The organism is Maricaulis virginensis, from assembly GCF_027922185.1.
GTDB lineage: Bacteria > Pseudomonadota > Alphaproteobacteria > Caulobacterales > Maricaulaceae > Maricaulis > Maricaulis virginensis.
The window spans coordinates 1-56532 of sequence record NZ_BSFE01000001.1 but is presented as its reverse complement, the minus strand read 5'-3'; the positions used below and the strand labels follow the sequence as shown (position 1 = coordinate 56532).

The window sequence follows — 56532 nt, the reverse complement described above, 5'->3', positions numbered from 1 at the left end:
ACGGGCATCGACCAGCCCGTTGATCGCTTCCTCGACCTTGGACTCGACATTCATGCCCAGCTCGCGCGCCTCCTTCACCGAAATCGCCTGGCTGTGCGACAGCTCGCCGGAAGACAGATAGTCGGCCAGATAGTGCTCCGGCTTGCCGGGCTTGCGGTGGACCGGATTGACGATCTCGCGCGCCACCTTGACCGCGTACTGGTCGTACTTGCGGGCTTCATGTGCCAGCATCACCAGGACATCCTGCGTCGCCAGAACGCCCTTCTGCTCGATCAGGGCGTTGTAGGCATCGGTGGGAAAGCCGCCATAGATCGTGTCGATCGGCCCGAGCGAGGCGGTCTTGTTCATGCACACCTTGTCAGCCGCCAGCGCGATCATCGTGCCGCCCGACATGGCGATATAGGGTATGTGGGCAATGACCCGCGGCTCACGCTTGGGATTGTGGTGGCCTTTGGTCTTTTCCAGATGCTGGCGCAGGGCCTGCGCGATCATGTGGGCCGGCCGGGCATAACCGCCCAGCGTGTGCAGCACGACCACGATCTTCGCGCGGGCATTGGCCTGGCGGATTGCCGCGACCGCCTGCAGCGCCTCGTCGAACGCAATCTGTTGCTGGGCGCTGTCCCGGCCGACGAAGTCGTCGCCGAGATCATGGATCAGGTCGATCAGGACGGTGTTGCCGGTCTCGATCTTCTTGCGAAGCTTCTCGTATTCCCGGCGCGCATCCTCATAGTCGGCGAAGCGCTTGCGGCGCAGCTTGACGATCTGGCGTTCGTCGGAGCTCGCACGCTGCCGGGCCAGATGATGGGCATAGACATAGACGAGGCCGGCGAGCACGACGAGCGCGATCGCCGCCCCGATCAGGACGGTATTGTCGATGCCTTCGGCCACGGCACCCCCCGGGACACGCACCCACCCGTGGATGCGAAACGTCCCGGAGATATTAACCAAACCCTAACGAGACCGACAAGCTGAACCGGCCCGTTTACGCCCGATCAGTCGAGCGCACCCGACACCGTGGAAGCGCCGCCACCGCCGGCCGCGACTTCGCGCTCGCCGGCCAGCTGGTTCAGAAGACCGGCCAGGCGCACGCCGGCCTGTTTCAGCCGGTCGCGGCTCGTCCGCAGCGAGCGCTGGTAATAGGCCTCGCCCGGCTCGATCGTCTGGTCGGCACGCGCCCAGTAATAGGCAAACTCGCGCGAGCGGACGATGTCATGGCTCTCCTGTGCCCAGCCGATGGAGTCGAGCCGGGCATAGACGTCCACACCGCCAAGCGGGATTTCGGCGTCGAGCGCATCGGCGAGATACTGCCAGCGCTGGACTTCCGGAGCCCAGGGCCATTCCTCGCTCATATGGTCGAGCAGGATTTCGCTGTCCCAGACGCGGTGCAGATTGGTGAAGCGCTCGCCGCGCCACAGCACGGGGATGTCATTACCGCCGCGGTCACCCTCGATCGAAACGTGCAGGGGCTGGTGCACATCGCCCATCCAGTGCGCCAGGAATTTCAGCGCTTCGAGACGCTCCGCATCGCTGCGAGCCCGATCGGCAAAAATGCCGGCATGGAGATCGATGGCCTGGGTGATGCAGCCGTCCTCGGCACAGTCTTCCGGATCGATATGCGGATCTTCTCGGGTCTGGTTCACATAGTGCCAGGGCGCCGTGTGGCGGTGCGTCGTGCCGCGCACTTCGTCGGCCCAGGAACACGCATCGCGGAAGTGGTCGAACTGAGGGTCAAGCGCGATCAGCCGGTCGACTTCGCTGCGCGCATCCTCGGTCAGGTGCCGATAGGCCAGGTCGCAGACAATACGGTGGCCGTCGCGGCCATAGGCCGACGCCGGTGCCGGCACAGCAGCAGCCGCCAGGGTCGCGCCCGCGGCGACCAGACAGATCGAGAGTTTCATGATGTTCCGCCCTTGAACCGAGCGGTCCTCACCGCTCTCCCGGGTCTGTCTAGGCGAGCGGAAGCCCTGCCTCTACTAGCCATGGCGGGCGCCAGACTGCCGCACCACCTGGGATGGCGGCGCGCGGCCTTTTGTAATCAGACGGTCATACACTATACCGTCCGGACGGTATTGACTGTACCGTCTGGACGGTTTATGTGCGGCGCACAATTTTTTGAGAGGCAACTCGTATGTCGGACAAGCCGACGACGAAGGACACCATACTCGACGCCGCGGAAACGGTCGTCGCGCGCGATGGTTCCCGTCACATGACAATCGAAGCCGTGGCCGCGGAGGCGAACATCTCCAAGGGCGGCGTGCTGTATCACTATCCCAACAAGATGGCGCTGCTGCAGGCGATGGTGACCCGCATGGTCACGGCCGTGCGCGACGATATCCATCGCGCCGAACGCGAAGCCGAAGCCGCCGGCGAGCCGGCCCTGCCCCGCGTCATCAGCGCACTCCTTCTGCGTGCGGACCCACAGGAACCCATCGGTAACGCGGTCCTCGCCGCCGCGGCCGAACAGCCGCAGCTTCTGGACGCTGCCGGGGATATCCTCGCCGAAGAGTTCCGGCGCCTGTCGGACATGGCACCGGATCCGATCCTGGGCCAGATCATCTTTCTCGCTCTCGACGGCATCAAGCTGAGCACCATTCTGGGCCTCAGCCATATCAAGCACACGAACATTCAGGCCGTAAACGAACGGCTCGTCAGCATGACCCGGGAGATGTTCGAATGATCCGCCTTGCCCCGCTCCCGGTCCTTGCGGCCGTGCTTGCCCTCGCTGCCTGCTCGGGCGAAACCGCGGCACCGCCGCCCCAACCTCGCCTGGTGCAGCTCGGCGAAGTCCAGAGCAATGCACCGGAAACCCGCCACGAATTCGTCGGCCGGGTCGAGGCGCGCCTGAGTGTCGACATGGCCTTCCAGGTCGGCGGCCAGCTCGCCGAACTGCCCCTGACGGAAGGCCAGCGCATTGCCGAAGGCGACCTGGTCGCACGGCTCGATCTGGAAGACTTCGAGCTTGCTCGCCAGGAGGCGCGTGTCCAGCTGCAGCAGGCGCGCACCGACCTGGAGCGCCAGCGCACCCTGCACGAGCGCGGCATCGCTTCGCAGGCAGCCCTGGACAGCGCCCAGACCCAGTATGACCTGCGCCTCGTCGCCCTGGAAAACGCCCAGCGGAACCTGCAATACGCCACGCTGACCGCCCCGTTTGACGGGCTGGTCAGCCGCCGTCTGGTCGACAATTTCACCATCGTCTCGCCGGGCCAGCCGATCGTGCGCATCCAGGATGTGGGCGAGCTGCGGGTGTCGATCCCCGTCTCCGAGGACATGGTCGCCACCTTCGACCAGAACAATCTGGTCGCCCTGGAAGCCGCTTTCTCCTTCCTGCCCGGCCAGACCTTTTCACTGATACCGCGCGAACTGGTCAGCGAGCCGGACGACACCTCCAACACCTACCGTGCCATCGCCGCCCTGCCCGACGACATTCCGGCCAATATCCTGCCCGGCATGACCGCCACCGTGTGGGCAGAGGTCGAGCGTAACGGCCCCGTGACGACCGATGTGACCGTGCCCTTGGCCGCCGTCTCCGAACGGCCGGATGGCAGCAATTCGGTCTGGGTCTACGATGCCGACACCGGCACGGTATCACCGCGCATGGTGGAGACGGCGGGTCTGCGTGGAAACAGCGTCATCGTGACCGATGGCGTCCAGGCCGGCGACCTGATCGTCACCGCCGGCGTTTCGGCCCTGCATGACGGCATGGAAGTCCGCCCGCTCGACGATACGCAGCCGCGTTTCGGAACCGCGCAATGAGCCTCCAGTCCCAAAGCGCCCTGTCGATCGCCCGGCTGTCGATCGAGAAACCGGTCCTCACCTGGCTCGTGATCCTGTTCTGCGTGCTCGGCGGACTGTACGGCTTCCTCAATGTCGGCCGCCTGGAAGACCCGTCCTTCACCATCAAGCAGGCAATCATCTTCACGCCCTATCCCGGCGCGACGGCCGAAGAGGTCGAGCTGGAAGTGACCGAACATCTCGAGATCGCCATCCAGCAGATGGGCGAGGTGAAGGAGATCCTGTCGGAGTCCTCGCCGGGCATGTCCGAGATCCATGTCGAGATGCTCGATACGATCGGCGGCGACGAGATCCCCGCTGTCTGGACCGAGCTGCGCGCCCGTATCCGGGACGCCACGGCAGGCCTGCCGCCGGGCGCCAGCACCCCCATTGTCTATGACGATTTCGGTGACACTTACGGCATCTTCTATGCCGTGACCGCCGACGGTTATTCGGACGACCGGGTGCGCGATATCGCGCGCATGCTGCGTCGCGAACTCCTGACGGTCGACAATGTCGCCAAGGTCTCGGTCGAGGGCGAGCCGGAGGAACGGATCTATATCGAGATCCCGCAGGAAACCCTGTCCCAGCTGGGCCTGTCCTATGAAAGCCTGCTGAGCGAGCTGAACCAGCAGAATGCGGTGGTATCCGCCGGCGCCGCACCGATCGACGAAAACTATGTGCGTATCGCCATTCCCCAGACGCTGGGCGGAGTGGATGCGATCAGCAATCTCCTGATCACGCCGGGCAATGGCAGCGAGACCATCCGCCTGTCCGATATCGCCGAGGTGTCCCGCACCCGTGAGGAACGGCCGCAGCAGCTGATCTATCACAACAATGTGCGGGCCTTCACACTGGGCGTCGCGGGCCTGTCGACGGCCAATATTGTCGATGTCGGTCATGCCGTCGAGGCGCGCCTCGCCGAGCTGGAATCGCAATTGCCGGTCGGCGTCGAGCTGCACCCGATCTACCAGCAGCACATCGTGGTCGACGAGGCGATCAACAGCTTCCTGTTCAGTCTCGGCCTGTCGATTGCCATCGTGATCGGCGTGTTATGCGTCTTCATGGGCTGGCGCGCCGGGCTGACCGTGGGGTCTGCCCTCTTCCTGACCGTCGCCGGCACCATCTTCTTCATGAACATGTTCGCCATCGAGATGGAACGCATCTCGCTGGGCGCGCTGATCATTGCCATGGGCATGCTGGTCGACAATGCGATCGTGGTGGCCGAGGGCATGCTGACCGGCGTGATGCGCGGCAAGCCGCGGCTCGATGCCGCCGAGGAGGCGGTCCAGTCGACACAATGGCCGCTGCTGGGCGCGACCGTGATCGGCATTCTCGCTTTCGCCGGCATCGGCCTTTCGCCGGACGCGACAGGCGAATTCCTCTTCTCCCTGTTCGCCGTTATCGGGATTTCGCTTCTCTTGAGCTGGGTCATCGCGGTCACCGTGGTGCCGATGATCGGTTTCCACCTCTTCCACGCCCAGCGCCAGAAGGCGCTGGCCCGCGGCGACGCCCCGGAGACCGACGCCGAACTCTATTCCGGCCGGATGTACCGCTTCTATCGCGGTGTCCTGGAACCGGCCCTGGCACGGCGCTGGCTGGTCCTGGCCGGCCTGATCGTGGTGACGGTGGTGTGCTATGCCGGCTTCGGCTCGGTGAAGAACGCCTTCTTCCCGGATTCCAACACGCCGATGTTCTACGTGAATGTCGAGGAACCGGAAGGCACCGACATTCTCGCCACCGCCGCGACAATGCGCGATATCGGCGCCTTTATCGGCGAACAGCCGGAAACCCTGGCCTACGACACCTTCGTCGGCGCCGGCGCAACGCGCTTCATGCTGACCTATAACTCCGAGCAGCCGAATACGGCCTATGGCCAGGTCATCGTGCGCACCGAGCATCGCGACGAGATCCCGGCCCTGGCGGACCGTATTCTGGCCCATGTCCGGGACAACTATCCGAACGTGCAGATCCGGATCGACCGGATCGTCTTCGGACCGCCCTCCGGCGCCAAGCTGGAGGCCCGCATTCTCGGCCCCGACGCCGATACGCTTCGCACTATCGCCGATCGCATCATCGAGGCGCTGCACGAACGCGGCAATGTCATCGATCTGCGGACCGACTGGCGCAGCCGGGCACCGGTGATCAATCCGGTCATCATCGAGGAACGCGCCCGCACCATCGGCGTGACCCGCGAAAATGTCGCCAATGCCATGCTGTTCGCAACCGAAGGCTCGCAGGTCGGGGTCTATCGCGAGGGCGAAGAACTCATCCCGATCATCGCCCGGGCCCCCGCCGTCGAGCGGGCCGGCGAGACCTATCTGGGCGACCGGCTTGTCTGGAGCTCGCAGCAATCGGCCTACGTCCCCATCGACCAGGTCGTGTCGCGCTTCGATGTCGATTTCGAGGATGTCCTCATCCAGCGGCGTGACCGGACACGCGCGATCTCGGTGCGCGCCAATCCCCAGCCGCACGAAACGGCTGCAGAAGGTTTTGTCCGCTTCAGCGAGATCGTGGAGTCGGTCGAGCTGCCGCCCGGCTACACCCTGGAATGGGGCGGCGAGTATGAAAGCGCCATGGAGGCGAACCAGTCGTTGGGCAGCCAGTTGCCGCTGACCTTCATCGCCATGCTGACCATCTCCTTCATGCTGTTTGCCAAGGTGCGCCAGCCGCTGATCATCTGGGCCGTCGTGCCGATGGCGGTGAACGGTGTGGTGATCGGCCTGCTGACCACGAATGTCGCCTTTTCCTTCACCGCCCTGCTGGGCCTCCTGTCCCTGTCAGGCATGCTGATCAAGAACGCCATCGTGCTGGTGGACGAGATCGACATGCGGATCGCGGCCGGGGCCGACCGCTTCGAAGCCGTTCGCGACGGCTCGGTCAGCCGCCTGCGGCCCGTCCTGCTCGCCGCCGCCACGACCATCCTGGGCATGACACCGCTTCTGGCGGACGCCTTCTTCCAGGGCATGGCCGTGACCATTATCGGCGGTCTGACCTTCGCCTCGATCCTGACCATGATCGCGGTGCCGGTGCTCTACGCGCTCTTCTTCGGGATCCGCCGGACACGGCGCGACGAAGAGCCTGCTTGACGGCCGGTGCGGGCGGGACAACGCTCCCGCCCATGAGCCGGATAGAAAACGCCCACAATATCGCGGCGCTGCGCCGAGAGGCCCAGCGCCGCCTGCCCCGCATGGTGTTCGACTATATCGATGGCGGGGCCGACGACGAGTTCACCCTCGGCGCCAATAATCGCCGCTTTGCCGACTACGAGCTTCTGTTCAAATCGCTCGTCGACATCTCCGAGATCGACACGGCGACCACGGTGATGGGCGACGCCTGCTCGGCGCCGATCATCGTCACCCCGACCGCGGTTCAGCGGCTCTTTCATCCACGCGAGGGAGAAGCCGCGGTCGCACGTGCGGCGAAGAAGGCCGGCCTGATCCACTGCCTCTCCACCCTCGCCTCGACGACGATCGAGGATATCGCCCGCTTCAATGACGGGCCGAAATGGTTCCAGGTCTATGTCTGGAAGGATCGCGGCCTGGTGGAACAGGCCCTGGAACGGGCGCGCAAGGCCGGCTTTACCGGCCTGATCCTCACTGTCGACGTGCCCGTTGCCGGCAATCGCGAGCGCGATCTGGTCAACGCTTTTTCCGTCCCGCCCGAGATCAACGCCAAGACCGTCAGCCAGGTGCTCGCCCGGCCGGGTTATCTGTGGGACATCGCGACGACATCGAAAATCTCCACGGCCAACTGGGTCGATCTGGAAACCCGCGACATGGGCATTGCCGAGTTTCTCGACACCCAGTTCGACCGCTCGGTGACCTGGAAGGACGCGGCCTGGATGAAGGAAGCCTGGGGTGGTCCGTTCGCGATCAAGGGCATCTGCCGGGCCGATGACGCCCGGCGTTGCGTCGATGCCGGCGCGGACGCGGTGTGGATATCCAATCATGGCGGACGCCAGCTGGATACGGCGCCGGCGACCATCGACACGCTGGCCGATATCGTCGCCGCCGTCAGCGGCCAGGCCGAGGTCATTCTCGACGGCGGTATCCGGCGCGGCACCGACATCGTGAAGGCGCTGGCGCTGGGCGCGCGGGCCGTCGCCGTGGGACGGCCTTACCTGTACGGTCTCGGCGCCGCAGGAGAGGCCGGTGTCACGCGAGCCCTGGACATTCTCGTCAGCGCCCTGCGGCGTGACATGGCGTTGACCGGCGTTACACGGCTGGACGCATTGACGCCGGACTTCGTGCGCAAGTCGCGCTAGAATTTTTACAAAGACAAGACGGTATACGGTTGGAGGATGTCTCGATGTTTGCAGCGGAAAGCCTGGTGCGCACCCTGATCAATCAGGGCGTGGAGGTGTGTTTCACCAATCCCGGCACCTCGGAAATGCACATGGTCGCGGCGCTCGACCGGATCGAGGGGATGCGGTCGGTCCTGTGCCTCTTCGAGGGCGTGGCAACCGGTGCGGCCGATGGCTATGCCCGCATGGCGGGGAAGCCCGCCTGCACCCTGCTGCATCTCGGCCCGGGTGTCGGCAATGGCCTCGCCAATCTGCACAACGCCCAGCGCGGCCATGCGCCCGTGGTCAACATTGTCGGCGATCATGCCCGCCATCACCTAAAGCTTGATGCCCCCCTCACCAGCGATGTCGAAGGCGTCTGCCGCCCCATGTCGCGCTGGGTCGGTACGGTGCGGGAACCGTCCGAAGTGTCCACCATGGCCGTGGAAGCCGTGCGTCAGGCCTATGGTCCGGCCCGCGGGGTTGCCAGCCTGATCCTGCCGGCCGACTGTGCCTGGTCGGACGCCGAGCCGGATGTCCTGCCCGCCATCGAACCGCCTGCAGCGATACCGGTGCCTGCCGATACCGTCGCTGAAATCGCGGATGCCCTGAAAGCCGCAAAGGCACCTGTGATCCTGCTGGGCAATGATGCCTGCCTGGACACCGGGCTCGAAGCCGCCGGCCGGATCGCCGAGGCGACCGGCGCGAAGCTTTTCATGGACACATTCGTACCCCGCATAGCCCGCGGGCATGGCCGGGTGTCACCGAAACGGCTTGCCTATTTCGGAGAGCAGGCGCTTGAGGAACTGGCCGGCACCGACTTGCTGGTGATCGCCGGCTCCAAACCGCCGGTCGCTTTCTTCGCCTATCCTGACCAGCCGGGCGAGCTGACACCTCCGGGCGCCAGAGCCGTGACATTGGGGGACGCTTCCAGTGACATTCAGGAGGCATTGGTGAGCCTTGCCGCGCAGTTTCCCGATGCGCCAGCCCCGAAGCTGTCAAAACTGTCCCAGGCGCCCAAACTCTTCCCGGACGAGCTGCTCAATCCGGGCTATGTCGGGATTTCCCTCCTGCGCCACATGCCGGAAGACTCGGTGATCTGCGACGATGCGACGACGTCGGGCATGGGCGTATTCCCGTGGATCGAACACGGGCCGCGGCACGACTGGCTGTGCCTGACCGGCGGCGCTATCGGCTCGGGCATGCCGCAGGCGGTCGGTGCAGCGATGGCCTGCCCGGACCGCCAGGTTTTTGCCCTGTGCGGTGACGGCGCGGCGGCCTACACCCTGCAGGCGCTGTGGACCCAGGCGCGTGAGAAGCAGAACATCGTCAATGTCGTTTTCGCCAATCACTCCTATCTGGTGCTGAATGTCGAACTGGCCCGGGTCGGCGCGGGTGAACCGGGGCCGGCAGCACAGCAGATGCTGTCGCTCGACAATCCGAAGATGGACTGGGTCAAACTGGCAGAAGGCTTCGGTGTTCCGGCTCGCCGGGCTGCGACCGCGGGCGAGTTCGACGAGGCCCTGCAAGCCGCGCTCGCCGAAGGCGGGCCGCAGCTGATCGTGGCGGAGATCTAGCGCTTCGGGGCGGCGGCGCCGGGTTTCTCCGTCGCTTCGTCCTCTTCCGCCGCTGCCAGCAGGCGGGCGAGAACCGCGCGAAGCGTCCCCAGTTCGACCGGCTTGGGCAGGTAGCCGGCGAAACCGTCGCCTTCGAATTCGCGGCGATGGTCCTCGGACGCCAGCGCCGTGACGGCGACAATGCTCGCGCGGCCGGACTTGCGTGTCTCGCGGATGCAGCGCATGGCGCTGACGCCGTCCATTTCGGGCATCTGGATATCCATCAGCACGATATCATAGGCCTCGGATGTTGCCTTGTTGACCGCTTCGCGGCCGCTGGACGCGCATTCGACGACCAGCCCGTCGCCGCTGGCGACCTGCTGCACCATGGCGCGCAGCACCAGCTGGTTGGTAAGAACGTCATCCACCACGAGAATGCGGACGGGCTTGTCGAGATAGATCGGTTCGGCCGGCGCCGAGACGGCTTTCGGCACGGGCTGGCTGCCAGCAGAGAAAGGCAGGTCGACAGTGAAGGTCGCGCCCCGGCCCGGATCGCTCGACACACCGATATCGCCGCCCATCTGGCGCACCAGGCGCCGGCAGATCGCCAGGCCCAGCCCGGTACCGCCATATTGCCGGGTCGTCGAGGCGTCGACCTGGGTGAAGGCCTCGAAGATGAGATCGTGCTTGTCCCGCGGAATGCCCACACCGGTATCGCGCACGCTGATCCGCACCGGAATCACAGCACCGTTCTCGCTGTCCGGTCGCGACAGCACGACGGTGATACCGCCACGATGGGTGAACTTCACCGCATTCGAGAGCAGATTGTTGACGACCTGGCGCACCCGCATGGCGTCGCCGCGGACATTGAAACGCTCGCCGATACCGTCCTTGCTGAACACCAGATCGACGCCCTTGGCCCCCGCCTGCAGGCGCCAGTGCTCGACCGTGCTGCGCACCAGCGCGACGAGGTCGAAATCGCCCTCTTCCAGATCCAGCCCGCCGGCTTCGATCTTGGACAGGTCCAGCACGTCGTTGAGCAGTTCCAGGAGCGACTTGCCCGAGGCATCGATGAGTTTCAGCGAGTGCTTCTGTTCTTCGGACAGGTGTACATCCTGCAGCATGACACTGGTCATGCCGAGTACGCCATTGAGCGGCGTGCGCACCTCATGGCTCATATTCGCAATGAATTCGGATTTGGCACGGTTGGCCTCGCGTGCGGTCGCCAGGGCGGCTTCCAGCTTGGCATTGTATTCTTCCAGCGCCTGCTGCGCATCATGGGCTGCCGAGCGGAAACTCGAGCCGAACAGCACGATCCAGCCGCAGGAAAAGGCCGACGCGGCGACGAGAATGTGCAGCATTTCGCCAGGGCTGAACGCCAGCAGGCTGCCATCATTACGACCGGCCTCCCACAGGACATAGCCGAAATAGGCGGCCACCGGCAGCGCCGCGATAAAAATCGCCTGGCGCCCCCAGGCGATGTAGGCGCCCAGAATGATGCCCGGCAGATAAAGCGAAGCCGGTGGAAAGGACCCGCGATTGGCAAAGGCCGCAGCCCCGAGCGCCAGCGCGCACAGACCCAGCATCATGGCGATGGTCAGGTTCGGCCGGCGCAGCCGCAGGCCGAGACCGCCCACGATCGCGGCCAGAAAGGCCGTACCGGCGGCCAGTTGCGCCATGCCCGGACGGCCGTCGACGATCAGCGCCAGCATGGCGGCATTGACCAGCCCCATCAGGCAGAAAATGACCGTGAAGGCGGCGGCCACGCGGCAGCGCACCGCATGTTCCAGATCCAGGCGCGGATCGGCTCCGACCAGCCTGTCTATCCATTGCCAAGACATGCAAGCGCCTCCCTGCCGCCGTACTAGCCCGGCCGGCGTTAACAAGAGACATACAACCCGACGCTGGATTGCTCTGTACACACACCCGGTCTTGACGCGGACAGCCGGGGCGCCGGAAGGTTCATATCCTATGAAGACCGGCTTAACACCTCGGCAAGATTGTCCGCCGACGCTGTCAGACAGGTTTCAGGTATTCGACCTGCTCCGGGGACGCGAACCAGGGCATTGGAGGCTGGATGTATACCGAGGACGGTTTCGAACTCCGCCCGATCGGCGACACGATGGAGATCTATGCGTCGGGCGAACAATTCCATGAAACCCGTCCGCCGGTGATTGCCGCCTTCCAGGCGCTCACATCCCGCGTGCCCGTCACCAAAGTCCTCTGCGATGTCCGCCTGGCGGCGTACATACTCGATCCGACCGAGCTGGAAATGCGGGCACGCACGACAGCCCGCGCGCTGGCCGGCTACCGGACGGCCCTGGTCTGCCTGGCGAACCAGCATGAACTGATGGAGCGGACCGCCGGCAATATCCGCAGTCAGGGCGGCACCGTTGAGCTCTTCTCCAGCAAGGGCGCGGCGCGTGAATGGCTGTCGGGCAAGGATGATTGCCGTAGCGATGCGAAAGCGGTCTCGGCAGTCTAGACGGTTTATGCTCCCGGAACGGCGGCCGTGCGATCGCCGCACATGAAAAAGGCGGGCTCCGAAAAGCCCGCCTTTCCCGTCAGGTCCCCCAAGACCCCTAGAAGGTCCAGTCGAAACCGATCCGGACAGACCGCGGTGCCTGGTAGCGTCTCACGGCGCCATAGTTCGGGTTTGGCGTGCCGGCGCTGGTATCGCCGTTCTCGTCGTAGTCGACACCCGCTTCCAGGCCGAGCACGTTGAAGACGTCGGCGCGCAGGATCAGGTCGCCGCGATTGTCACCCATCGGCACAGCATAGCGTGCAGACAGATCCAGCCGGGTTTCCCAGTCGCTCTCGAACTCCGAGCCCCGGCGCGAGGGCTGGCCCTGGCAGAACCAGGACGAGGCCCCGTAGGCGGCTGCGGCCGCATCGGTCGGGTGCACGCCGCGGCAGCCGTAGAGACGCGGCGAAGTGACTGCCAGATTGCCGCCGAGCAGAAGGTCGTCGGTGATCTGGTAGCTGCCCCAGAGCTTGAACTGGTGACGGCGATGGTTCGGCAGGAAGCCGTGCGCATTGTCCGTCAGGCCGGGGTGATCGTAGAGGATGGTGGTGCCGGCATCGGTCTGACCGTTATCCGACAGCACGGTGCCTTCGTAATTGCCGAAGGAGCTTGACCAGACATAGGAGCCGCGCAGACCCCAGACGCCGTCGAAGGCCCGCTCGAAGGTGAGCTCCAGAGCCGCATAGTCGCGCTCGGCGACCGGCAGGTTCAGCTGCTCCTCGGTCAGGTGGATCTGGCGGATGCTGGTCTCGCCCGGCAGAGGGTCGCGGGTATAGACGTCGATCGCCTCGCCCGGATTCATGATCACGTACTGGTAGTCGCCGAACCAGATATCGGCGCATCCGGCAATGCCGTTCTCCTCGCAATAGGCGACGAGGGCATCGTCGATCGCAACGTCCTCGGACACGTCGCCGAGCACCCGCCAGACAGCCCGGGCGCCCAGCGTCCAGTCGTCGTTGAGCGCGTGCTCGATGCCGAGGACGAACTCGTCCTCATAGGTGGCGCGCAGATCCTGCGAGGTCTTGGAGATCGCCGGTTCCTGTGTGCCGTTGCCGAAGACGAGGCAGGCTACGGTGCCGACAGGCGATATCGCGCCGGCCGGGCAGGCGCTGGCGCCGATGCTCTCGATGTTCGAGTTCGAGGAGTCCCGCACATCGCCGAGCACGAAGGCACCGGTCGTCGTGTCGAGCGAGACGAGTTCGAAATATTCGGCCACGTAAAGGTCGGCGCCGCGGAAGCTCATATTGAGCGCCGGCGGGATGAAATACCGGCCGTAGGACCCGTAGAGCCGCGTGCCACTATCGCCGAACACATCGTAGTTGAAGCCCAGACGCGCGCCCCAGTTATTGTCCAGATCGACCGGCACTTCGCCGATCAGGTTCTGCATCTGGAAGTGGTCGTTGCGCAGGCCGAGCTGCAGGTTGAGACGGTCGGACACATCCCAGGAGTCCTGGATGTAGAAGGCCGAATTTTCACCCTCGACCGATCCGCCGAACCGGCCCGTCGTGCCCCGGATGATCTCGGAGCCCGCAGGCAGGCCGTACCGGTCTTCGGTGCTGGCGGAGACCGTGAAGGCGGCCCAGTCGGCACCGCCGGTCCGTGCCAGCAGGTGGGTCAGCGAGAGCTGTTCGACTTCATAGCCGAGGCGGACATGGTGTTCGCCCATGAAATCGAAGAAGACGTCGCCGTCGATCCGGTAGAATTCGCGGCGGGTCTCGTTGAAGTCGTTGTTTCTGGTGGTCTGCGGACCGACGCGCATCGCCGTGCCGGACCGCTGGTCGACGACGAAGGAGGTGTCGGGATCGGAGGCCAGAGTGGACTGACGATCCTCGCTCACGCCATAGGCCGCCGAGATGGTGAAGGCGTCCGAGATGTTGCCAGTGTATTTGGCGACATAGCTGGGACCGCCATTCTCGTAGACCGTCGAACCGACGGGCACGGTGCCGATCTCGTCCACGCCATCGAAGCTGTAGGAGGTGAGGAAGCTTTCCCGCATTGTGTCGAAATACGTCACCTCGAAATGGTGATCGTCGGTCAGATATCCATCCAGCTTGATACCGAAGAAGGGATCGTCCGACTCCAGCACGCTATAGGAACCGTTGAGGATCGATGCCGATTCGGACCGGGTGTCGCGCGCCTGGTAGAGGCCGTAGAAGAACAGGCGATCCTGGATGATCGGCCCGCCGGCTTCCAGGATCAGGTCCATCGACTCCGATTCGGCAAGCTGGTTGCGGAAACGATAGGTGTCGGGACTGTCGGATTGCAGCGCGTCGGGCGACCAGTTGCCGTGGATGCCGAACTCGAACTCGTTCGTGCCAGACTTGGTTACCGCATTGACGACGCCGCCCGTGGCGCGGCCGAACTCGGCCGGGTATCCGCCGCTCTTCACTTCGACGGTCTGGTAGAAGTCGAACGGCACGGTCGCGCCACCCAGATAGGTGTCGAAATTGGTGATGTTCAGACCGTTGATATAGAAGGCGTTCTCGGCCGCAGAACTACCGCCGACAGCGGCCGCACCGGCCCCGCCGCCGCCCGGGTTGCGGAAATCGCGGTCGGAGGACACCACGGTCGGCGCCAATTCGATCACCGATTCGATATTGCGCCCCACCGGGAGCATCGCGACGAGATCCTCGACATCGACATTGAGCCCCGACGTCGTCTGCTGGAACTGCATCTGGCGCACCGCCGTGCCGGTCACCACGATGGTTTCCGTCTCGCTCGTCGGCACGGCCGTGAAGGTGTAGCTGGCCAGTCCGCCGACCTGGATACGGACGGTGTCCGCCATGTCGGCATAGCCCGGCGCGGAAATCGTGACGTGGTAGACGCCCTGCGGAAGCAGGGTGGCGCGGAAAGTGCCGGATTCGCCGGTGCTCAGCTCGCGGCTGAAGCCCTGCGCCTGCGAAGTCAGCGTGACTTGTGCGCCAGAAACCGGATTGCCAGACTCGTCGGTCACCGTGCCGATGATCCCGCCGCTGGTATAGTCCTGTGCGCTGGCCACGCTCGCCGTCATCGGAACGACGGCCCCCGCCCCCATGACGATGGCGAGCGCATAGGCGGTTGAGCCCAGACAGGCTCGTTTGAACTTCTGCATGATTATCCCCTCTGCATATCCCGTCGATTTGGTCCGGGCGGAACGCGCCGGATACGGGAAACCGCAGGCGTAACGGGGTTGCCGCCCCGCGCATCAGAGGGTTTGCGACGACACCGCGCCGCCGTTCGATCACGGCCATGTGTTTGCGACGAACGCGCGAATAGGGCGACGAACGGCGTCCATTGGTGCACGGTGCTGGGCTAGTCTTGAGAAGGGGCTGTGGTTTCGGAGGGACGCGGATGTTCGACCGATTGTCGAAAAGTGCGCTGAAGATTCGGGTATTCGGCCTGGTGCTGTCGACATTGATGGCATTGGTTCAGATCTTGGCCATGCTCATGCTGCCACAGATCACCGGTAACCCGCTCAATACCAACGGGCTTGTGACTCTCGGTTTCGGGACGGTGTTCGGTCTCGTTGTCAGCCAGATCGTCCTGACCTTCTTTCTCCGGCACGGGATTGAAAGCATCGGAGCCTGGCTGGCGGCATTCGCCGGCATGCTTGCCTACGGGCTTTTCGATACCGTAGTGGCAGCCTGGATCGAGCAATCGAGTCTTCTGCCGCTCAGCCGCGGCCTGTTGATCTTCGGCGTCCGGCTGACGGCAAACGTATTGTGGATGTACGGCGTCTGGCTGGGCGTGACGCTCTTCCTTTTGTCACAACATCATGTGGCCGAGGAGCGTCAGCGAGTGTTGATGCTCGAACGGGCCCAGTTCGAGACGCGCCTGTCCTTTCTGGAAAGCCAGATCAATCCGCATTTCCTGTTCAACGCGCTCAACACGGTCGCTTCGCTGATCGTGCTGGAGCGGGCGCCGGACGCGCGCCATGCCGTTATCCATCTTGGCCATCTCCTGCGGCGCAGCCTGAACGGTGAAGGCTCGCCCCTGGCGACGCTGAACGACGAGATCGATGCGGCCAAGGCCTATCTGGCCATTGAGAAACTGCGCTTTTCCGATCGTCTGAATGTGGACTGGTTTGTGGAGCCGGGGCTGGGCGAGGTGACCCTGCCGCGCTTCTCGCTTCAGCCGCTCGTCGAGAACATCGTCAAGCACGGCGTGGCGCACGCCCTCGCTCCGGTCAACGCCCGCATCAGGATCAACAGCACGCCTCGGGGTGTCATGATCTGCATCTGGAATGACGGATTGCCGGACGCGCCGCGCCTGGCCGATCCGAAACGCCATTCCGGCGTCGGTCTGCGCAATCTCGAACAACGCCTGCATCTGCTGTTCGCCGGAGAAGCGTCGCTGGAAGCGGGTCGGCCGGACGCCGGCACGTTCGAATGCCGCCTGACACTTCCGTTTCCGGTTCTGAGGGAGGCCGCAGAATGAAGATCGCCATCATTGACGACGAACCGCTCGCCATCTCCAGCCTGCGCCGCATGATCGAAAACATTCCGGCGACTGCAATCGTGGGCAGTGCGCGATCGGCCGCCTCGGCGATGCATCTTTGCGAAGCGCGTCAGCCCGACCTGGTACTTCTGGACATCGAAATGCCGCAGATGGACGGCATGACCCTCGCACGCGAACTGAAACAGGCGGGAAACCCGCTGGTTATCTTCATTACTGCCTATGACAGGTTCGCCATCGACGCCTTCGACGTCGAGGCGATCGATTATGTGCTCAAACCGGTCGACCCCGATCGCCTGCGCGGCGCCATTGAGCGGGCCCGGTCCCGCCTGTCCCTGCGCCCGCTGATGCAGGCGGTGGAGAGCGCTGCCCTGCGGCTGCATTCCGCCGCGCCGCATCCGCCGGAAACGCCGGAACAGCCGGTCTACTGGGCCAATGTCGGCGGGCGCACGATCCGCATTCCGATCGCCGATATCCGCCATGTCGAGGCCTGTCGCGACTATGCCTTCATCCATACCGGCCGCGACCGTCACATGGTGCGAGAAACCATGGCACGGCTTGAAACCGCGTTCGAAGGCACGGCCCTGCAGCGCATCCACCGCTCGCACATCGTCAATCTCGACCGCATCCAGGCCGTCTCCCGCGATACCGGGCTGCGTCTCGTCACGCTCGACAGCGGCGAGGAAATCCCCGTCGGCCGCCGCTTCTACGGCCGGCTCGTCGACGCGATCGATATCGCGGCATCATCCTGAAAACAGGGTTCTGCTAGCGAGTGGCGTGGAGCCTGTTGTGCGTACGCCCTCCTGCGCCAAGGCTTCGGAGGGCACCGCTTCGCCCCGGGTGCGCGCTGCGGATGGCTTGCCATCCGAAGCCCGCAGGGCGAAGGATGGTGGGCCTGAGCGCCGAAACCTTGAACCAATTGGTCGAGACTTTGCTCGAATGGGAAGAGCTGTTGCAGCACTCCTCGCTGGCAAAACCCAAGCCGCCTGAGCCTGGCTTCTAACCTCTACTTTTGACCTGTGCAGATTTCCACAGGGCATGCTGGATACCGGATTGACGACAACCGCCAAAGCCAGTGATGGTGGCTGCAGGTTTGAAGCACCCAGCCTGTCACCAAGCTAAAACGCTTCGAGGCTTCGAATGATCTGAATAGCCAATCTCCTTCGCTCAAGCGCTGAGCTTAAATGGTGACCGATAGCGCGACTGAGAAAGGATTGGACTATGAAGGTCTATCTTACTTCCGAACATGTCGGCATTTTGAAGCGCCGCCTCAAGCAGGCGTTGCCTGCCACGCAATCGTCGCACCGCGTCCAAGCGGCCGCGAGAGGCCTAGGATTCAACACATTTAAAGGGCTTACGGACGCATTGGCGGGCGGCCGTATTTCGACTGGGTTTGATGACGAGGCTTTCCGAAACTTCTTGGTCCAGCGTCACCAAATCGTGGAAGAACGAACCCTTCGAGACGCGGTGATTGGGACCGTACTCGAACCCATTGTCGCCGGGATCTGGAATTTATCGACTTGGGGATTTGGGCTGCGTGAGAACTATCCTCCGAAACAAAACTACCGAGCTGATTTAGCCGCGGATCAGGACCTGCTGTTTGATCCCACTCACTGCAAGCAGTTCGAGCTCGCGCTGGTTTTCCTGCAGCGTGCTGAAAAGCGGAAATCTCTCAACCGGCGCATTACCTCCTACCAGCTCAAACACGTAGCAGAGAATGTTTCTCGGGAGTTTGGCCTCTACTCCCATTTGGGAGATTGGGTGAAGAACGGGGTGTTCATCGCAGCGGCGATCTACGAAGGCTTCGAGGTCAGGAGACGAGCATGGAACTCCCTCGATGCGTTCCTCAACATCTCCTCAAAGAGCAGCACTCTGTTTAAAGATGAGACCTCTGTTCGATCGCTTCTGGATCGCTCAGAATCCGGCACGTAGCGGGCACAAAGCTCCCGCTCATTTTGGCCCGCCCTCACACTGTGAGGGCGGGCTTTTTCGTATTCAATTCAAGGAACCCGTACCCGCCCATGACCGCCAAACGCCCCTCACCGCTTTCGCTGCGCCTGAGCGCAGACGAACGCGCGCGCCTGGAGCGTATGGCGGACGGTCAGCCACTGGGTGGTTTCATCAAGACGCGGCTGTTCGGTGAACGCCGCAAAGCTACAGCGCATCCATCGCGCGGCGAGATCGCCCAGGCACTGGCACTTCTGGGGCAAAGCGGGGTCGGTCCAGCTATCCGCTCGATGGCGAAGGCTACAGAACAAGGCGCGCTGCCTCTCGACCCTGAAACCCAGGCCTCCATTCGTGCGGCGTGTGCCGACATTACCGTGATCAAGTCGCTGCTCATGAAGGCTCTTGGCATCAAGGAGCGCTGACCGATGATTTTGGTGGCATCCCAGCGCGGCGGGGCAAAACAACTCGGCCTCCACCTTCTGCGCGCGGACGAGAACGAGCATGTCGAGGTGCACGAGATCAGCGGTTTTGTGTCGGGTGATGTCGTGGAAGCGCTCAAAGAAGCCCAGGCGGTGGCCAAGGGCACACGCTGCAAACAGTATCTCTTCTCGGTATCGCTGAACCCGCCTGAAACAGAACGTGTGGATGTCGAGGCTTTTGAAGGGGCGCTGTCCCGAATCGAGGAAGCCAACGGCCTGACCGGTCAGCCGCGCGTGATCGTCTTTCATGAGAAGGAAGGCCGCCGGCATTGTCACGCGGTTTGGTCACGGATTGATGCCCAGACCATGACGGCAAAGCCGTTGCCGTATTTCAAGAACAAGCTACGGGATCTGGGGCGCGAGCTCTATCTGGAGCATGGCTGGAAGATGCCGCGTGGTTTCATGAATAGCCGCCAAGCCGATCCTCGGAACTTCTCGCTGGCAGAATGGCAGCAAGCCAAGCGGATGGGCCGCAACGCCCGTGATCTCAAGGAAGCCATTCAAGACTGCTGGGCGGTCTCAGATACGCAAGGCAGTTTTGCGGCGGCGCTTCGAGAGCGTGGCCTCTACCTCGCGCGCGGAGACCGGCGCGGCTTTGTCGCTGTAACGCCCGAGGGCGAGGTTCTGGCGATCGCGCGGGCAACTGGCCAACGCGCCAAAGCCGTGGCCGAACGGCTGGGCGATCCGCAGAAATTGCCGAGCGTGGAAGACACGAAGCGGCAGATCGCACGTGACCTGACGCCTGTGGTGCATGGCTATTTCGAAGAGGCAAAGACGCAGGCACATCGGGAAGCGCGCCCTCTGAATGCTGCGCGCCGCAAGCTGGTGGAACGCCATCGCGCTGCCCGCCACGATCTCAAGACCCGCCAGATGGAACGCGGCAAGCTCGAAGCGCAAGAACGCGCCGCCCGACTGAGGCGCGGCATCTTAGGCCTATGGGACAGGCTGATCGGCCGCCACACACAGACCTTGGAGCGCAACGCGCAGGAAGCCGAGGCCGCCAAACGCCGCGACCATGCCGAACGCAAACAGGTAATGGAAAGTCAGCTTTCAGAGCGCCAGCGCCTGCAGATGAAAATCCGCGCCATGCGGGAAAAGCACCGCGAGCTGGAGAATGCCATCCACCGCGAAGTCTGCGATCTCGAAAAGCGCGGCGCCGAACCCCTGCGCGAAACCTTCAATCGCCACAGCGCAAAGCCAACGCGCCATCACGCCCAAGGCCCAACCTTTGAGCCCTGAAACAACGTATTCCCACACCTTGGAATGAGGGTTGCACCTGCAACCCATGACAGCCAGCCAAGAACGGGGTGAGCGCGGTCAAGGGTCAGTGCGGCGGGCGCAGGGCCATCGGCCTGAGCCTCGGGAACCGCACCCTTGACCGGCGTGAGGGGCAGCGCCCCACCCTATAACCACCTAGATTGGTGACTCTATGTCGCCGCCCAAACCTAAGAGAAGCGGTCAGAAATTTCCTGATATCAACAAGTCAAAACGGCAGCCGCAGCCCCAGTCGCGGCCCCAGCCAGGTCATCGCGAGATACAGCCCCACGGTGACCACGCAGCCCAGCATCAGGGACGGCCAGAACCCGACTCCGCGACGCAGGAGGGCCGGGATCAGCAAGAACATGGGCAGGGAGGGCAGGACGAACCAGAATGTGGCTTCGGCGTGGTCGGCGAGCCGGTTGGTGTCCTTCGTCTCCTGCCAGAGCCAGACCATGCCCAGGACGGAGACGATGGGCAGGGAGGCGACCAACGCTCCCATGGCCGCGCTGCGCTTGGCGGCTTCCGAAACGATGCCGACCAGGACACCGGAGATGAGGGATTTGATGACCAGCCAAAGCATTGTGCGCTCCGTTCGAATGGTGGTGAAAATCGGTCTGCCGGGCTCTTCAGCCGGCCCCTGATCTGAACAACCGCCCCGACAACCGCAATGCAGGCTTCTCCACGAAGTGCCATGACAAGGCGGCCACCGCCGTCGATATCGGGACGCCTATCATCGCGAGCTGTAGCGGCGATGTTGCCCAGCCCCAATGCCAGATCAGTTGGAAGAGTGGGTAATGCCAGATGTACAGGCCGTAAGACCAATCCGGCAGGCCAGAACCGGTCGGCACTTGATCGCGCCACGCCAACCCAGCCCACAGGATCAGCGTCGCCAGAACGAGGTTCCAGACGACCGATGCGGCAGGGTGTTCGCCCAGTAGCCAAGCCATTGGCAAGACCACGACTAGAGGGATCAGCGTCAGCGGGATGCGATCTCGCATTATATATGCCGCCGCACCCAGCAGGAAGGCTGCTGCCAGCCGACTTCCCTCAATGAAGACGGCCGGTGCTTCCGGGTGCCGGAGGGCCAAATAGGCAGCCAGGGCTGACATGCCGAGCCACAGCAGGCTGATCGTGAGCGGTCTCCACAGCGCCCGCGTGAAGAACAGCAATGCCGCAGCCGCATAGGCCAGGACTTCATAGCGCAGGGTCCACAGCGAGGCTGAGAACTCACCCGGTGCCGGATTGCCGGTGAAGACCCCCGCCGGGCCACCAGAGGTGTCGGCAAAGAAGACTATGTTCGGGATGAAGAGCCAGGTCTGCGCAGACTGCCAGTAGGCCGCGGGAGACAGGCCGGTTGCGACCGGGCCGATGATCAGGACGGCCGCGAGCGCAAGCACGATGAGAGCGGGCCAGAGCCGCAACGCCCGCGCCACCACGAAGCGAAACAGGTTCCGCCGCCGCTCCAGACTCCCGGCAATGAGAAAGCCGGAGAGAATGAAGAAGCCATTCACGGCCAGATAGCCGGGTGACCAGCCTTGCAGACTGACAAGGGACTGGCTGCCCGTTCCCATCGCCACCACGAACACATGTTCGAGGATGACCAGGCTCGCCAAGACGACCCGGATCGGGGTGAAACGATTGTCGCGGCCCTGAAAGGTCTCGCCGATACGGATCATGCCGCTCTCCAGGAACCGGATTGACGGCCCGGCCAAGCGACCGGGCCATCATCCATCAGAACAGCCGGTTGAATTCGCTGTAGGCCCCCCGCGTGCGCAGGGTGACTGTCACGGCGACCTCGGAACGGTTGCGCCAGAACCAGCCATGAGCGCCGTCAAACTCGGCAGTGAACTCGCCGCTGTCGCCGGGCTCATTGCGACCCTGGCGGTAGGAGATGAAGGCATCCTGCGGGTTGTCACCGTGCAGGTCGGAGTTCAGACCGGCCTGATCGGTCGTCCATTCATAGATGGCGACCTCCCCTTGCCGCATGGTCAGCTTGACCTCCGTGGCCTCGCCTGGCTGCAGGGTGATGGAGATCGTGTCGCGCCATTCCGGGGCGGCTGGCTCGGCCGGAGCTTCATCGGCCGGTGCGGCTTCCTCCGGTACCGTCGTTTCAACAGGCGTGTCCTGCGGGATGGCAGCGGCAGACGAGACAGTGGCTTCCTGCGATGCCGGTGCGTCGGTCTGGGCCGTCGAGGCTTCACGATCTGCAGCGGCTTCCTCGGCCAGCTGCATCTTGATCGCGCCCATCTGGGTCAGGCCGAGGACGCGACCGATCCGGGTCGGGTCGATGCCGTATTCGGCGGGCAGGACGATGGTCACCAGGATGACGATGGCGGCCAACAGCGCAACCAGGGTGGATTTCAGAAGGCTCTCGCTGGACGGAAGATCGTCGCGGGACGGGAGTTGGGAATTGAACATGGGTAGTCTCCGAAAGTCTGTGTCTACGCGACGAAATAGCCGGTGAGCTGAAAGCCCATCAGGATGAAGCCGGCGCACATAAGGGCGGTGTTGGCGAGGTAGGCATGACGGGCAAAGCTCGCCGTGCGCCGCCAGAAGCCCATCGCGATCAGGATGGCTGCCAGGGCCAGGAGCTGGCCGATCTCGACCCCGACATTGAAGGCCAGGAGGTTGGGCAGGAGCCCGTCAGGCGCGATGTCATAGTCGATCAGCTTGGTCGACAGGCCGAAGCCGTGGAACAGGCCGAAAACCAGCGTGGCGGCCTTGGTGGAGGGTTGAACGCCGAACCAGCGCTGGAAAGCTCCCAGGTTGTCCAGCGCCTTGTAGACGACGGACAGGCCGATAATGGCGTCGATCAGATAGGCGTTCAGCCCGATATTGAAGAAGACGCCGGCCAGCATGGTGGTGGAATGGCCGATGGCGAACAGGCTGACATAGATGCCGACATGCTTGAGCCGGTAGAGGAAGAAGACCACGCCGAACAGGAAGAGGAGGTGGTCATACCCCGTCACCATGTGTTTGGCGCCCAGATAGAGAAAGGGGATCAGATTGATGCCCGTGATCTCCTGGATATAGCCCTTGTCGCCCTCCGTGACCCCGTGGGCCAGCGCATCGCCGCCCACCAGAAAACACGCAGCGAGAGCTGCGAAGACCGCCCAGAGCGGTCGGTTTGAGCCCGAAACGGGCGGGAATGAAAACATGTGATACTCCGAAGTGAAGTCGGGTCGTTGACCCGGTCCGGGCATTAAGCCCGAACCGGGTCACAAGGGATCAGGCGAGTTCCTCGCGTGCGGGTTGGGTTTGCGTGCCTGCCTTGCCGCCCAGGAAGCCCCGGACGATGCGCAAGAGGGCCGGAAGCACCAGCAGGGTCAGCAAGGTCGACGAGGTAATGCCACCAATGACGACCGTTGCCAGAGGCCGCTGGACCTCTGCACCGGCACCGACATTAAGCGCCATCGGCACGAAGCCCAGACTGGCGACCAACGCGGTCATCAAAACCGGACGTAGGCGGGTCAGCGCCCCTTCCCGGATCGCCTCCTCAAGCGGTTTGCCTTCATCCATCAGGCTGCGGATGAAGCTCACCATTACAACACCGTTGAGCACTGCCACCCCGGACAGAGCGATAAAGCCCACCCCGGCCGAGATCGACAGGGGCAGGTCCCGCAGGAGCAGCGCGGCAACCCCGCCGGTCAGCGCCAGAGGCACGCCGGAGAAGACCACAGCCGCATCCGCCACCGAGCGGAACAGGGCCAGCAGCAGGAGGAAGATCAGGGCCAGGGCGACCGGCACGACGAGGCTGAGCCGGTTGGCGGCGGAGATCAGCTGCTCGAATGTGCCGCCATACTCCACCCAATAGCCCGCAGGCACCTCGGCCTCATTTCGCACCAGCTCGCGCACCTCGGTCACGAAGGACCCCAGATCGCGGCCACGGACATTGGCGGTGACGACGATGCGCCGCTTGCCATTCTCGCGGCTGATCTGGTTGGGACCGATGATCAGTGAGATGTCGGCCAGCTCGCGCAGCGGGATGGTTTCCACGCGCCCGTCTTCCGTCGCCGGAAGCGGGACGTTCAGCCACTCCAGAAGCGCGACATTGGCCCGCAAATCCTCCGGCAGACGGACGATGACATCGAACCTTCGGTCGCCTTCGAAGATTTGTCCGGCCCGTGTCCCGGCCAAAGAGGTGCGGATCACGGACTGCACGTCATCGACGGACAGGCCGTAGCGGGCCAGCGCCTCACGGCGGGGCTCGATCTGCATCATGGGAAGACCGGTGGCCTGTTCCAGGGAAATGTCCCGGGCGCCTTCGACCTGTCCCATCAGCCCCTCGATCCGCTGACCGATGGCCAGCAGTTCGTCCAGATCATCGCCGAACACCTTCACCGCGACATCCGCCCGCACACCGGAGAGAAGCTCATTGAACCGCATCTCGATGGGCTGGGTGAATTCATAGCGATTGCCCGGCACCTGCTGGACAGCCTCGTTGAGCTGGGAGACGAGGTCTTCACGGGGCAGGCGCGGATCGGGCCAGTCCTCGCGCGGATGCAGGAGGATGAAGGTGTCCGCCACGCTGGGAGGCATCGGGTCGGTGGCCACATCGGCGGTGCCGATCTTGGACACGATCCGCTCGATCTGCGGGAAGTCCCGTAGCTGTTCCTCCAGATGGGTCTGCATCTCCAGCGCCTGGCTCAGACTGGTGCCGGGAATGCGCAGGGCATGCAGGGCGATATCGCCTTCCTCAAGCTGCGGAATGAATTCCGAGCCCATGCGAGAGGCAGCCATCCCGGCCACGACGACCAGGGCCACGGCCCCCGCCACCACCAGCCAGCGCAATTTCAGCGCCATGCCCAGAACCGGGGCATAGAGCTTCGCGGCACCGCGCATCAGGATGTTCGGCTTTTCCTGCACCTTGCCCGTAACGATCATCGCAACCGCAGCCGGGACGAAGGTCAGGGAGAGGATCATCGCCGACGTGAGGGCGAAAACCACGGTGAAGGCCATCGGGTGGAACATTTTCCCTTCCACGCCTGTCAGGGCGAAGATCGGGACATAGACCAGGGTGATGATCAGCACGCCGAAGAGCGAGGGACGGATCACCTCGGCCGCAGCCTCGGCGGTCTCCTTGAAGCGCTCCTCACGGGTCAGCAGGCGGCCATATTCATGCTGCCGCAAACCGAGCCGCCTCAGGCAGTTCTCGATAATGATCACCGCCCCGTCGACAATCAGACCGAAGTCTAGCGCCCCCAGGCTCATCAGATTGCCGGAAACCCGGTTCTCCACCATGCCGGTGATGGTCATCAGCATGGAGAGCGGAATGACCAGCGCCGTCAGGATGGCGGCCCGGACATTCCCTAGGAGCAGGAAGAGCACGACGATGACCAGAAGCGCCCCTTCGACGAGGTTCTTCTCAACGGTCTCGATGGTGCGGTCGACCAGTTCGGTGCGGTTGTAGATCGCATCGGCCCGAATACCCGCCGGCAGCGCCTCGGCGGCCTCTTCCAGACGGATGGCCACATCATGTGCGACCTGACGACTGTTCTCGCCCATCAGCATGAAGACCGTCCCCAGGACGACCTCGCGACCATTCTCGGTGGCCGCCCCGGTGCGCAGTTCCTCACCCATGATCACGTCGGCCACATCCCGGATCAGGATGGGCTGGCCATTGCGATTGGTGATGACGGCCGCTTCCAGATCGGCGATGGAACCGGCCTGCCCGGTCGAGCGGATCAGCAGCTGTTCGCCATTGTGCTCGACATAGCCCGCGCCGGCATTGGCATTATTGCGGGCCAGGGCCTCGACCACATCGTCCAGCGTCAGCCCGTAGGCGGCCAGCTGGTCCGGGTGCGGCGTGACATGATACTGGCGGACATAGCCGCCAATTGTATTCACCTCGACCACGCCGGGCGTGCGCAGGAGCTGCGGACGGATGACCCAGTCCTGCAGGGTGCGCAGGTCTTCGGCTGTCCAGTCCGACCCGTCATCGCGCGTCGCGCCCGGTTCGATCTCCAGCGTGTACATGAAGATCTCGCCCAGACCCGTGGCGATGGGACCCATTTCCGGGGTCACCCCTTCGGGCAGCTGGTCACGGACGGCCTGCAGCCGCTCATTCACCAATTGTCGTGCGAAGTAGATGTCGGTCCCATCCTGGAAAACCACCGTGACCTGGGACAGGCCGTAGCGGGAGACCGAACGGGTATAGTCTAGCCCCGGAATGCCGGAGATGGCGGTCTCGATGGGAAAGGTGATCCTCTGTTCCGCTTCGAGCGGTGAGAAGCCTTCGGCCTCCGAGTTGATCTGCACCTGGACATTCGTGATGTCCGGCGTGGCATCGATCGGCAGTCGCTGGAAGTTCCACACCCCGAGCGCCCCGAGGGCGAGCACGAGGAAGAGAACCAGCCAGCGATAGCGGATCGACTGGTAGATAATCGATTTCAGCATGATCCGCTCCTAGTGATCGTGGCTCGCGCCGGACTTCATGACGTCGGCGGTGATCAGGAAGGCGTTCTCGCTGACATAGGTCACACCTGGATCGATACCGCCCAAGACTTCGGTCCACTCCGGTGTCTGCCGGCCGAGGTCCAGCATACGGACCTCATAGGTGTCTCCGACCTGGGCATAAACGACCGTGAAATCGCGGAAGCGCTGCAGGGCGCCCGTGCGGACGGCGAGCGGCACATCGAACTCACCGACCTCGATACGGGCGCGAATGCGTTCGCCGGGGCGCCATTGGCCATTCTCGTTCGGAATTTCCACATGGGCGATAGCCCGCTGGCTGGCGGGGTCGATCATCGGGGAGAGGAATTCAATCTCACTTTCCGCGCTGCGCCCGCCATCAAAGCTGCTGACATGAACCGGCTGACCGGTCGCCACGCTGCCCAGATCACCGGGATAGACGAAGAGTTCGGCATGCAGCTGGCTGGGGTCAGCGACCACGAAGAGCGGTTCGCTGCCGGTCGGGCCGTTCAGCGTCGCCCCGCGTTCCACCACAACACCGCTGATCGGCGAGGTGACGGAATAGGTCTGCAGGCTGTCCGTCGCTGTGATGCGGGCCAGGGTCTGACCGGCCTCGACGCGGTCCCCGATGCTGGCATTGAGGGCCACGATACGACCCGGCAACCAGCCGCGCAGCTCGGCACGACCTTCCGGCATCAGCTCGATCTCGCCATAGACCTCGACCGTCTCGTCCAGCGTCGCCGGACCGGTGATGGAGACGGCAATGCCGCCTGCTTCGGCCTGTTCTGCAGAGATCGTGGTGCGGCCCTCATACGACTCATACTGCCAGCGCCCGTTCACGCCGGGCATGGAAGCTGTGACCGCCACATCGAAGGAGTGGGGTTCGGTCACCACACCATCACCGCGCAGGAAGTCTTCCTGGGGGGCAAAGGCAAAACGGTCGATCTGTCCGCCCAGTCGTGTCAGTTCGATGGTGGCATTGACGCGCGAGGGATCAACGGGCTCCCCGTTAAGATAGGGAAAGAGACGGAATTCGGGATCGACCCCGTCCTCGAAAATGGTGAGTTCCAGAGCAAAATCACCCTGGCGCAGCATGCGGCCGCGATGCGGGCCACGCTCATATTCTTCGGCTGCAGCTTCACCATGGCCACCCCCGCCGGAGGCTTCCGGGGCGCTGGGGGAACAGGCGATCAGCACAAGTGCCGTGGAGCCGCACAGGGCGGCCGTGAACACGTTTCGGATGGTCATTACTGGTCTCCCATGCCCTGCGGCATGTTCGGGCTGCCGCCGGTCAGGCGTCGCAGCTGGATGTCGGACTGGTGGATGGCAAACAGGGCATCGACCGAGCGCAGCCGCGCATCGATCAGGGCCTGCTGCACATCATAGATTTCCAGGAAGGAGAAACTGCCGCGGGCAAAGCCGGTCTGGGCCTGTTCCAGGGCGGTCTGCAGGGGCGGGATCACCGTCTCCTCCAGGGCCGCCAATTCCCCGGCTGCAGCCTGACGGCGCAGGATCAGGGCCTGGACCTGCCGCTGAACGACCCGTTCGCGGGCAGCCAGGTCGGCATCGATTGCCGCCGCTTCGGACCGGGCCGAGGCGATATTGGCCTGATTGGCATTCCATACCTGCAGCGGGATGGAGAAACGAACCCCCAGCGCCACGTCATTGGAGGACTGGAAGTGACGCAGCTCCAGACCGACATTAGCGTCCGGCACGGCGCGGGCCGTTTCCAGACCGATCTCTGCATCACTGCGGGCTCTCTGGGCTCGCAGGAGGGCAATTTCCGGCGTGTCCCGGTCCGCGGGGCTGGCACCCAGGTCCCCCGGAGACAGGAAGCTCTGCGTGTCCACCGTGAAGTCCGGCAAGCCGCCCCAATAGGAGGCCAGGATGGTGGCACTTGTCGCGACACGACGCCGGGCCAATCCGGCCTCGATCCGGGCTTCGGCCAGTCGGGCCTCTATCCGGTCCCGCGCCATGCGCGGGTCACGGGCGGCCTGCACACGGCGGTCGACGATGGCCGCCAGCGCTTCCAGTGAGACGATCCGGTCCTCAGCGATAGCGTGGCGCATGCGCTCGGCCTGGGTATCGAGATAGGCCAGCTCGACCTGTTGCATCAGATCGCGCCGGGCAATCTCGGCCTCCACGACCCGAAGATCGCGGTCCCGTTCGGCCAGGGTTGAGCGGGCTTCACGGTCACCCCCACGCTCCCAGGGCTGCATGACGCCGACAGCGGCTTCCGCCTCGTTAAAAAGATTACGGTCCCCGGTTCCCAGCACGCCTTCGGAGGTGAAATCGAGGGTCGGATTGAGCCGCCGGGCCGCACCGTCAATGCGCTGGGCACTGGCATCGATACGGGCATCGGCAGCGGTTAGTTCAGGAGCTTCGACGAGGGCTCGCGCCAACGCCTCGTCCAGGCTCAGCACGGACGGCTGAGCGGTTTGGGCCACCGCATTTGCGGGTGCCACAAGGATTTGCATCGCGACCAGCGCGAGCAAACATGATGAGGTTCGCATGGAAAGTTGTCCTGTAAACGAATAGCAACGCGCAGCCGGTCGTGCCGACTGCCAGTTCAGGTTGTTACAGGATCGATTTGGGAGGCCGTCTCAGCCCGTCCAATCCAGGATCAGGCTCCGGTACGACATGACTCAGGGACCGCACCGGTCCCGTCGTTGCAGTGGCTTGCAGGTTCATGGACGCGGCCATCGGCGCACCATCCATGTGGACATGGGCATGCAGGATCACGTCCCCGGTTTCATCCGCATCGAAATCCGCCGCCTTGCGCATCTTGGCCAGATCAATCTCACGATCCGATCCCCGATGATGATGCGCGTCCTCATGATCATGATCGACCGCCACATCCGTATGATGATGCTCCGCCCCGACCTCATGCGCATGCGCTTCCGTCCCGGATACAGGTCCGAGCCAGGCCAGCATGGCAATCAGCAGGAATGTCAGAGTGTGCCGCATGGGCCCCCAAACAGATGATGCGCAGCCATTAGTGCCGTCAACCGCAGAGCGGGTCAAGAACAGGCGGCCGCATGGCCAAGCGATCGCAGAGCAGTGCTGACGGCGCTAGACTTGCGAGAGGGATGCAACGGGAGAGCGCAGCGTCTCCCTTGCCGAGGCGCGCAGCGCCGAGACAAGATGCGCGGGTAATACCCCGCGCACATCTTGCAGACGACTTTTTAGAGGGGCTTATGCCCTCGTCTGGGATGCTCCAACGGTTCAACCTGGTTCATCCGTGAACCGTATGGGCTGATGCCTGCGGCCAATAATTTGCAGGCCGCTCCTGACTGGCTACAACGCCAGAATGAAAAATGGCATCTGGCAAGCTCGGTTAGACGATCTTGACCAGCCGCTACATCGGATATTTCCGGTCTGGCTGCTGGAAGAGGCGCTACGTCTGAAACGACTGACATTGGTGAAGCCATCGCTTTGGGCCGATCCTCGCGAAGACCCATGCACGAATTTCGTCCTCACATCGCAATCCAACCCGCGGCGACCGCAGCAGGAATTGGCCGCGTATCTTGCCCCCTGCTGGGCACAATGTTGGTCATACGAAGAAAATTCTGACGTTCTACTCCGCGCCTATTCTCGCGTCGTTCTCGATCCCATTTCGAAGCGCAATACCGATCCGGCTGGCGAAGGCGTTTGGGTAACTACGACTGCCCGCAAGCTGATTGGGGCGATGATCAACTGGGTGGAAGCGCTTCCAGGCCACCATTTCTTTTTGGGGCGTGTGATCTACGAAGAAGAAGCATTCTTTGGGCAAAGCCTTGCCAATCGGCTTTCGCGATCAGAGGGCCCCCGCTTCTTCAGCACGCCGGAGGGGCGCGCGGAATCGTTGTTCGTCAAGCGCTCTATTTTCCGCCATGAAGACGAAGTGCGTTTGCTGTGCGTAGGCAATGGGCGGCTGGATAGTGGCGATAAACTCAAGACGATGCCTATCGATCCGAACGATGTGTTTACGGAGATCCGCTTCGACCCGCGATTGATGCGGTTTGAAAGTCGGGAGCGTCAGGAGCGTATTCGCGGGCTGGGATATTCCGGCAAGATCGTTGAAGACGAGAGCTACACCAAAGCGCTTACAATCATCCCTATGGCCGGCGAATGGGACGATCCACCTGCCTGACACTGTCTCCACAATCGGCAGGGCGCAAATGATCAGCGGAGCGGTTTCCGCTGGCAGTTGCCTTGCCGGCGATGACACCGTCCTTGTGGACGATTTAGATGAGGGCTTATGCCCTCGGCCGTGGTTCATCGTTGGTGCAAGTGTACCGCTTTGCCCTTGTCGACGGACCCGGTGGCGCTAGGGCGTTCGTTGCTCGCTTAAGTCTTGCAATTGCTCTTTGATTGTTTTTGGTTGTGACCAGCTGAGTGTCTGGGGGGCAAAAATGGAAGACGCGCGAGAGCAATGTGCCCATTGTGGCTGTACGCATGAGGAGGAACTGTTCGTATCCTCCAATCTGGCTCGATATTTTCCGACAGACGCTTCGTTTGAGTTCACACTGTGCACCCGATGTTTTCACATCACGATCTTCAAACGCGTTAAGGCGCTGGGTTTTATCAAGTTGCCAGCCATGGCGCGGGATCGCGTCATCCCCATAAGCACCTTCATGCGGGATCCGCTCAGCGCGACTATTGACCAGGAGTTGGGAGGAATCACATGGTTCCATATCCTTCGACTAACTTGGCTCTCGCTACTGGAACAAGCGGAGGCCGAGACGGGGGCTAAGGACTGTCGGTTTGCTATCCATCGAGCGATGGACAAACTCGATGGATCGATCGTGGCCGCAATCATATTTTCCGCGATAAACGCTCCCCATGCGGTGGTTCTGGAGCGCCAAATCTATGAGGGGGCATATATCGGTCCAGACGCCCACTTGCGGCGGCACACCGCGTTGGAGTTAGTCAGCGAATATTCGAACGCACGCGTCAGCGACGCTGTTAAGGGCTGTTTGTCGGGGTATACGTTTGACCCGAGCGTTCTCTAAGGCGGTCCGGTCGTCAGATTCAGTGACCGCAATCGCTTAGGCGCGGAAATCCGCACGCTGTACTGCGCGCGCCTACTGGCGCCTGTCAGACGTTTGGTCATGATCAATACTCATCTGCCAGCATGATGGTGAGGACGCGGTAGGATCGCGCTGGATCAGCGGGATCTTCGCTACCCGCCGAACAAGTGCTGTCGGCGTAGTAGTCGATCTTCCAGAAGACACGACCGACACCCTCGATGGAGAAGCCGCCGAAGTCGCGTTCGCCGTAGGGATTGTTCCCGTCGCTGAAGTCCGAGAAACGGCGCACCTGCATCCACGCTTCCAGGATTTGCTCTGGCGTGAGCGAGGTCACACCGCGCGTCATGATGACCATTCCCAGATCCGGCTCGTTTGCGCCAAGAAAGACCGGGAGCCCGACGCGGGCGCGAAGCTGATCATTCAGCTTCGCAATCCGCTCGGAGCGGGAAAGGCGGGGGCTCATTGCCCCGCCTCCGCGGCGTCCGCGTCAAAGAGGTCGGTTTCTGCGCGACGCTCGGCATCCGCCGGCATGAGGAAGAGAACGCCGTCTTTGAGTTCGGTCGGGATGATAGAGAATTTGGCGATCAGGCCCTTGTCGCGTTCACGGCGCTCGAAGACAGCGCCGATTTCGACGGGGTAAGCCAGGGTCGGTTGACCGTTGCGATCAGTACCGTTCTTGGCGGAGAAGCACAGCCGATAGACGGGCGGAGACTTCTTGGTCGGGGTTTGGGTTTGATTGGACATGGTGTCCTCCTTTCGATGCTCGGCCGGTGAATTCCGGTCCGATGAAAGGCGGACGGCCGCAGGCGGCGGCATCCCGTCATGGGCCACACGGGCCGCAGACAAGTTCGATACGAACGCAGGCAAGGCTGGCGCGGGCCGCCCATTGACGGGCCGTCAGGGGCATGCCGACGAACTGGGGCAGACTTTCAGCAATGGACGGAGATTTAGCGGCGGAGAGGGCACAAGGTGGGCGCAATCAATCTGTACCTTGACCAGAGTATGCAATCATTGCGTTTGCCTTCTCCACGTGAAGGAAGTTAGGTCTGCGGGTAGACGATTTTTTGAGGGCTGAGATGTTCGGCTTCGGTAACACGTACCGTGACCGGCTTACGCGGGCATATAATTCAGCATTACAAGCGAACGAAGGCCCATTAGCCTTCGACTTGGCGCAAGAAGCGCTGCGGATCGTTGACAACTCCAAGCCGTGGCCCTTCGACCAGCCTGAGCGCGAGCGCTACTTGGGACGGATGCACGGGATGTGCGCGGCAGCCCTATTGGAGCGAGTTCAGGTCGATCCCGTCGGCCTCGCGCCTCAAATGATCGCGGCGGCAGAGTTGGCGCTTGAATATCTCCGCCCGTTCGGCGGGGAGGACTACGCCATTTCGCTCTTCAACTGGGCGCAAGCGATATTGTCGCATAGCCCAGAACATGGCGGCGATGCCGTGGAGCGGGCGATCGGAGCTCTTGAGGAGGCAAATGCTATTGATTTGCCCGGTGACGCCGGCGCGCTTCGAATAGATATTTTGGTTGCACTTGCGGATGGATACAGGAGTCGGTCACGCGGAAGTCGACGAGAGAACTTTGAGCGCGCGTTCGACTACCTGACCCGTGCGGAGCAAAATCCAAGATTGAAGAGCCAGCCATTCATGCGTGCCCGCGTTGTGCTTGCTCTGGGTGTGTTGAGTTTGCATTCGCCTATCGGGTCTGAGCATTTGAACTCTGAGAACGCCATTCGATGGCTGGAGGAAGCGAGTGCGCTTGCGATCCTTGCTCGGAGTGAAGGGCTTTGGGCGAATGCCCAAGCAAATCTTGCCACTGCATATCGACAGGACCTTCGCCCCAAGCATCGACGGACACGATTTCGTCGTGCCCTTGAGGCGAACGCTAACTCGATCACCTATTTTGAAAAGGCTGGGGCGCATCTCGATCTCGCGAACGCGCTAAATCAAAGAGCGGGCTTGATTGCGGAACAGCCCGGTGACGATCTCGCACGAAATCTTGATGAAGCCATTGAGCTTTTACAGAGGGCGTTGCGCATTTTATCGACTGGGGATTTCCCCAAGCGCACCTACGAATATCAGCGCAATCTCGAAGTGCTGGAGGCGCGCCGTTCTGGAGGCCGTCTCCCAAGCCAGTACGAGAAAGAAGTCGCCAAGGCTCGCGCAGTTGTCGATCAGCTTGATGAATTGTGCGACGGGAATGAGTGGGCAGCGGCGCAGTCCGAGCTTGGATCATGCCTGCTCGACCTCCGCAAAAACCAAACCGCAGCGGCTGTTGAAGAGGCGATCACCTGTTTTGAGAATGCGCTTCGGGTCTACCAGCCAGACAGCGATTTGGAGAATTGGGCCGTTGCGAAAGGGAATCTGGCGAATGCGTATTCAGCGCGTATGGAGGGAGGGAGTTCGGAGAACGTGGATCGTGCCATTGCCTTGCAGCAAGAGGTTCTGGATCGTCTCGACTATGCATCGCATCCCGACCGTTGGGTGAAAGCGATCCTGACGCAAGCGCAAAACTATCTTGAGCGCATCAACGGCTTCTCCGCCGATAACGTCGAAATGGCCATCATCCTTGGTGAAGAGGCGAAGGCGACGATTACGGCACGCTCTGCCCCCCGGGATCGAGCGGCAGTCTTGATGGCACTGTCTGGAGCCTATCAAAGTCGGGAACGGGGCGATGAGCTTTCCAACTTGAAGCTGGCCGCTTGCCAACTAAGGGAAGCAATAGACATATGTTCGGTTGGTGAAGCCGGAGATGCCAGCGCCAGTCTGAAGCTCTACAATCTGCTGCGGCGCATCAGCAGTCTTGAAGGCGGCGCGCATAAGCCCCGTAGCGATTCGAAGTCCGTCTCCGGGAAAGAGTTCGTCGACAATCTATGCGAACTTGCCGGCCGCATACCCAAGGAACGTGACCCGTTTGGCTGGGCCAGGGCGCAGATCAGCGTTGGCGATGCGCTTATCATTTTTCCACTGTCACCAAACGAAGATCTGACAGATTTTGTGAACGGGATGGCGGAACAACAAGTGGAGGCCGTCGCAGCCTATAAGGCTGCTCTTGAGATCATCGACGAGCGAACACACCCGGCTTGGTATGCAAGCACGCTTTCCCGGGTGGCACGCGCGCATTTCATGCACTTTTTTCTGTCTGAAACTCTCGACTATGGGTGGAGCGGGCTTCACCAGCGAACCGCTCCAGTAGCCGGGGAACGCTCCGAGCGTACGAAAAGTGCACTTGCAGCAGCGATCGAGGCAGCTCGGAAGCAGGCCGACATTCTCGATGACTTTCCAAGTTCCACCGAAAAACTCGCGGCGTCGTGCGAACTCGGTGAGTACCAAGTAGCGGCCAGGGATTGGTCCGGAGCAACAGACGCATTCGGTTTGGCAGCGCGGTGCGCAAATATGCTGGTGGCTGACGTTGAAGCCAGTGCGACCGATCTAGCGGGGGCACTGAAATATTTCACGAAGATGGTGGAGCTGGCGCCTTACGCGGCAGCGATGTCAGGGAACTTCGACGAAGCTATTGCTCTGGCAGAAGCGGGGCGAGCGCGCTTGTTGGCAAAGGCATTGAGTATTGATGCGCTGGCCATTTCGGCAAAAGAGCGGGAAGGCATTCGCCTATTGCAAGAGCGTGTCGCGACGCTGGAAGCGGAGCTCCTGTCGCCTTTGGTTTTCGACAAACGATCTCGCCTGAACCAGATCATACAGACGAGGCGAGAAACACGGATCGCGATTGGAGAAGCTTTCAGCATAGCTGGTGAGGCGAGTTCGCCGTTCGGGACTGTGGAGCGATTGGTCAATTCCACTCGATCGGTGGTTTTCCCGATTACCAGTGAGTTCGGTGGCAAGCTTCTGGTGTTTGTCGAGAGCGATGGCGGAGTTCAACGCTCTGTCGTGGAGTTGCCCTCCAATCTTGATCTGGAGCGGCTACGTCCCCGTCTCGACGGAGTTGGCACTAACACGGCCAGGGGCGCTGCCGAAAGCGTATTCGCGGGCAATCGAAGCCAAGGCTGGGTCAGCGAGATGTTCCTCAAGGCGCTCGACAAGATTTGCTCTGATGTCGCTGACTTTGTCGTCGGACCACTTTTCGACCGTCTGGAGGACGTCGCGCCCGGAACGCAGGAGCTTATTATCGTTTGTGACGGGGTATTTGGTGCCTTGCCTGTCGGTCTTGCGAGAACGCACGCATTTGGCGGCACCTTCTCCGAGCGGTACCAGATTGGGATCATACCTTCATTGAAGGTGGCGGATCTGCTTGAGTGCAAGCCGCGCCGCGTGACGGGGGCGAAGCCATGGTCGGCCGGCGTATTGAGTTCTCGTTGGGGACAGACGAACGAAGGCGAACTCAAGTTCGCGGAAGTTGAGGCGAGAGTCATCAAGGGCGTTGTCGGGAGCGAGGGGTGCGCGGCGTCGATCGATCAGAGCCTTACTCAGGAGCAGGCGCTCCAGCTTCTGAATGGTCACGATATTTGGCATCTATGCGCCCATGGCCACTTCAACGATGGTTCGCCGTTGGACTCCGGTATTGTGATCGGGCCGAACGAGCAGCTTAGCCTGCGCAAGTTGTTTGAGCGCCGTAGCCTCAGTCCGCCCGACCTTGTGGTCTTGAGCTCGTGCAATGTGGGCAGCTACGCCACAGGTTCATCGCGGCAGGAGCTCATCGGATTGCCGAGCGCGCTTCTTCAGCTGGGGGCACGAGGGGTGATAGCGAGTCAGTGGATCGTCAATGATGCGGTGACGGCAGTGTTGATGGGGCGGTTCTATGAATGTTTGGCGGCCTCGAACAATCCGCCGCCAGTTAGTTTCCGGGAGGCTCAACTATGGGTGGCCAACGCGACGGCAGGGGAGTTGAAGAAGAAGCTGGGAGATTGGTGTTCGCTGGGCGGCGTCCCAGAGACGGCCATCGCTGAGCTGGCTCAAGCTTTGGGGCTTGGCCAATGTCCGGCGAGCGCGCGACCTTGCTCAAATCCACAATTGTGGGCCGGCTGGAGCTATTTCGGCATCTAATCTACCATCCGAAGGAGAAAGCATGTTTGGAATGTTTAAAAAGAAGCGGACGATGAAGGATGACAATATCGGGCAGGTGATTGCGGCCTCGGTCTCAGCTTCAATTATGGCTGCGCTGGCTGACGGGGCGTTTTCGGAAGAAGAACGGGAGCGCCTTGTCGAAACGGTGGGGGCATACAAGGCAGGTCACATGAGCCCCCAAGAAATACTTGCCATGATTGAGATGCATGTCTCCGCGATCAGCAAGGCTGGACGTGGTGAGTGGCCAGGCTTGATGCATCAGCTCGCCGCAGGGTTTTCGGACGAATCCAAGAAAATTGTGCTTCATGCCGCAGGGAACATGGCGCTGGTGGACGGAAAGTTGGAGCTTTCAGAGCGCGAGTTTCTCGGAAATCTAGCGAATTGGATCGAGGTGGATCAGGCGCTATTGCGGGAGTGGTTGGGAGAGTTCGAGTCGACCATCCAGGACGGTCTGGCAAATGGCTTTCTCTCACCTGATTACGTGCGCGACTGATCCGATCCTGTTCGTGGAGAAAGGGACGCTTTAGCCGAGGCCCGGTGGAAGAAGGTGCGCGTAGGGTGACTCTTCTTCCGGCTCATCTGACTGCCATTTGGGAAAGTGCTCGTCGTGATCGTATATGCCGCGATAAATATACTGATCTGAAACGCCTCTATCTTTTGCTTGAGCGTATTGTTTCGCGATGAGAAACCTACTCATCACTCTCGCAAAAAATCGATCTTTTGCCTCACGTGTGGAAAAATCGACCAAGTAGTCTGGAAAGTGTCCTTGGCCATCTCTCAAGAGATAATCTGTATCCTGATTACGCAGCAAAATACGCATGAGAGCAAAATCGGTATCGCTGGCCGCATGATGAACCAAACGCCAGCCATATGGCGACTGCGGATCGACACTATTCACGTCCGCGCCTGCTTCTAGTAGTTCACGTATGCGTTTGTAGGTCTGATCGTCTAGCGGGCGCCAAAAGGGACTGTCCCCATGAAATGCGTCCCACAGCATTTCATTTAGCTGTTCTTTAGAAGTCTCCTCAAGCACGCGCCCCCCATTCTGGAATCTCCAAATGTTTTTAATTAGATCTGTGTTATTATATACATAATATTTATGATTGTCAATATTTGTATTGGCGGCAACATCTATATATATGCTTCTTTTTCTTTCTCTAAGTATTTTCTCTTTTGTTGTGTTTTTCACCTCGCCGTCCATGAGTGGTAGAAGGTGATGAGCCGGAAGGGGGGCATCTTGCGAATGCTCATCGATCCGAACACGGATTTTTTCGGAGAGCGGATGGAGTGTGGAGCGTTCAAGAACACTGAAAAGGTGGATAGAGAGACGCTTCGGGCTTGATTTGCCGTGAGTGAAGCCAATCGCGAAGCCCTCGCCAAATAGTAGCCAAAAATGAAGGCTGGTCGTCTTACCGGCGATCACAAGACCGGCTTGATCTAGTGGCTGGCGCTCCAACTCCACATCGTAGATGCATGTGTCCCTTCGTTGAAAGAAGATAGCAATCCGGGAGCCCTTGTCGGGCAGGCCTTCGTAGGCGAACAACCTCGCCTGGTCGAGAATTTTTCCGGTATTACCCTCTTGCAGGCCTAGCTCGCGGCGCAATACCCAAGGAGCAACGGCTAGGGTGCTGGGCATATTTAGATCTGTCGGTACTAGCGCTTTTCGCCAAATGAGAAAGTCGCGAATTGCTAGCGTCAGAAACGCCTCACTGTTGGGCGAGCTCGGGGCCAAGTCGTGTTCTCCACTGAGCACACGCTGCATCGCCTTCTGGTGGAACATCGGAGGGGTGTTCGTGGAAGCATATCGTGAGAACCGATTATCGATAGCTTTCTGGAGTGCGACGCTATCCACTTCATCACCAAGGGTCCGCACCGCGTATGCCAACTTCTCAGCGGAGCCCTTAGTACCCAACTCCGACCGATATTGTCGCAACACGCTTTGAATTAGGCGCGCCCCTTCCGGGCTGATGGTAAGCATTTCAGGCGTCGGAGCCTTAAGTAGGTACTCTTCACGGGTCATGGAGTCGCCTTTCACGTTTTAGTTGAATAGCGCAGCAAGATCCCAAAAGAAAAGCCCCGACAAAGGACTGTCGGGGCTTTTCAGGTTGGTGCGAATCCGGGGGCTTTGTCGCTTCTAACGTTCACGGACTCTGCACTTGTCGCATGTCTTGTGATCGAGGTTGCGCCAAAGCCAGGGCCCCCCAGCAACGATGGCGGCATGGATGACGCGAATGCGGTCCAAAACGCGGTCTTGAGCCGGATAGAGAGGGGGCTGAATGGCGTTCTTCATGAACGCGCCACACCACTCAAAATCGTGCCCGGACTCGAAGCGCTTCTCCTCTTCGTCATAACCCGCCGGTTCGAACAGGTCGTCGAGATCGGGGATCGGAAAGGGCTCTCCGTCAGCCGTCAGGAGCTCGACGCGTTCGCGGCAGAAGACATCGGCAGGAACGTCGATCAAGGTGCGACGGCTGACATATTTGGTGCCCCGCCGAATGCACCACATGACGATTGCGAGCAGCTGTAGATAGTGCGGATCGCGGATCAGTTCGTCTCGCGGCAGCGTAATCCGAACAGGTTGCCGATCATCGTGATCAATATCGTTCATTTTCATGGCTTAATTCCTTGTTTTAGCAGACCATTCGGAAGCGCTTCCAAGGAGAGTTGATCACGAGAATTGGGGGGGGCTTGGACAGGGTTTGGACAGAATCGATTTTTTCGGGCGGCACGCTTTTGCTTTGCAGCGTGCAGGAGATAATGAGACGTGTCTGACACTTGACGGCAGACGCTGCTGTTCGTGCCACCCTATTCAGGGGTAGATTGGGCTTGGGGTTGCTCAGCGACCGGCGCGTGCTCGGCTGGAAGAGACCAAGTCCAAGCCGCAAAAATCGCAACACCCAGTCCAATCAGCTTGATCATTTCGTTCGCGATACGCAGGATGACAAGCAATGCCTCCAGAGCGGAGGACAGGGTCACAGATTTCTTTTTTTTCGACATGACGCCCTCCTGAAAAAATTTGGACGAACTGTTCCTTTATGGACGCCTTTCAAGGAGTGACTGGACAGGTTTAGGACAAAACCGGCTTTTGTAGGTGACGTGCTATCCGGACATGTCTGGCCCGCCGCGGCGGTGATTGCGGTTTGCAGCAGTGTGTGAACGCGAGACCTGTCCGTCTGGAGTGATACCCAACACCTGGCGTTTGATGGTGTTGTCACGCGCGATGGTGAGGCGGTCTCGCCGTGCCTTGATACGGGCGGCCAAGTTGACGGCGGCTTGTCGCTCTATGTCGGCTTTGGTGCGCCGTGCGCCATCCGGCCGAAGTTCGGGGCGCGGGGCTTGCTTGGAGAGCTTTGCGACCTCCTTGCTCATCCAGGTCTCGCGATGCTTGCGCTGGTGCTGGATGAGATCGGCAGCGATGCGACCGTGACGCGCTTCAATGGCACGCATCTGGGCGATGCGGACCTTATCGCCCGCGATGATCGACCAGACTGCCTCACGTCCCGCGCCGGCCCGATCATTGAAGCGCCCGGTGATAGGCGTTGTGTCGTTGAGAGGCATTTCGGGCTCCCTCTGGGCCGATCAGTCCATCTGGTATTGCGGACGCAGGGCGATGGCCGGGCAGTGGGTTACCCAGCCCGGCTTCCAGACGCCGCGCGGGCCGAGATAGGTGCAGGCGGACGCCGAAGCGTCTGCCTGCGGGATGAGGACATAGGGTGCAATCGGCAGGGCGATCAGGAAGATCAAAAGCGCGATCCAGCGGATATCCAGGATGATTTTCAGGATCTGAAGAAGAAGGACGACGATCTGGAGCTTGCCCGTCGCCGCCTTCGACTCATCATTCGTGTTCTTGCGTTTCGCCATTGCGGACTCCCAGATTAGAGGCGGAGCCGCGTTCGGCCTTTCAGGCGCTTGCCATGTAAGGGGTTGATCCCGACATAGCCCCGGCGGTTCCAAGGTGAGCATTCGTGGTAGCCGACCTTCCCAACGAGAGCGGGAGCTTTGCCGTGCGCGAACAGCAGGCAATCACGAAGCTGGCGGATTTCGTCAGCAAGCAGGAGCGGCCGGCCGGTCTCGCCCATCGAGCGCCGCGGCCAGTGGCCATCCAGGGCGTAGTTGTCGGTCTTGACCGTGGCATTGCCGAGCCTGCGGCTGAGCATTTCCAGCGTGCCGGGACTACGCGAAGCAAAGAACTGCTGGATCTCGGTTTGCGACAAGAGGATTTCGAGCGCTTCCCGCCCGTAGACCCGCTTAAAGTCTTCTAATTCTTGTATAATTACGTGAAAGCGCATCCCGAAGCCGCGCGCTTCCATCATAGATTGGGGCAGCCCGTCCACGCGAAAATTCGATGCTTCATCGAGCAGGAATGTGGCGGGGTTCTTCTGCGTGCGGCAGCGCTTAATCTCAAGCATGGCGCACCAAGCTACCAGCCCGACCCACGGTTCGTAGACCTTCGAGCGGGTGGCGTCGCCGATGATGAAGACCGTGGCCGGCTTGGTTTTCAGATCGCGAAAGCGGAAGGTGCAGCGCGACACGCTATCTGCGATACGGCCACTGGCGGAGAAGATCGCCAGCGATTGCACCGCCCCCTCGCGGAAGCTCTCAATCTGGCGCGTGTCGCCATTGTTCAGTTTTTCCAGGAAGTCATTAGCCCGATCAGTGAGTTCGCCACTCAGCAAGTCCGACACGCTGGCCGCATAAAGGGCCTCCCGCAGTCGGTCAGGGTCGCGAAGCAGGCGCAGGCCGCCCGGCAAGGTGGCGGCCTCGCCCTTGTCGATCACCTCCCAGAGCATGGCGAAGGTGATCAGATTGCGAGAACCTTCGCGGAAGAAGGAGTTGTCTGTCTTGGTTGCGGGCTCGGGGTGGAGCTGATGCGCCATACCCATGGCATCGGCCACCATATCGGCGGGTGAGTGCATCCAGTCATCGTGCAGGATGCAGAGCGGGTTGTAGGCATCGGGCTCGCCTAAGACATCGACGTTGGTGCCCGAGGGATTGAGGCAGTACACAGGCTGGCCCATGCGTTCACGGGCACGTTTGGTCATGGGCGCCAGCTCACATTTGAGGTCACTGACGACCATCGCGCCTTTGATGGAGAGGAGCTGCGGGACGACCACAGAGATTGTCTTGCCCGCGCCGGCCGGGGCCACCGTCAGCGCGTTGGCCTCGTATTCGAGGAAGAGCGGTTTGCCTTCCAGCGCTCCCCAGAATGGTCCATTGCGGCGTTTTCGGAGCCAAGCAAAGTCAGCCAGCGATGCCCAACGTGCCGAGCCATGCCGAGTAGACGGGGTGTCAGCGATGGCCACACGGGTTTTGCGGATCGCAAAGCTCAGGATGACGCGTGCAAGGGCGATCGGTGCGCCTAGTGCCAGAATGAGGGCGAACGTTGGGACCCAGAAGTACTGCGTGTTGAAGAGATGGTCGCTCTGGGTATAGCCCCAGGCGAAGGCGGCAGAGATCACGATCTTGGTGATTAGACCGGATGGGGCCGAGCTGCCGGAATTGGCACGGGTGGTCATGGCTGTCTCCCGATAAAAAGGACGGGCACGGTAGGCCGCGCCCGTCTTGAGTTCGGGAGGGATGGAGAACCGCTATTCGCGAAGGAGCGAGAGCGGTTCGATGGCGACCCAGGCCGGATTGTCCGCACCGTCGCCGGTTACCGCACTCTGCCCCGCGCCCCCATTGCCGGCATTGGCCGGAATGCGCAGCGGGCGGGTGTAGGTTTCACCGCCGATGGTGATGCGAAGCTCGGCTTCTGCCCCTCCGCTGGAACGACCACCATAGAAGTTCACCCAAATGCGAAGTGCGGAAAGATCGATAGGACCATCGAGCACGATCTGCTCCTGCGCACGGTGATCTTCGCTGCCCATCCTGAAGGCCTTGAAGAAGCGTCCCTGCGGCGTGGAGATGCGACCGTAGTAGACGATCTGTGCGTCGTCGTGCGGGCGAGCATAGATATCGAGGTCACACGATGAACAAGGCCAGTAGAGACCGATTTCAACGCGGTCATTGATCATGGGCGGACCGACATAGAAGCGACGACCGGTGTCCATGTCGCGGCCACTTGCGATCGGACCCATTTCAGAGGCGAAGATGAGCATTTCCATCTTGTCGGTCTCTTCGAGGATGAAGCCACGATCCGGCGCTGAGGCTTGGGCCGCAACGCTGGCAAACCCGCTATCCATATCGTTGGAAAAGCTCACAAGGTCCGCCCCGAAGGCGTCGACCAGCAAGGCGGTGAAGCGTTCCACCGCGAAGGCATGGCGATCATTGAGTGCCCAGCCCGGATCAAGGGCGATGAAGTGCACACGAACGCCGGCCAGACGGTCACCCATGCCGTCCGCACCGAAGGGGCTGGAGCCGCGCGTGCCCTGGATGAGGCCGTCGCCCGGAACGCGCCCCTCACGCATGGACACACCCGGTTCACGCGGCATGTCATAGAGGGGCGAACCAATGATGACGAGGTCGTGGCCTCCATCCAGCGAGCAGGCCTCGCCGAGATAGCGCAGGAGGCCGGGCAAGTTGATCGGCCGCTGGACCTCGTTTGCGGAGCGGGCAAGGTCGGGCTCGAGGCGCAGGATCTGGGCGGCAGCTTGACGGTTCACCGCGATCTTGGCACGCGGGTTTTGGTAGGCGCGGCCTTCGGGCACGGAGAAAGTTGCGACTGGCGTCAGGTCGTAGGCATCGACGATCTCGGCCGATTGGCCGGGTTCGACACTGCTGGCCAGGAAGCGCAGGACGGCTTCGCCCTGTTCCTGGCGCTCGGCGTCACTGGTTTGCGAGGAGATGGCGATGGTGAGGTTTTGGGCCTCGCTCGGCGTCAGCGGCAGCCAGAAGAGGGCGAGAACCGTGACGAAAACAGACACAAAGAATTTCATGACGTTCGTTCCTTTCGGATCAGGGGAATTGGAAGCGGCGCAGGTCATCAGCTGTCACCGAAGCGCCGACGGCGCTGCAGGTACTCGGCGATGTCCGCGTTGACGGTGGCTTCGCGGCGCCCCATGAGGGCGGTGTAGGCCCCCTTGGCCTTGCTCAGGCGCTCGAAGGCGGTTTCGCGTTCCTTCCCCAGCACAGTCCGGCGTTCGCGGAGTTCAATGTGTTCGAGATTCTGAACAAACCGGTCCGGCGAGTACTTGCTAGCAACGTGTTCGGCGATCAGGAAAAGGGACGAGCCCACCATGATTTCGGCGATGATCTGCAGCCAGACGAACATCGTGTCTTTGAGGCCAGAGCCTTCGAAGTCGAGATCAAGGCCGCCTGTACCGTGGAATAGGTCGGCAAAGAGCCAGCTCCATGCGGTAACGGAGACAAGCGTCAGGCCATAGATGCCGATGCGGTAGTAGTTGCGAAGGCGCCATGTAAGAAATGCGTGACCGAAGCAGTGGATGGCCAGCGCCGCGGCAGGAGCGAGCATGGCGAACAGCCATGCGAAGAGCGGGTTCGCGGTGAACATGGGAAGGCCCGACCCAACGAGGTTGCCCTGAATGTTGGCTGCACCTGCGCCGAGCATCACGCAACTCAGACCGAGTGCGCCAGCGAAAATGCTCTGATCGAGGAAGCTCCAATCCCTGAACGGGACCTCTGCGCCATCATCCTTGTCACGTTTGCCGGATTTACGGGCCACGCGTTTCCATTCCGGCGTGCCGGCAAGGTCACGACATACATCGCGATACTCTTTGTCGATACGATCCGCTTCGGACTGGGCTGCCTCGTATTCCACGGTGCAGCCTTCAAGCTCATCGCCGTAGTCTGCATTGAAGCGGTCCTGGGCGTTCTTGATGACCAGATCTTTGCCGTCTTCAAGGTCGAGGCCGCTATTGGCGATCTTGGCGATGAAGTCGATGTCGGGCTTTTGAGCGCCGATAGCTCTGCGCGACGGCGTGGAGCTGTCACGCTCATCAGTCGGCACCCCAGGCGCTGGTACATTCAGATTGATGGTGTCTGTCATGGACAAACCTCCTTGGTTGCAAGGCCGTCCTGTCCAAGAGCGGACAGATCCGGCTTTGCGACGCTAGGAGGTCGTCTCGGGTGGTTCGGGAGTTTTGGTTGAAGCCGCTCGACTTGTCACTCTAGACTGTACCGGTGGAAACGGCAGTTGAGGCTGGGCGCGTGATCAAGATGAATTGGCTTCCGAGCGACTATGATGAATTCCGGCGTATGGCTGAAAGAGGAGCTGTCAGACTGAACATGATGCCGGAACACAGAGGTTGGGCGTCAAGGAACGGCTTCGGCATCTTGCCGGCCAGCCAAGAGCGCAAGCTGATTGCCAAAATGATGAGTGACGAGACGTTCTATAGAATGCTCGTTCATAGGAAGGGTGTGGATTTGATCCTGGATATGGCGGCAGACGAATAGCGCACAAATTCGATCAGCTTCGGCCACCCACCTTACCCCATATACCGATAAAGCGTTGAGCGCCCGACGCCGATATCTGCGGCGATGGCGGGGATGGTCATGCCTTGGGCTTTGAGATAGAGGGCTTCGCGGAAGGTCTCGCCATCAAGGGCCGGTCGCCGGCCGAATGTCGCGCCGCGCGATCTGGCCGCTTCCATGCCAGCGCGGGTGCGCTCGACGATCAGGCGGCGTTCGAAATGAACCACCGAGGACAGAACGTGCAGGATCAGCTCGCCAAAGGCCGAGTCGATGTCGATATGTTCGCATAGCGACTGAAACCCGATCTTGCGGGCGTGCAGCGTATCGACCGTATCCAGGAGGTCGTGCATCGACCGCGCCATGCGGTCGAGCCGCCAGACGACCAGCGTGTCGCCCTCTTTGAGTGTCCGCAGGGCTTTGGTCAGCCCTGGCCGCTCCGGTGCAACCCCGCTGACGCCGGGGTCTTCGAATATCGTGTCGCATCCTGCCCTTTCGAGCGCGTCGATCTGGAGATCGAGGCTTTGCTCGCAGGTGGAGACACGCGCATAGCCAATCCGCATGGCTCGCCCTCCTTGTTGATATTGTTGAAACGCACACTGAGAGCGCATTTTGCCGTCCCGAAAGGGTTCCCTTACGGGACTGACGCAATCGGACCAGTTCGGTTTTGCGCAAACCCGCGTAAAACCTCGCTTTCTCAATGTCGGATTCACTCTAGCAGGCAGAGTCCCTTTTCGGAAGGTTTTAGAGACTCGCTCACACCATCGTAGTCATTGAAATACCTTCACTTATCAGGACCGGCGCATCCCGATTTTCTTGCCTGTAGGGGGTGCCAAATGGCCAATAATCAACCAACTCCTGCTCAGAAGCCGACCACGCTCGCCGGAGCGATGCGATGGCTGGGCGGTATCGTCGGCTTTCTGTGGGGCGGTAGCACCGGCAGTGCCGATCCTGAAATCGGCTTCTGGGTCGGCGCAATCGTCGGGGCCGCAATGGGGGCCGTTCTCGGATGGGCGACGTCTCTTGCGGTGCGCGTCGCCTATCACGTCGGCTTTATGGCGCTGAGTCTGCTGCTACTCGCCGGATGGGTCTATCGGGTCTTCAACCTCGGCTCCGGTTCCTAGCCGCCCGCACGCCTCCACCGTCATCACCCAACACCACAAGGGAGAGCCGAATGCGCTCGCTTCGCCTGTTATCGTGCGGCATGGTTGCCGCCATTCTCACCGCCGCGTCCGCCGTGGCGCAGTCCTCGTCCGCGCCCGAGACGGCAGATGCCGCCGACCGCTTTACCAACCGCGACCTGATGGAACACTCGCAGCGTGATCGCCGGATTTGGCTGGCTGCTTTCATCGGCGGTGCCGCCAATGCCGTTGCCCTCCATGATGTGGAAGCAGGGCGGTGCATTTCGCGTTGGTATGATGAAGATGACTTGGAACAGCTCGGGCTGATCGAGCGGAGCATGTCTGCTTATCCGGACAACCGTCCCGTCGAGATCATCTTTGCTCTCGTGCGTCGGGAATGCCCATCGTTCATTCCTGAATCCTAGTCCAAGCTGGGAAGCGTTACCGGCGCGACGATAGCGGCGTTGTGATCAGACGAACTGGCGGAAGTCGGAGCTTCTACCTCGATCTCTGGTATGCGGCCCTGCTTTAGGGCGTCGGTCACGTCGTCCAAGCGGTTGGTGATCGCGTCGATCTCATCCGGCGTCATGTCGCCAGCTTCGACCCTGTCCCGCGCCGGATCAATCACTTCGGTCTGGATGCGGGACAGTTCCTGACCGCGCATGCGGGCGCCGTGCAGCGCATCGCGGGCGCTCGCATATTCTTCGTATGAAGGGGCATCCTCGGGGATGGTCAGCGATGCGGGTAGCGCATCGCTGCGCAGGCGGTTGCCGTCAGCGTCCCTCAAAGACCCGTCGGCGGCGCGGAAGACGGGCGATCCGTCCGGCAGACGCGCGGCCTGGTCCGTAATGGCGTCCAGCGCCTCGGCCAGTCGCTCGGTCTGCTCGGCGTTTTCGAGCAGCGCTTCGCTCAACGCGTCCTGCGCATTGTCCAAGGCCTCCCATGCCCGCTGATAGGCGGCGGCATATTCGGCGTCGCGCATGAGCTGCATCAGCATGTCGTGCCGGTGCTTGTCTTCGCGCTTGCGCTCTTCGATGTACTGGGGATCGCGGTCGTGCAGGAAACGATGCTGGCGACCGACATCGCGGCCCGCCATCTCATTGTTCAGGTCGTCTATATCCTGCTGTCGTTTCTGATCGTCCCACCGCTCCATAACCCCATCATCATAGAGAAAATGCGTTAAGATTTAGCTAAGAAACGGCGCATGCCGCTGTATTCACAACGGTTTTGGCGATTTGGAAAGGTCAGGGCGGGCGGCCCTGAAAACCAAGATAAAACCTCCCGCCACAACGTGGCGGGAGGTTGATTGGGTTTAGGCGGCCTGATCTTCGGACTGGGTTTGTGGCACGGCTTCGTGCGAGACCGCACTGTCGGAGAAGCTCATGCCTTCGGGCAGCCAATCGGCAGTGCGCTGCTGGTCGGGTTTGCGGGTTTCCATGGCCCGCAATTTGGCAAAATATCCGGCCAGAGAACGCACAAGATCGGCTTTCTTGTAGCCACGGCCATTGCCGTAGAGCCGCGCCACGCCTGCGTCTTTGATGATGCTTGAGAGCTGGTTCATGGTGCGGCGGGACAGGAACCATTCCCCGGGCTGCCACCACCGCGTCATCTCAACGCCGATCTCACGGGCCACCATGTTGAAGAGACTGTCTTCTGTGGTGTCCAACTCATGGAGCTTGTCCTGCCCGAACTCCAGAACCGACAGGATGTGGCAAACACGCTCCAGAGCTTCGGGAGCCAGAGGCTTTAGCAAGGCGAAGGCTTTCTCCGGCGAGCGGGCAGCGCGAAGCAGATCAAGCCATGTCGCAGTCTCGGTGTCTGGCAGGATCATCGCCAGCACTTCGCTCGCCGCCGCATTGATCGTATCCAGCGCGGGAGAGTTCTCGCCCAGCTTTGCAAGATAGGCTGGACAGGCGTGGATGCGCTCGCACAGGGCCTCCATCCGTCTGGCCGCATCCAATGCCTTTGCCGTGTGCGGGTTTTCCAGCAAAGTTGCCTGAACCGCCGCGCTCTTTTGCATGGCGATGTATTCGATGACCGCCTTTGAATAGAGCGGGCGCACCTTGGGTTTGACCGCTTCATCCAAGTCTGTGGCGACATCCTTGCGGATCAACCTCTCATGCACTTCCACCGTGCCGCGCACGGTCAGCTCGACGACCACACCGCCGGACTCGTCTTCTCTGGCTTGGCGGTATTCCCAAGGGGCAAAGCCACCCTCTGCCAGCATTGCCCAATCAGCTGTTTTCTCATGCTCGGCGACCAGCTTTTCGGCTGCCGCCTTTTGCAGGGCGAAGAATTGCTCGGTATCGCTGAAATAGGTGGTGTTGTCTTCCCCGAAGAGATCGGTGATGAAAGCGCCCGTGTAGGCGTCTTTTGGGAAGATCGCATCAGCAAGCGAGGGCAGCCGATCGGTCAGGGCTTCGCGGATATCCTCGGGCGATGTCATCCAGCCATAGACAACGCTTTGAAGCAGGTTCTCCTGTTCACTGTGAGCGCCAATGCTAAGCGCCTCGGCTTGGGCAAGGGATATCTCGCCCGCTTCCAGCGCTGTCCGTGCAGCCTCACCCAGACGCAGAAGCGCCACCCGCCGCTTGATCGTGCTGACGGACAGGCCCGACTGCGCCGTCAGCGTATCGAGATCGCCGCCACAGCCGATAAGGGTGTTGAGGGCGTCTGCTTCTTCCAGCGGGGTCAGGTTTTCACGCTGGAGATTTTCCACCGTTGCCACCCGCAGCATGTCCGCATCCGACAGGCCGGAGCGGATATCGGCGGGGATGGTCACATCGGCGGGAAGGTCGCCGCGCTCGACCAAGAGCGACAAGGCCCGATAACGCCGCTCACCGCTGATGATCTCATAGGTGCGCCCACGTCCTTTCTTCTTGGCGAGGACGAGGTTTTGCAAAAGGCCATCGGCTTTGATGCTGGCGGCCAGTCCTTCGATGGTGGCCGCATCCACCGCCTTGCGGGGATTGCTCTTGCTCACACGGATATTGCTCAAGGGGATCATTTCAATGGTCATGGGTCTTTTCCTTTCAAGGGTTGGTTTCACGCACACACAAAGCGCGCATGAACCCTTGGCCAGCGCCGAGCGTCAGATCTGAAACCGCAGGCGGGCGCGTCTTCGCGGCCGGCGGCGGTCTGACGGTCGAGTGAGGCTTTGACCGGCCCAAGGCCTTGTTGCGGGCAACACGGACTATTGGAGCGGGCCGCCCGCAAGAAGGTCTTGGTCAGACGGGCAAAACTCGCTGTAAGCTGGAAATCAGGGTTCCAGGCGTCGCCCATAGCGACGCTCAAACAGGGGCGTGCGCCTGCTGGCGCACTCCGCCCTCTCTTGCATCAGGGATCGTCACCCGCATGGGCCAAGACCCGGCGCCGGTCCCGCCGGCGGCTGGCTTGGTGGCCAATGGCCATAGAGCCCGCCCGGATGCCCTCAACCTGCCATTCATTCCATAGTATTCAAGCACTTAAAACTGGACGAAATGGGAAATCCGAGTTACCCAGAAACAAATCCCCAGAAGAGTATCCAGAGCGCGCCGGGCATTCCTCCCGAGCGCGTATTTTTGTGCCTCTAGCCTCCCCATTACCCGAGAAAGGACTTGTACGCCTGCGCCCTGCGCGGGCGAGCCAGAGATTGATTGCCCATGACCGACTATCGCTCCCACAGCCGCGCCTACCTGATGAAAAAGGGTATGAGCCAGGCTTTGAGCGATGCGCTGTATGATCAGATCATCTCGGCCATGGAGCACTTTTTCGACTCCTGGATCGGTGAGCATCCGGTGCAACAAGCTCTTGGGGATAAGTCGCCGAAATCCGCCAGTGCAAGCGCATTTGGCGCCCCTGTTCTGGTAGGATGGAGCGACAAAGAACTCACCAGTATTTTCGAGGAATGTGCTGCGATGATCGCCAGCGCAAAGCGCAGCAAATGAGGACAGAAACTACAGCAAAGAAGGCCGTGCTTTATGCGCGTGTCTCCACCACCAAACAGAGCAAGGAAGGCCATGGCATAGCCAGCCAGATCACGAGATGCCGTGAGTTTGCCGGCTATAAGGGTCTGGAGGTGGTCGAGACCTTCACAGACGAAAGAAGCGGCAGCCTGATTGACCGCCCCGGCATGAAAGCCATGCTGGACTATCTGCGGCGCAGGAAGAACGGCGAATATGTCGTCGTGATCGATGACATAAGCCGCCTGGCCCGCAGCATTTCTGCCCATATCAGCTTGCGAACCGCGATCTCTAAAGTCGGGGCAGAGCTGCTCTCTCCTTCCATCGAGTTCGGCGAAGATCCCGACTCTGTGCTGATCGAGAATGTGCTGGCCAGTATCTCGCAGCATCACGCACAAAAGAACGGCCAGACCGCCGTCAACCGGATGCGCGCCCGTCTGCTGAACGGCTATGCGGTCTTCCCTGCGCCAGTGGGCTATCGCTATGAGAAGACCGAGCTACATGGCAAAATTCTCGTGCGCGATGAACCTGCAGCAACGATCATCCAGGAGGCGCTAGAGGGCTTTGCCTCTGGACGTTTCGAGACGCAGGCCGAGGTCCAACGCTTCCTTGCCTCCAAGCCGCATTTTCCCTTTACAAAGAACGGCCGCGTTCGGCCCCAGCGTGTGACCGATATTCTCACCCGCGTAGCCTACGCCGGATATATCGAACACTTGGATTGGGATGTGACACTGCGCCCAGGCCACCATGAGGGGCTCATATCTCTCGAAACATTCGAGGCGATCCAAGAGCGCCGAAACAGCCGTCCACGCACACCGGTTCGCAAGGACATCAGCGAAGACTATCCGCTGCGCGGGGCCGTCGATTGTGAATGCGGCAAGCCGCTCAAGTCCGGCTGGTCCCGCGGCCGGCACGGTAAGCGTTATGCCTACTATGTCTGCCAGACGAAAGACTGCGTGCACTACGCGAAATCGATCAAGAAGACTGATATAGAAGGCGCCTTCCGCGACATGTTGAAGGGGCTCACACCCACGCGCGAGCTGATGCCCGTGCTGTTTCTGGCGTTCTCCGACATGTGGGAGAGGCGCACTGGCGGGATCGAGCAACAACGGGCAGCGATGCGCAAAGAAGTGCAGCAGATTGAGCGCCAAGCGGAAAAGGCCATTGATCTCCTGGTGGAGGCCGAGGGTGAATTTCTGACAAAGAATCTCGAAAAGCGCCTCCAGAAGCTGGAGCATTCGAAGGTCGTGCTTGAACAAAAGATCAAAAACTGCGGTCGCGCACTACCCACCTTCGAGGAGGGCGCTCGAACCGCTATCCAATATCTCGGAAGCCCTTGTAATTTATGGGACTCCGAGCGATTAGAGGACAAGCGGTTAGCGGTGAAATTGGCGTTTTCGGAGCGCCCTCGCTATACCCGCGAAAAGGGCTTCCTTGAACCGGAATTTTCCTTACCCATCAAGCTATTAACCCAGATTGACGTCTCGGGAAGCAGGATGGTGGGCCCGGAGGGACTCGAACCCCCAACCAAGCGGTTATGAGCCGCCGGCTCTAACCAATTGAGCTACAGGCCCGCCTTTCCGGCGTGAGTTCTCGATACCGGGTTGTGGCGGGATAGCCAAGATGCGGCCGCAGGGCGCGCGATGCCGCGGCCTGCCATCGGCCTGAAACCGCGTGCGCATTAAGACGTTGCAATCTTGATGGCCGAATTGGGCCCATGCCATTCAGGCTTCACTCAGCTGCGGCAGTGTTAGTCTGGCGCCAGATATTGAAATCACAGGAGGACACCCATGTTCCGCGCACTTATTGCCACCACTGCCCTGACCGCCCTGACGGCCGGTTCCGCCTTCGCCCAGATCCAGGAGCCGCAACCCACCCTGTCGCTGTCTGCAACGGCGGAAGTCCGGCTCGCGCCGGACTATGCCCAGGTCAGCTCGGGTGTGGTCAGCCGCGCCGATACCGCCCAGGCCGCCATGCGCGCCAATTCCCAGGCGATGGCCGCGGTCTTCGCCGCGCTGCGCGAGGCCGGGGTTGCCGAGAACGACATGCAAACCTCGCAGCTCTCGGTCTCGCCGGTCTATTCGGACCGCCGCGAACCGGGCCAGATCGAGCTGAACATCATCGGCTATGAAGCCCGCAACACGGTCACCGCAAAGGTGACGGACACCGACCGGACCGGCGCCGTGATCGACGCCATGGTCGAGGCCGGCGCAAACAATATCAACAATGTCACCTTCGGCTCGGACAATACCGAGGATGCCATGGACGAGGCGCGCCGCCAGGCGATCGCCAACCTGCTGGCCAAGGCCGAACTGTTTGCCGACGCGGCCGGTTTCGAGCTTTGCGGTATCCGCCGCATGGGCGAGGCGCATATGGGTTCGCCGCAGCCGGTGATGATGCGCGCAAGCTTTGCCGAGGACATGGCCGCAACGCCGGTCGCCGCCGGCCAGCTGACCCTCAATGCCTCGGTGAATGCCGACTTCTGCATCGCCGAATAGGCACGGCCTGCCGCCAGACATGAAAAGCCCGGGCATCGGCACGATGCCCGGGCTTTATCGTGTTCCGGTGCAAGGCCCGGCGCTGGTGCGCCTAACCGCCTTCGGCTTCCACGGAAATGCGTTCGCCGCCGAACTCGAAGGTGATCGTCTCGCTCTGCTGCTCCTGCCACAGCGCATAGGCGAGGCCGGCCGACAGGATCAGGAGTCCGGCAATCGCGCCGTAGAGCAGGATATTCCGGCTTTTCGATGCACGCATGACTGGTTCCTTCCGTCCATTGGTGACGAAAGAGAAACGTGCAGTCGGCCGTCCGGTTCCGAATGGTTGTATTCAGAGCGGCCGGATCAGGCCGCTTTCGGCTTGGAGACGACCTGGTTGTGCTCGTCGAACAGCACCACGGTCGGCACGTAATTCTCGGCCTCGGCCGCATCCATGCCGGCATAGGCGACGACAATGATCCGGTCGCCCGGCTGGGCCAGACGGGCGGCAGCGCCATTGATGCCGAAGGTGCGGCTGCCACGCGGTGCCTCGATGGCATAGGTGGTAAACCGCTCGCCATTATTGATGTTCAGCACATCGACCTGCTCGTAGGGCAGGATGCCGGCGGCGTCCAGATAATCGCGGTCGATGGAGATGGAGCCTTCATAGTGCAGGTCCGCCTGGGTGACGACCGCACGGTGAAGCTTGCATTTCATCATGGTGAGGCGCATCGCGCTCTCCTGACTACACAGAGGTTGCTGCACTGCACATACGTGCGCCGGGCCGGAATTTCAACGGCGAAAACCGGATTTGCGGCATTCAGGCCTGCGTGAAACCGCCACCGGTTGTGCCCGGGACCGGATTTCACCCAACATGCTGGCGCTCAATCAACTGGCGCCATCATACCCGTCGGCCGGCGCGATGGCACTCATAAGCCATGAAATACGGACCGGGCGGAAAAACGCGCCTGCGCGCCCGCTTCCTCATCGAAGGTTCATGCGCAGGCTGCAAAACTGCGCTATACTTCGCCAAAGGGGAGCTGGACATGGAACCTCGCCTGGGACGTATTGCCGGTATCGTGACACTGGCGGCCGCTTCGCTCGGCCTGTCGGCACAGACCCGGCCGCCTGCCGTACCCGTACGCACGGCCAGCCTCGCCGCCGTGCAACAACAGCAACAGCCGCCCGCCCCGGACGCACCGCGCACCATGCCCGTCAACTGGGCTGCGGCGCGCGAGGATGCCCGCACCCAGACGCAATTCAACACCCAGGCCGCCGCCGTGCGGCAGGTCCAGCGCTTCCCCCAGCCGGTCAATGACGGCGCCGCGAATGTGACGGCCACCCGCCTGCCGGTCCTCATTCCCACATCCGCCGCTCTGGGGCTGGGCGAGACCGCCGTGACCCGCCTCTTCCCGCAGACCGATTTCTACACCCTGTCGATTACCGGGCCGGACATTGTCATCGAGGTGTTCGGCACGCGGCTCGCCCATGCCGTACCGCCGGACGCGGCCAGCCGCCGCCGGCTGCGCGCTGCCGACGCGGCGGGCTACCGCGTCAGCCAGACCGAGTATGGCCGGGAGCTGTCCTTCAACCGCTATGGCGCGGCCTACTCCGTCACCGTGGAATGCGCGGAACCCGGGACCGACGCGCGCTGCACTTCCGAGACCTATGTCCGCCAGCTCGCCGACGCGCTGATGATCGCCGCCGGCAGCCCCGAACCGGGAGAGGACTGATGTCGCGCGCTGCGGAACTCACACTCGCCGCCGCCGTTGCAACGGCAGGGATCGCGGCGATGTTCTGGTGGCCCCGGGAGGCCAGCCTGCCCCCGCCGGCCCCGGACCCGATGGCAGAGGAGACGCCCATGGCCGACCCCGAAAACGATCCGCAACCGGAAGACCCGGTCCCGACCGACCCGGAACCGGCCGAAACGCCGGAAGAACTGCCCCAGCCCGAAGATCCGCCGGCGCCGGCCGAGGATATCCCGCCCGCCGAACCCGATCCCTATCCCGAACTCCCACCCGGTCCGGAGGATGATGCCGGCATCGCGTTCAGCTGGATGCCGGCCGGCGATCTCGTGGCCGACAGCGGCACGGGCCAGACGCTGCAGATCAACTATTCCCCCGCCATGCGCTTTCCCATGGAGGCCGGCCAGGCCTATGCCAACAGCCAGGTCTACGGGCATGGCGGCTATCTCGGCCCCGGCGGCGGGCAGTGCAATGCGAACAACTACGCCTATGCCTGGCGCGACAATTTCTGCGAGACCCGGGGCTATGGCACGCCCATGTGCCCGTCCGGCACCGGCCATCAGGGCCAGGACATCCGCCCCGCCACCTGCCAGGACGCGACCCATTGGGCCGTCGCCGTCGCTGACGGCACCATCACCTCGATCGGCTCCTATTCGGTGCGCCTGATGAGCGATGACGGCGTGCGCTACACCTATCTCCACCTGGAAAAGGACACGCTGCTGGTCGAGGCCGGTGACCGGGTCAGCCAGGGCGAGCGGATCGGCTATGTGTCCAACGAATTCGGCGGCACGGCCACCACCATCCACCTGCATTTCGAGATCAAGATGGCGGTCGATACCGGCGGCGAGATCCAGAACACGAATGTGCCGCCCTATCTGGCGCTGGTGGACAGTTATGAACGCCTGCTCACCGCGAATGGCGGCTGAAGCATTTTCAGCAAAAGTGGGAACCGGTTTTGCGGTCGGAAAATGCGACCACCAAGGACCTGCATTTTCAGCAAAAGCGGGAACCGGTTTTGCGGTTCGAAAATGCGCCCTTCGGAAAAAATGGCGCCAGGGCTACGCGCCTGAATTCGGCCCCGTTTCCCTTCATCATGTCCCGCGGGCGAGGCGCTCTTGGGGAGAATAAGGACAGGATCATGACATCACGCGTTTGGGCAGTTCTCGCTGTCGGTCTGGCACTGACGGCATGCGAGGGGGCGGACCGGTATGAAGACGACGGCTATGCGGTCAGCGAACAGGCCCTGAACGACGAGGACGTCCTCACCGTCACCGGCAACCGGATCACCCGTGACCGGGCAGCGCCGCCGCCCGCAATGATGGAGCCCGAGCCCCAGCCCGCTTCAGGCAGCGCGGATGCGGTGACCGAGCGCCTGATCGCCTATCGTTACAATTACCAGCTGGAAACCCCGCGCGAGGCGACCGAGCCGCTGATCGAGACGCACCGCCAAGCCTGTCTCGATGCCGGTCCGGAAACCTGCCAGGTCGTCAATGCCAATATCTACGCCCAGGGCGATCGCGGCTCGGCGGGCTCGCTCTCCCTGCGGGCCGTGCCGGACTGGATCGAGGATTTCCGCGACGGGCTGGCCGGCGAGATCGACGCGGCCGGCGGCCGCATCATGCACCAGTCCCAGTCGTCCGACGATCTGACGGCCTCGATCTATGACGCCGAAGCGCGCCTGACCGCCAAACGCACCCTGCGCACCCGCCTCACCGCTCTCCTGGAACGCCCCGGCGCCAGCGTGGAGGAGCTGGTCAGCGTCGAACGCGAACTGGCTCGCCTGCAGGGCGAGATCGAGGGCGCCGAGGCACAATTGCGTGTCATGCGGGGCCGCGTCTCCATGTCAGACCTGACGCTGAACTACACCTCGCGCATGGAGCCGGTCAGCCGCGGTGCCTTCGAGCCGCTGGGCCGGGCGCTGCGCAATCTGGCGGGCAATTTCGCTTCCGGGCTGGCCAATGTCATCACCTTCATCGCCTCGGCGCTGCCCTGGCTGATCGTGATCGTGCCGGTCTTCTGGCTGCTGGGCCGCTGGCTGCGCGGCCTGTGGCGCAAGCGCAAGGCCGGACAGGCGGCGGGCTAGGTGTGATTTCTCATGAGGTTGTTCATCCGGGCTGAAGCCCTGAAGCTGGTTGTTGCGAAACGATCAGCCATCGAGGAGAGCCCGGATGAACGTTCACA

51 protein-coding genes and 1 tRNA gene (1 of these 52 only partly in view) are annotated in these 56532 nt (G+C 61.8%); 24 read left to right on the top strand and 28 right to left on the bottom strand.

Going from position 1 to position 56532, the window contains the following annotated elements; all coding sequences use genetic code 11:
• Together PKE71_RS00260 and PKE71_RS00255 are read right to left on the bottom strand one after the other, a co-directional pair.
• Positions 1 to 888: the 5' portion of an SDH family Clp fold serine proteinase gene (locus tag PKE71_RS00260; RefSeq protein WP_271184944.1), read on the bottom strand. It extends 177 nt beyond the left edge of the window; only the first 888 of its 1065 coding nucleotides appear in the window; its start codon is at positions 886 to 888; its stop codon lies off the left edge, out of view.
• A gap of 104 nt (positions 889 to 992) precedes the next feature.
• The gene (locus tag PKE71_RS00255; RefSeq protein WP_271184943.1) at positions 993 to 1898 is read right to left on the bottom strand and encodes a S1/P1 nuclease; all 906 of its coding nucleotides are present in this window, start codon (positions 1896 to 1898) and stop codon (positions 993 to 995) included.
• A 230-nt stretch (positions 1899 to 2128) separates the two neighbouring features.
• Between PKE71_RS00255 and PKE71_RS00250 the strand changes: the two genes are divergently transcribed.
• The 5 genes from PKE71_RS00250 to PKE71_RS00230 are packed head-to-tail and all read left to right on the top strand — an operon-like array spanning position 2129 to position 9633.
• The gene (locus PKE71_RS00250; protein ID WP_271184942.1) at positions 2129 to 2677 is read left to right on the top strand and encodes a TetR/AcrR family transcriptional regulator; all 549 of its coding nucleotides are present in this window, start codon (positions 2129 to 2131) and stop codon (positions 2675 to 2677) included.
• Positions 2674 to 3753 (top strand): efflux RND transporter periplasmic adaptor subunit, encoded by a 1080-nt coding sequence (locus PKE71_RS00245; RefSeq protein ID WP_271184941.1) that lies wholly within the window; start codon positions 2674 to 2676, stop codon positions 3751 to 3753. Before PKE71_RS00250 ends, PKE71_RS00245 begins: the two co-directional genes overlap by 4 nt.
• Positions 3750 to 6860, top strand: a complete 3111-nt coding sequence (locus PKE71_RS00240; protein WP_271184940.1) for an efflux RND transporter permease subunit — start codon at positions 3750 to 3752, stop codon at positions 6858 to 6860. Before PKE71_RS00245 ends, PKE71_RS00240 begins: the two co-directional genes overlap by 4 nt.
• A gap of 32 nt (positions 6861 to 6892) precedes the next feature.
• Complete coding sequence (locus PKE71_RS00235; RefSeq protein ID WP_271184939.1) at positions 6893 to 8038, top strand: alpha-hydroxy acid oxidase; 1146 nt, start codon at positions 6893 to 6895, stop codon at positions 8036 to 8038.
• A gap of 44 nt (positions 8039 to 8082) precedes the next feature.
• Positions 8083 to 9633: an acetolactate synthase large subunit gene (locus tag PKE71_RS00230; RefSeq protein WP_271184938.1), complete on the top strand. Its 1551-nt coding sequence runs from the start codon at positions 8083 to 8085 to the stop codon at positions 9631 to 9633.
• Here the strand turns inward: PKE71_RS00230 and PKE71_RS00225 are convergent.
• A complete protein-coding gene (locus PKE71_RS00225; protein WP_271184937.1) occupies positions 9630 to 11453 on the bottom strand; it encodes an ATP-binding protein in 1824 nt (607 codons plus the stop codon). The two genes, PKE71_RS00230 and PKE71_RS00225, sit on opposite strands and share 4 nt — an antisense overlap.
• A 236-nt stretch (positions 11454 to 11689) precedes the next feature.
• Here PKE71_RS00225 and PKE71_RS00220 point away from each other — a divergent pair, with 236 nt between their 5' ends.
• Positions 11690 to 12097: a hypothetical protein gene (locus tag PKE71_RS00220; RefSeq protein WP_271184936.1), complete on the top strand. Its 408-nt coding sequence runs from the start codon at positions 11690 to 11692 to the stop codon at positions 12095 to 12097.
• 97 nt (positions 12098 to 12194) lie between these two features.
• Here the strand turns inward: PKE71_RS00220 and PKE71_RS00215 are convergent, their stop codons facing one another.
• A complete protein-coding gene (locus PKE71_RS00215) occupies positions 12195 to 15227 on the bottom strand; it encodes a TonB-dependent receptor (protein WP_271184935.1) in 3033 nt (1010 codons plus the stop codon).
• Between the two features lie 239 nt (positions 15228 to 15466).
• On the opposite strand from PKE71_RS00215, the gene PKE71_RS00210 reads away from it, so the two are divergent.
• The 5 genes from PKE71_RS00210 to PKE71_RS00190 all read left to right on the top strand — a co-directional run bounded on the left by PKE71_RS00210 (position 15467) and on the right by PKE71_RS00190 (position 20235).
• Positions 15467 to 16552 (top strand): sensor histidine kinase, encoded by a 1086-nt coding sequence (locus tag PKE71_RS00210; protein ID WP_271184934.1) that lies wholly within the window; start codon positions 15467 to 15469, stop codon positions 16550 to 16552.
• Entirely contained in the window at positions 16549 to 17322 is a 774-nt protein-coding gene (locus PKE71_RS00205; RefSeq protein WP_271184933.1) for a LytR/AlgR family response regulator transcription factor, read from the top strand. The genes PKE71_RS00210 and PKE71_RS00205 overlap by 4 nt, the downstream gene beginning before the upstream one ends.
• 469 nt (positions 17323 to 17791) lie before the next feature.
• The gene (locus tag PKE71_RS00200; protein WP_271184932.1) at positions 17792 to 18502 is read left to right on the top strand and encodes a hypothetical protein; all 711 of its coding nucleotides are present in this window, start codon (positions 17792 to 17794) and stop codon (positions 18500 to 18502) included.
• 89 nt (positions 18503 to 18591) lie between these two features.
• Positions 18592 to 18939 (top strand): hypothetical protein, encoded by a 348-nt coding sequence (locus PKE71_RS00195; RefSeq protein ID WP_271184931.1) that lies wholly within the window; start codon positions 18592 to 18594, stop codon positions 18937 to 18939.
• Between the two features lie 3 nt (positions 18940 to 18942).
• Positions 18943 to 20235, top strand: coding sequence for a relaxase/mobilization nuclease domain-containing protein (locus PKE71_RS00190; RefSeq protein WP_271184930.1), 1293 nt, complete (start codon positions 18943 to 18945; stop codon positions 20233 to 20235).
• Positions 20236 to 20479: 244 nt separating this feature from the next.
• On the opposite strand, the gene PKE71_RS00185 is transcribed toward PKE71_RS00190, so the two are convergent.
• The 8 genes from PKE71_RS00185 to PKE71_RS00150 all read right to left on the bottom strand — a co-directional run bounded on the left by PKE71_RS00185 (position 20480) and on the right by PKE71_RS00150 (position 29634).
• Complete coding sequence (locus tag PKE71_RS00185; RefSeq protein WP_271184929.1) at positions 20480 to 20836, bottom strand: DUF3147 family protein; 357 nt, start codon at positions 20834 to 20836, stop codon at positions 20480 to 20482.
• Between the two features lie 46 nt (positions 20837 to 20882).
• Positions 20883 to 21932, bottom strand: coding sequence for an acyltransferase family protein (locus PKE71_RS00180; protein WP_271184928.1), 1050 nt, complete (start codon positions 21930 to 21932; stop codon positions 20883 to 20885).
• Between the two features lie 55 nt (positions 21933 to 21987).
• Positions 21988 to 22674, bottom strand: coding sequence for a transmembrane anchor protein (locus tag PKE71_RS00175; RefSeq protein ID WP_271184927.1), 687 nt, complete (start codon positions 22672 to 22674; stop codon positions 21988 to 21990).
• Positions 22675 to 22697: 23 nt separating this feature from the next.
• The gene (locus PKE71_RS00170; RefSeq protein ID WP_271184926.1) at positions 22698 to 23414 is read right to left on the bottom strand and encodes a HupE/UreJ family protein; all 717 of its coding nucleotides are present in this window, start codon (positions 23412 to 23414) and stop codon (positions 22698 to 22700) included.
• 70 nt (positions 23415 to 23484) lie between these two features.
• Positions 23485 to 26652, bottom strand: a complete 3168-nt coding sequence (locus PKE71_RS00165; protein ID WP_271184925.1) for an efflux RND transporter permease subunit — start codon at positions 26650 to 26652, stop codon at positions 23485 to 23487.
• Between the two features lie 9 nt (positions 26653 to 26661).
• A complete protein-coding gene (locus tag PKE71_RS00160) occupies positions 26662 to 27915 on the bottom strand; it encodes an efflux RND transporter periplasmic adaptor subunit (RefSeq protein ID WP_271184924.1) in 1254 nt (417 codons plus the stop codon).
• Positions 27915 to 29180, bottom strand: coding sequence for a TolC family protein (locus PKE71_RS00155; protein ID WP_271184923.1), 1266 nt, complete (start codon positions 29178 to 29180; stop codon positions 27915 to 27917). Before PKE71_RS00155 ends, PKE71_RS00160 begins: the two co-directional genes overlap by 1 nt.
• A 64-nt stretch (positions 29181 to 29244) precedes the next feature.
• On the bottom strand, positions 29245 to 29634 hold the full coding sequence (locus PKE71_RS00150) for a hypothetical protein (RefSeq protein WP_271184922.1): 390 nt from the start codon (positions 29632 to 29634) through the stop codon (positions 29245 to 29247).
• Between the two features lie 343 nt (positions 29635 to 29977).
• Here PKE71_RS00150 and PKE71_RS00145 point away from each other — a divergent pair, with 343 nt between their 5' ends.
• Both PKE71_RS00145 and PKE71_RS00140 read left to right on the top strand, forming a co-directional pair.
• Positions 29978 to 30799: a hypothetical protein gene (locus tag PKE71_RS00145; protein WP_271184921.1), complete on the top strand. Its 822-nt coding sequence runs from the start codon at positions 29978 to 29980 to the stop codon at positions 30797 to 30799.
• 262 nt (positions 30800 to 31061) lie between these two features.
• Complete coding sequence (locus PKE71_RS00140) at positions 31062 to 31661, top strand: hypothetical protein (RefSeq protein WP_271184920.1); 600 nt, start codon at positions 31062 to 31064, stop codon at positions 31659 to 31661.
• A 103-nt stretch (positions 31662 to 31764) separates the two neighbouring features.
• On the opposite strand, the gene PKE71_RS00135 is transcribed toward PKE71_RS00140, so the two are convergent.
• Both PKE71_RS00135 and PKE71_RS00130 read right to left on the bottom strand, forming a co-directional pair.
• Positions 31765 to 32142, bottom strand: coding sequence for a DUF3768 domain-containing protein (locus tag PKE71_RS00135; RefSeq protein ID WP_271184919.1), 378 nt, complete (start codon positions 32140 to 32142; stop codon positions 31765 to 31767).
• Positions 32139 to 32423: a hypothetical protein gene (locus tag PKE71_RS00130; protein ID WP_271184918.1), complete on the bottom strand. Its 285-nt coding sequence runs from the start codon at positions 32421 to 32423 to the stop codon at positions 32139 to 32141. The genes PKE71_RS00135 and PKE71_RS00130 overlap by 4 nt, the downstream gene beginning before the upstream one ends.
• Positions 32424 to 32755: 332 nt before the next feature.
• On the opposite strand from PKE71_RS00130, the gene PKE71_RS00125 reads away from it, so the two are divergent.
• Together PKE71_RS00125 and PKE71_RS00120 are read left to right on the top strand one after the other, a co-directional pair.
• Positions 32756 to 36682, top strand: a complete 3927-nt coding sequence (locus PKE71_RS00125; RefSeq protein ID WP_271184917.1) for a CHAT domain-containing tetratricopeptide repeat protein — start codon at positions 32756 to 32758, stop codon at positions 36680 to 36682.
• Positions 36683 to 36704: 22 nt separating this feature from the next.
• Complete coding sequence (locus tag PKE71_RS00120; RefSeq protein WP_271184916.1) at positions 36705 to 37196, top strand: TerB family tellurite resistance protein; 492 nt, start codon at positions 36705 to 36707, stop codon at positions 37194 to 37196.
• A 30-nt stretch (positions 37197 to 37226) separates the two neighbouring features.
• Here the strand turns inward: PKE71_RS00120 and PKE71_RS00115 are convergent, their stop codons facing one another.
• From PKE71_RS00115 to PKE71_RS00080, 8 genes are all read right to left on the bottom strand, one after another.
• The gene (locus tag PKE71_RS00115) at positions 37227 to 38723 is read right to left on the bottom strand and encodes a hypothetical protein (RefSeq protein WP_271184915.1); all 1497 of its coding nucleotides are present in this window, start codon (positions 38721 to 38723) and stop codon (positions 37227 to 37229) included.
• Between the two features lie 114 nt (positions 38724 to 38837).
• Complete coding sequence (locus tag PKE71_RS00110; protein ID WP_271184914.1) at positions 38838 to 39317, bottom strand: hypothetical protein; 480 nt, start codon at positions 39315 to 39317, stop codon at positions 38838 to 38840.
• A gap of 191 nt (positions 39318 to 39508) precedes the next feature.
• The gene (locus PKE71_RS00105; protein WP_271184913.1) at positions 39509 to 39700 is read right to left on the bottom strand and encodes a hypothetical protein; all 192 of its coding nucleotides are present in this window, start codon (positions 39698 to 39700) and stop codon (positions 39509 to 39511) included.
• A gap of 102 nt (positions 39701 to 39802) precedes the next feature.
• Positions 39803 to 40261 carry a hypothetical protein gene (locus PKE71_RS00100; protein ID WP_271184912.1) on the bottom strand — a complete coding sequence of 153 codons (459 nt, stop codon included), beginning with the start codon at positions 40259 to 40261 and terminating at the stop codon, positions 39803 to 39805.
• Between the two features lie 21 nt (positions 40262 to 40282).
• Positions 40283 to 40564 (bottom strand): hypothetical protein, encoded by a 282-nt coding sequence (locus PKE71_RS00095; protein ID WP_271184911.1) that lies wholly within the window; start codon positions 40562 to 40564, stop codon positions 40283 to 40285.
• 14 nt (positions 40565 to 40578) lie between these two features.
• Positions 40579 to 42219: a type IV secretory system conjugative DNA transfer family protein gene (locus PKE71_RS00090; RefSeq protein ID WP_271184910.1), complete on the bottom strand. Its 1641-nt coding sequence runs from the start codon at positions 42217 to 42219 to the stop codon at positions 40579 to 40581.
• Between the two features lie 72 nt (positions 42220 to 42291).
• Positions 42292 to 43626 (bottom strand): hypothetical protein, encoded by a 1335-nt coding sequence (locus PKE71_RS00085; RefSeq protein WP_271184909.1) that lies wholly within the window; start codon positions 43624 to 43626, stop codon positions 42292 to 42294.
• Positions 43626 to 44648, bottom strand: a complete 1023-nt coding sequence (locus PKE71_RS00080; protein ID WP_271184908.1) for a hypothetical protein — start codon at positions 44646 to 44648, stop codon at positions 43626 to 43628. Before PKE71_RS00080 ends, PKE71_RS00085 begins: the two co-directional genes overlap by 1 nt.
• A gap of 161 nt (positions 44649 to 44809) precedes the next feature.
• Here PKE71_RS00080 and PKE71_RS00075 point away from each other — a divergent pair, with 161 nt between their 5' ends.
• Complete coding sequence (locus PKE71_RS00075) at positions 44810 to 45055, top strand: hypothetical protein (protein ID WP_271184907.1); 246 nt, start codon at positions 44810 to 44812, stop codon at positions 45053 to 45055.
• 32 nt (positions 45056 to 45087) lie between these two features.
• Here the strand turns inward: PKE71_RS00075 and PKE71_RS00070 are convergent, their stop codons facing one another.
• Positions 45088 to 45633, bottom strand: coding sequence for a recombinase family protein (locus tag PKE71_RS00070; RefSeq protein ID WP_271184906.1), 546 nt, complete (start codon positions 45631 to 45633; stop codon positions 45088 to 45090).
• A 273-nt stretch (positions 45634 to 45906) separates the two neighbouring features.
• Between PKE71_RS00070 and PKE71_RS00065 the strand changes: the two genes are divergently transcribed.
• Both PKE71_RS00065 and PKE71_RS00060 read left to right on the top strand, forming a co-directional pair.
• The gene (locus tag PKE71_RS00065; protein WP_271184905.1) at positions 45907 to 46194 is read left to right on the top strand and encodes a hypothetical protein; all 288 of its coding nucleotides are present in this window, start codon (positions 45907 to 45909) and stop codon (positions 46192 to 46194) included.
• Between the two features lie 50 nt (positions 46195 to 46244).
• Positions 46245 to 46616 carry a hypothetical protein gene (locus PKE71_RS00060; RefSeq protein ID WP_271184904.1) on the top strand — a complete coding sequence of 124 codons (372 nt, stop codon included), beginning with the start codon at positions 46245 to 46247 and terminating at the stop codon, positions 46614 to 46616.
• On the opposite strand, the gene PKE71_RS00055 is transcribed toward PKE71_RS00060, so the two are convergent.
• Both PKE71_RS00055 and PKE71_RS00050 read right to left on the bottom strand, forming a co-directional pair.
• On the bottom strand, positions 46613 to 47344 hold the full coding sequence (locus PKE71_RS00055) for a hypothetical protein (RefSeq protein WP_271184903.1): 732 nt from the start codon (positions 47342 to 47344) through the stop codon (positions 46613 to 46615). The genes PKE71_RS00060 and PKE71_RS00055 overlap by 4 nt on opposite strands.
• A 159-nt stretch (positions 47345 to 47503) precedes the next feature.
• Complete coding sequence (locus tag PKE71_RS00050; RefSeq protein ID WP_271184902.1) at positions 47504 to 49210, bottom strand: ParB/RepB/Spo0J family partition protein; 1707 nt, start codon at positions 49208 to 49210, stop codon at positions 47504 to 47506.
• 622 nt (positions 49211 to 49832) lie between these two features.
• On the opposite strand from PKE71_RS00050, the gene PKE71_RS00045 reads away from it, so the two are divergent.
• Positions 49833 to 50117, top strand: coding sequence for a hypothetical protein (locus PKE71_RS00045; protein ID WP_271184901.1), 285 nt, complete (start codon positions 49833 to 49835; stop codon positions 50115 to 50117).
• Positions 50042 to 51673 (top strand): recombinase family protein, encoded by a 1632-nt coding sequence (locus PKE71_RS17600; protein WP_373878782.1) that lies wholly within the window; start codon positions 50042 to 50044, stop codon positions 51671 to 51673. The genes PKE71_RS00045 and PKE71_RS17600 overlap by 76 nt, the downstream gene beginning before the upstream one ends.
• Here the strand turns inward: PKE71_RS17600 and PKE71_RS00035 are convergent.
• Positions 51630 to 51706: transfer RNA gene (locus tag PKE71_RS00035), tRNA-Ile, on the bottom strand. The genes PKE71_RS17600 and PKE71_RS00035 overlap by 44 nt on opposite strands.
• Before the next feature lie 216 nt (positions 51707 to 51922).
• Here PKE71_RS00035 and PKE71_RS00030 point away from each other — a divergent pair.
• Positions 51923 to 52630 carry an SIMPL domain-containing protein gene (locus PKE71_RS00030; protein WP_271184899.1) on the top strand — a complete coding sequence of 236 codons (708 nt, stop codon included), beginning with the start codon at positions 51923 to 51925 and terminating at the stop codon, positions 52628 to 52630.
• A gap of 91 nt (positions 52631 to 52721) precedes the next feature.
• On the opposite strand, the gene PKE71_RS00025 is transcribed toward PKE71_RS00030, so the two are convergent.
• Together PKE71_RS00025 and panD are read right to left on the bottom strand one after the other, a co-directional pair.
• Positions 52722 to 52886, bottom strand: coding sequence for a hypothetical protein (locus PKE71_RS00025; protein WP_271184898.1), 165 nt, complete (start codon positions 52884 to 52886; stop codon positions 52722 to 52724).
• Between the two features lie 86 nt (positions 52887 to 52972).
• On the bottom strand, positions 52973 to 53338 hold the full coding sequence (panD, locus tag PKE71_RS00020; RefSeq protein ID WP_271184897.1) for an aspartate 1-decarboxylase: 366 nt from the start codon (positions 53336 to 53338) through the stop codon (positions 52973 to 52975).
• A 314-nt stretch (positions 53339 to 53652) separates the two neighbouring features.
• Between panD and PKE71_RS00015 the strand changes: the two genes are divergently transcribed.
• The 3 genes from PKE71_RS00015 (at position 53653) to PKE71_RS00005 (ending at position 56434) form a co-directional block, all read left to right on the top strand.
• Positions 53653 to 54339: a hypothetical protein gene (locus PKE71_RS00015; RefSeq protein WP_271184896.1), complete on the top strand. Its 687-nt coding sequence runs from the start codon at positions 53653 to 53655 to the stop codon at positions 54337 to 54339.
• Positions 54339 to 55277 (top strand): M23 family metallopeptidase, encoded by a 939-nt coding sequence (locus PKE71_RS00010; RefSeq protein ID WP_271184895.1) that lies wholly within the window; start codon positions 54339 to 54341, stop codon positions 55275 to 55277. The genes PKE71_RS00015 and PKE71_RS00010 overlap by 1 nt, the downstream gene beginning before the upstream one ends.
• A 212-nt stretch (positions 55278 to 55489) precedes the next feature.
• Entirely contained in the window at positions 55490 to 56434 is a 945-nt protein-coding gene (locus PKE71_RS00005) for a DUF4349 domain-containing protein (RefSeq protein WP_271184894.1), read from the top strand.
• Positions 56435 to 56532: the final 98 nt, after the last annotated feature.

Bases quoted from the DNA above. Each gene is read 5' to 3' on its own strand.
- PKE71_RS00090 (WP_271184910.1), bottom strand. From the start codon at position 42,219: ATGACCACCCGTGCCAATTCCGGCAGCTCGGCCCCATCCGGTCTAATC.
- PKE71_RS00170 (WP_271184926.1), bottom strand. From the start codon at position 23,414: ATGTTTTCATTCCCGCCCGTTTCGGGCTCAAACCGACCGCTCTGGGCG.
- PKE71_RS00085 (WP_271184909.1), bottom strand. From the start codon at position 43,626: ATGACCTGCGCCGCTTCCAATTCCCCTGATCCGAAAGGAACGAACGTC.
- PKE71_RS00210 (WP_271184934.1), top strand. From the start codon at position 15,467: ATGTTCGACCGATTGTCGAAAAGTGCGCTGAAGATTCGGGTATTCGGC.
- PKE71_RS00160 (WP_271184924.1), bottom strand. From the start codon at position 27,915: ATGACCATCCGAAACGTGTTCACGGCCGCCCTGTGCGGCTCCACGGCA.
- PKE71_RS00025 (WP_271184898.1), bottom strand. From the start codon at position 52,886: ATGCGTGCATCGAAAAGCCGGAATATCCTGCTCTACGGCGCGATTGCC.
- PKE71_RS00190 (WP_271184930.1), top strand. From the start codon at position 18,943: ATGATTTTGGTGGCATCCCAGCGCGGCGGGGCAAAACAACTCGGCCTC.
- PKE71_RS00250 (WP_271184942.1), top strand. From the start codon at position 2,129: ATGTCGGACAAGCCGACGACGAAGGACACCATACTCGACGCCGCGGAA.
- PKE71_RS00030 (WP_271184899.1), top strand. From the start codon at position 51,923: ATGTTCCGCGCACTTATTGCCACCACTGCCCTGACCGCCCTGACGGCC.
- PKE71_RS00145 (WP_271184921.1), top strand. From the start codon at position 29,978: ATGAAAAATGGCATCTGGCAAGCTCGGTTAGACGATCTTGACCAGCCG.
- panD (WP_271184897.1), bottom strand. From the start codon at position 53,338: ATGCGCCTCACCATGATGAAATGCAAGCTTCACCGTGCGGTCGTCACC.
- PKE71_RS00130 (WP_271184918.1), bottom strand. From the start codon at position 32,423: ATGTCCAATCAAACCCAAACCCCGACCAAGAAGTCTCCGCCCGTCTAT.
- PKE71_RS00135 (WP_271184919.1), bottom strand. From the start codon at position 32,142: ATGAGCCCCCGCCTTTCCCGCTCCGAGCGGATTGCGAAGCTGAATGAT.
- PKE71_RS00070 (WP_271184906.1), bottom strand. From the start codon at position 45,633: ATGCGGATTGGCTATGCGCGTGTCTCCACCTGCGAGCAAAGCCTCGAT.
- PKE71_RS00220 (WP_271184936.1), top strand. From the start codon at position 11,690: ATGTATACCGAGGACGGTTTCGAACTCCGCCCGATCGGCGACACGATG.
- PKE71_RS00230 (WP_271184938.1), top strand. From the start codon at position 8,083: ATGTTTGCAGCGGAAAGCCTGGTGCGCACCCTGATCAATCAGGGCGTG.
- PKE71_RS00115 (WP_271184915.1), bottom strand. From the start codon at position 38,723: ATGACCCGTGAAGAGTACCTACTTAAGGCTCCGACGCCTGAAATGCTT.
- PKE71_RS00105 (WP_271184913.1), bottom strand. From the start codon at position 39,700: ATGTCGAAAAAAAAGAAATCTGTGACCCTGTCCTCCGCTCTGGAGGCA.
- PKE71_RS00200 (WP_271184932.1), top strand. From the start codon at position 17,792: ATGAAGGTCTATCTTACTTCCGAACATGTCGGCATTTTGAAGCGCCGC.
- PKE71_RS00175 (WP_271184927.1), bottom strand. From the start codon at position 22,674: ATGTTCAATTCCCAACTCCCGTCCCGCGACGATCTTCCGTCCAGCGAG.
- PKE71_RS00245 (WP_271184941.1), top strand. From the start codon at position 2,674: ATGATCCGCCTTGCCCCGCTCCCGGTCCTTGCGGCCGTGCTTGCCCTC.
- PKE71_RS00100 (WP_271184912.1), bottom strand. From the start codon at position 40,261: ATGCCTCTCAACGACACAACGCCTATCACCGGGCGCTTCAATGATCGG.
- PKE71_RS00125 (WP_271184917.1), top strand. From the start codon at position 32,756: ATGTTCGGCTTCGGTAACACGTACCGTGACCGGCTTACGCGGGCATAT.
- PKE71_RS00140 (WP_271184920.1), top strand. From the start codon at position 31,062: ATGGAAGACGCGCGAGAGCAATGTGCCCATTGTGGCTGTACGCATGAG.
- PKE71_RS00080 (WP_271184908.1), bottom strand. From the start codon at position 44,648: ATGACAGACACCATCAATCTGAATGTACCAGCGCCTGGGGTGCCGACT.
- PKE71_RS00010 (WP_271184895.1), top strand. From the start codon at position 54,339: ATGTCGCGCGCTGCGGAACTCACACTCGCCGCCGCCGTTGCAACGGCA.
- PKE71_RS00055 (WP_271184903.1), bottom strand. From the start codon at position 47,344: ATGGAGCGGTGGGACGATCAGAAACGACAGCAGGATATAGACGACCTG.
- PKE71_RS17600 (WP_373878782.1), top strand. From the start codon at position 50,042: ATGGAGCGACAAAGAACTCACCAGTATTTTCGAGGAATGTGCTGCGAT.
- PKE71_RS00120 (WP_271184916.1), top strand. From the start codon at position 36,705: ATGTTTGGAATGTTTAAAAAGAAGCGGACGATGAAGGATGACAATATC.
- PKE71_RS00045 (WP_271184901.1), top strand. From the start codon at position 49,833: ATGACCGACTATCGCTCCCACAGCCGCGCCTACCTGATGAAAAAGGGT.
- PKE71_RS00005 (WP_271184894.1), top strand. From the start codon at position 55,490: ATGACATCACGCGTTTGGGCAGTTCTCGCTGTCGGTCTGGCACTGACG.
- PKE71_RS00215 (WP_271184935.1), bottom strand. From the start codon at position 15,227: ATGCAGAAGTTCAAACGAGCCTGTCTGGGCTCAACCGCCTATGCGCTC.
- PKE71_RS00155 (WP_271184923.1), bottom strand. From the start codon at position 29,180: ATGCGAACCTCATCATGTTTGCTCGCGCTGGTCGCGATGCAAATCCTT.
- PKE71_RS00195 (WP_271184931.1), top strand. From the start codon at position 18,592: ATGACCGCCAAACGCCCCTCACCGCTTTCGCTGCGCCTGAGCGCAGAC.
- PKE71_RS00065 (WP_271184905.1), top strand. From the start codon at position 45,907: ATGGCCAATAATCAACCAACTCCTGCTCAGAAGCCGACCACGCTCGCC.
- PKE71_RS00150 (WP_271184922.1), bottom strand. From the start codon at position 29,634: ATGCGGCACACTCTGACATTCCTGCTGATTGCCATGCTGGCCTGGCTC.
- PKE71_RS00165 (WP_271184925.1), bottom strand. From the start codon at position 26,652: ATGCTGAAATCGATTATCTACCAGTCGATCCGCTATCGCTGGCTGGTT.
- PKE71_RS00015 (WP_271184896.1), top strand. From the start codon at position 53,653: ATGGAACCTCGCCTGGGACGTATTGCCGGTATCGTGACACTGGCGGCC.
- PKE71_RS00185 (WP_271184929.1), bottom strand. From the start codon at position 20,836: ATGCTTTGGCTGGTCATCAAATCCCTCATCTCCGGTGTCCTGGTCGGC.
- PKE71_RS00180 (WP_271184928.1), bottom strand. From the start codon at position 21,932: ATGATCCGTATCGGCGAGACCTTTCAGGGCCGCGACAATCGTTTCACC.
- PKE71_RS00205 (WP_271184933.1), top strand. From the start codon at position 16,549: ATGAAGATCGCCATCATTGACGACGAACCGCTCGCCATCTCCAGCCTG.
- PKE71_RS00255 (WP_271184943.1), bottom strand. From the start codon at position 1,898: ATGAAACTCTCGATCTGTCTGGTCGCCGCGGGCGCGACCCTGGCGGCT.
- PKE71_RS00095 (WP_271184911.1), bottom strand. From the start codon at position 40,564: ATGGCGAAACGCAAGAACACGAATGATGAGTCGAAGGCGGCGACGGGC.
- PKE71_RS00235 (WP_271184939.1), top strand. From the start codon at position 6,893: ATGAGCCGGATAGAAAACGCCCACAATATCGCGGCGCTGCGCCGAGAG.
- PKE71_RS00225 (WP_271184937.1), bottom strand. From the start codon at position 11,453: ATGTCTTGGCAATGGATAGACAGGCTGGTCGGAGCCGATCCGCGCCTG.
- PKE71_RS00050 (WP_271184902.1), bottom strand. From the start codon at position 49,210: ATGACCATTGAAATGATCCCCTTGAGCAATATCCGTGTGAGCAAGAGC.
- PKE71_RS00240 (WP_271184940.1), top strand. From the start codon at position 3,750: ATGAGCCTCCAGTCCCAAAGCGCCCTGTCGATCGCCCGGCTGTCGATC.
- PKE71_RS00060 (WP_271184904.1), top strand. From the start codon at position 46,245: ATGCGCTCGCTTCGCCTGTTATCGTGCGGCATGGTTGCCGCCATTCTC.
- PKE71_RS00110 (WP_271184914.1), bottom strand. From the start codon at position 39,317: ATGAAAATGAACGATATTGATCACGATGATCGGCAACCTGTTCGGATT.